54 protein-coding genes, 1 tRNA gene and 1 pseudogene are annotated in these 50,715 nt (G+C 63.5%); 24 read left to right on the forward strand and 32 right to left on the reverse strand.

The genetic code is table 11. The features are described from left to right. The 5 genes and pseudogenes from L5849_RS13700 to galE form a co-directional block, all read right to left on the reverse strand. A pseudogene (locus L5849_RS13700) lies at positions 1 to 237 on the reverse strand (energy transducer TonB); the annotation flags it as partial. Between the two features lie 10 nt (positions 238 to 247). Beyond that, positions 248 to 715, reverse strand: coding sequence for a biopolymer transporter ExbD (locus L5849_RS13705; protein ID WP_236926032.1), 468 nt, complete (start codon positions 713 to 715; stop codon positions 248 to 250). Further along, positions 715 to 1,413: a protein TolQ gene (gene tolQ, locus L5849_RS13710; protein ID WP_236926033.1), complete on the reverse strand. Its 699-nt coding sequence runs from the start codon at positions 1,411 to 1,413 to the stop codon at positions 715 to 717. The genes L5849_RS13705 and tolQ overlap by 1 nt, the downstream gene beginning before the upstream one ends. Next, positions 1,410 to 1,874 carry a YbgC/FadM family acyl-CoA thioesterase gene (locus L5849_RS13715; protein ID WP_236926034.1) on the reverse strand — a complete coding sequence of 155 codons (465 nt, stop codon included), beginning with the start codon at positions 1,872 to 1,874 and terminating at the stop codon, positions 1,410 to 1,412. Before L5849_RS13715 ends, tolQ begins: the two co-directional genes overlap by 4 nt. 88 nt (positions 1,875 to 1,962) lie before the next feature. Next, positions 1,963 to 2,973 carry a UDP-glucose 4-epimerase GalE gene (galE, locus tag L5849_RS13720; RefSeq protein ID WP_236926035.1) on the reverse strand — a complete coding sequence of 337 codons (1,011 nt, stop codon included), beginning with the start codon at positions 2,971 to 2,973 and terminating at the stop codon, positions 1,963 to 1,965. Between the two features lie 137 nt (positions 2,974 to 3,110). Between galE and L5849_RS13725 the strand changes: the two genes are divergently transcribed. From L5849_RS13725 to L5849_RS13735, 3 genes are read left to right on the forward strand one after another with little or no spacing between them, the layout of a single operon-like run. Beyond that, the gene (locus L5849_RS13725; protein WP_236926036.1) at positions 3,111 to 3,716 is read left to right on the forward strand and encodes a hypothetical protein; all 606 of its coding nucleotides are present in this window, start codon (positions 3,111 to 3,113) and stop codon (positions 3,714 to 3,716) included. Further along, a complete protein-coding gene (locus L5849_RS13730) occupies positions 3,713 to 4,852 on the forward strand; it encodes a M14-type cytosolic carboxypeptidase (protein ID WP_236926037.1) in 1,140 nt (379 codons plus the stop codon). The genes L5849_RS13725 and L5849_RS13730 overlap by 4 nt, the downstream gene beginning before the upstream one ends. A gap of 44 nt (positions 4,853 to 4,896) precedes the next feature. Continuing rightward, the gene (locus L5849_RS13735) at positions 4,897 to 5,253 is read left to right on the forward strand and encodes a hypothetical protein (protein WP_236926038.1); all 357 of its coding nucleotides are present in this window, start codon (positions 4,897 to 4,899) and stop codon (positions 5,251 to 5,253) included. A 4-nt stretch (positions 5,254 to 5,257) separates the two neighbouring features. Here the strand turns inward: L5849_RS13735 and L5849_RS13740 are convergent, their stop codons facing one another. From L5849_RS13740 to L5849_RS13770, 7 genes are all read right to left on the reverse strand, one after another. Beyond that, a complete protein-coding gene (locus tag L5849_RS13740; protein WP_174223721.1) occupies positions 5,258 to 5,431 on the reverse strand; it encodes a hypothetical protein in 174 nt (57 codons plus the stop codon). A gap of 72 nt (positions 5,432 to 5,503) precedes the next feature. After that, complete coding sequence (locus tag L5849_RS13745) at positions 5,504 to 6,724, reverse strand: amidohydrolase family protein (RefSeq protein ID WP_236926039.1); 1,221 nt, start codon at positions 6,722 to 6,724, stop codon at positions 5,504 to 5,506. Then, positions 6,721 to 8,025 (reverse strand): amidohydrolase family protein, encoded by a 1,305-nt coding sequence (locus L5849_RS13750; RefSeq protein ID WP_236926040.1) that lies wholly within the window; start codon positions 8,023 to 8,025, stop codon positions 6,721 to 6,723. Before L5849_RS13750 ends, L5849_RS13745 begins: the two co-directional genes overlap by 4 nt. A gap of 57 nt (positions 8,026 to 8,082) precedes the next feature. Next, complete coding sequence (locus tag L5849_RS13755; RefSeq protein WP_236926041.1) at positions 8,083 to 9,102, reverse strand: LD-carboxypeptidase; 1,020 nt, start codon at positions 9,100 to 9,102, stop codon at positions 8,083 to 8,085. Then, on the reverse strand, positions 9,099 to 9,503 hold the full coding sequence (locus tag L5849_RS13760; RefSeq protein ID WP_115415869.1) for a cytidine deaminase: 405 nt from the start codon (positions 9,501 to 9,503) through the stop codon (positions 9,099 to 9,101). Before L5849_RS13760 ends, L5849_RS13755 begins: the two co-directional genes overlap by 4 nt. A 10-nt stretch (positions 9,504 to 9,513) precedes the next feature. Next, positions 9,514 to 10,242 carry a glycoside hydrolase family 25 protein gene (locus tag L5849_RS13765; RefSeq protein WP_236926042.1) on the reverse strand — a complete coding sequence of 243 codons (729 nt, stop codon included), beginning with the start codon at positions 10,240 to 10,242 and terminating at the stop codon, positions 9,514 to 9,516. A 10-nt stretch (positions 10,243 to 10,252) separates the two neighbouring features. Then, the gene (locus L5849_RS13770; protein ID WP_236926043.1) at positions 10,253 to 10,756 is read right to left on the reverse strand and encodes a UPF0262 family protein; all 504 of its coding nucleotides are present in this window, start codon (positions 10,754 to 10,756) and stop codon (positions 10,253 to 10,255) included. 148 nt (positions 10,757 to 10,904) lie between these two features. Between L5849_RS13770 and L5849_RS13775 the strand changes: the two genes are divergently transcribed. Beyond that, positions 10,905 to 12,425, forward strand: a complete 1,521-nt coding sequence (locus L5849_RS13775; protein WP_236926044.1) for a replicative DNA helicase — start codon at positions 10,905 to 10,907, stop codon at positions 12,423 to 12,425. Between the two features lie 4 nt (positions 12,426 to 12,429). On the opposite strand, the gene L5849_RS13780 is transcribed toward L5849_RS13775, so the two are convergent. Beyond that, positions 12,430 to 13,620, reverse strand: coding sequence for a phosphatidylserine/phosphatidylglycerophosphate/cardiolipin synthase family protein (locus L5849_RS13780; RefSeq protein ID WP_236926045.1), 1,191 nt, complete (start codon positions 13,618 to 13,620; stop codon positions 12,430 to 12,432). A 113-nt stretch (positions 13,621 to 13,733) separates the two neighbouring features. Between L5849_RS13780 and rpoZ the strand changes: the two genes are divergently transcribed. Beyond that, complete coding sequence (rpoZ, locus tag L5849_RS13785) at positions 13,734 to 14,078, forward strand: DNA-directed RNA polymerase subunit omega (RefSeq protein ID WP_115415864.1); 345 nt, start codon at positions 13,734 to 13,736, stop codon at positions 14,076 to 14,078. Between the two features lie 106 nt (positions 14,079 to 14,184). Further along, positions 14,185 to 15,363, forward strand: a complete 1,179-nt coding sequence (locus L5849_RS13790; RefSeq protein ID WP_236926046.1) for a DUF3667 domain-containing protein — start codon at positions 14,185 to 14,187, stop codon at positions 15,361 to 15,363. A gap of 60 nt (positions 15,364 to 15,423) precedes the next feature. Here L5849_RS13790 and ftsH read toward each other — a convergent pair whose 3' ends face one another. The 10 genes from ftsH to L5849_RS13840 all read right to left on the reverse strand — a co-directional run bounded on the left by ftsH (position 15,424) and on the right by L5849_RS13840 (position 26,205). Further along, positions 15,424 to 17,382, reverse strand: coding sequence for an ATP-dependent zinc metalloprotease FtsH (ftsH, locus tag L5849_RS13795; RefSeq protein ID WP_236926047.1), 1,959 nt, complete (start codon positions 17,380 to 17,382; stop codon positions 15,424 to 15,426). Positions 17,383 to 17,462: 80 nt separating this feature from the next. After that, positions 17,463 to 18,434 (reverse strand): HupE/UreJ family protein, encoded by a 972-nt coding sequence (locus tag L5849_RS13800; protein WP_236926048.1) that lies wholly within the window; start codon positions 18,432 to 18,434, stop codon positions 17,463 to 17,465. Further along, the gene (locus L5849_RS13805) at positions 18,431 to 19,219 is read right to left on the reverse strand and encodes a peptidyl-prolyl cis-trans isomerase (protein ID WP_236926049.1); all 789 of its coding nucleotides are present in this window, start codon (positions 19,217 to 19,219) and stop codon (positions 18,431 to 18,433) included. The genes L5849_RS13800 and L5849_RS13805 overlap by 4 nt, the downstream gene beginning before the upstream one ends. Further along, a complete protein-coding gene (locus L5849_RS13810; RefSeq protein WP_236926050.1) occupies positions 19,216 to 21,150 on the reverse strand; it encodes a DUF3604 domain-containing protein in 1,935 nt (644 codons plus the stop codon). Before L5849_RS13810 ends, L5849_RS13805 begins: the two co-directional genes overlap by 4 nt. 51 nt (positions 21,151 to 21,201) lie before the next feature. Beyond that, positions 21,202 to 21,858, reverse strand: coding sequence for an exopolysaccharide biosynthesis protein (locus L5849_RS13815; RefSeq protein ID WP_236926051.1), 657 nt, complete (start codon positions 21,856 to 21,858; stop codon positions 21,202 to 21,204). A 50-nt stretch (positions 21,859 to 21,908) separates the two neighbouring features. Then, positions 21,909 to 22,364, reverse strand: coding sequence for a MaoC family dehydratase (locus L5849_RS13820; protein WP_115415855.1), 456 nt, complete (start codon positions 22,362 to 22,364; stop codon positions 21,909 to 21,911). Then, entirely contained in the window at positions 22,364 to 23,782 is a 1,419-nt protein-coding gene (locus L5849_RS13825; RefSeq protein WP_236926052.1) for an aldehyde dehydrogenase family protein, read from the reverse strand. Before L5849_RS13825 ends, L5849_RS13820 begins: the two co-directional genes overlap by 1 nt. Before the next feature lie 25 nt (positions 23,783 to 23,807). Beyond that, positions 23,808 to 24,887: a CaiB/BaiF CoA-transferase family protein gene (locus L5849_RS13830; protein ID WP_236926053.1), complete on the reverse strand. Its 1,080-nt coding sequence runs from the start codon at positions 24,885 to 24,887 to the stop codon at positions 23,808 to 23,810. Between the two features lie 27 nt (positions 24,888 to 24,914). Next, on the reverse strand, positions 24,915 to 26,066 hold the full coding sequence (locus L5849_RS13835) for an acyl-CoA dehydrogenase family protein (protein WP_370459232.1): 1,152 nt from the start codon (positions 26,064 to 26,066) through the stop codon (positions 24,915 to 24,917). A gap of 65 nt (positions 26,067 to 26,131) precedes the next feature. Then, positions 26,132 to 26,205: transfer RNA gene (locus L5849_RS13840), tRNA-Gln, on the reverse strand. 187 nt (positions 26,206 to 26,392) lie between these two features. Between L5849_RS13840 and L5849_RS13845 the strand changes: the two genes are divergently transcribed. Continuing rightward, complete coding sequence (locus L5849_RS13845) at positions 26,393 to 27,610, forward strand: Ppx/GppA phosphatase family protein (RefSeq protein WP_236926055.1); 1,218 nt, start codon at positions 26,393 to 26,395, stop codon at positions 27,608 to 27,610. Between the two features lie 108 nt (positions 27,611 to 27,718). Next, entirely contained in the window at positions 27,719 to 28,384 is a 666-nt protein-coding gene (locus L5849_RS13850; protein ID WP_236926056.1) for an RlmE family RNA methyltransferase, read from the forward strand. 65 nt (positions 28,385 to 28,449) lie between these two features. Here L5849_RS13850 and L5849_RS13855 read toward each other — a convergent pair whose 3' ends face one another. Further along, the gene (locus tag L5849_RS13855; RefSeq protein WP_236926057.1) at positions 28,450 to 29,157 is read right to left on the reverse strand and encodes a cytochrome c family protein; all 708 of its coding nucleotides are present in this window, start codon (positions 29,155 to 29,157) and stop codon (positions 28,450 to 28,452) included. 136 nt (positions 29,158 to 29,293) lie between these two features. On the opposite strand from L5849_RS13855, the gene L5849_RS13860 reads away from it, so the two are divergent. Together L5849_RS13860 and bla are read left to right on the forward strand one after the other, a co-directional pair. Then, a complete protein-coding gene (locus L5849_RS13860) occupies positions 29,294 to 30,187 on the forward strand; it encodes a prephenate dehydratase (protein WP_236926058.1) in 894 nt (297 codons plus the stop codon). After that, positions 30,184 to 31,113 carry a class A beta-lactamase gene (gene bla, locus L5849_RS13865; protein ID WP_236926059.1) on the forward strand — a complete coding sequence of 310 codons (930 nt, stop codon included), beginning with the start codon at positions 30,184 to 30,186 and terminating at the stop codon, positions 31,111 to 31,113. The genes L5849_RS13860 and bla overlap by 4 nt, the downstream gene beginning before the upstream one ends. Here bla and L5849_RS13870 read toward each other — a convergent pair whose 3' ends face one another. Then, the gene (locus L5849_RS13870) at positions 31,114 to 32,211 is read right to left on the reverse strand and encodes an isoaspartyl peptidase/L-asparaginase family protein (protein WP_115415846.1); all 1,098 of its coding nucleotides are present in this window, start codon (positions 32,209 to 32,211) and stop codon (positions 31,114 to 31,116) included. Positions 32,212 to 32,320: 109 nt separating this feature from the next. Between L5849_RS13870 and L5849_RS13875 the strand changes: the two genes are divergently transcribed. Next, positions 32,321 to 33,529 carry a mechanosensitive ion channel gene (locus tag L5849_RS13875; protein ID WP_236926060.1) on the forward strand — a complete coding sequence of 403 codons (1,209 nt, stop codon included), beginning with the start codon at positions 32,321 to 32,323 and terminating at the stop codon, positions 33,527 to 33,529. Between the two features lie 102 nt (positions 33,530 to 33,631). Beyond that, positions 33,632 to 35,719 carry a S9 family peptidase gene (locus L5849_RS13880; protein WP_236926061.1) on the forward strand — a complete coding sequence of 696 codons (2,088 nt, stop codon included), beginning with the start codon at positions 33,632 to 33,634 and terminating at the stop codon, positions 35,717 to 35,719. On the opposite strand, the gene L5849_RS13885 is transcribed toward L5849_RS13880, so the two are convergent. The 3 genes from L5849_RS13885 to L5849_RS13895 all read right to left on the reverse strand — a co-directional run bounded on the left by L5849_RS13885 (position 35,644) and on the right by L5849_RS13895 (position 37,705). Further along, positions 35,644 to 36,486 carry a DNA-binding domain-containing protein gene (locus tag L5849_RS13885; RefSeq protein ID WP_236926062.1) on the reverse strand — a complete coding sequence of 281 codons (843 nt, stop codon included), beginning with the start codon at positions 36,484 to 36,486 and terminating at the stop codon, positions 35,644 to 35,646. The two genes, L5849_RS13880 and L5849_RS13885, sit on opposite strands and share 76 nt — an antisense overlap. Then, positions 36,483 to 37,319, reverse strand: coding sequence for a DUF692 domain-containing protein (locus L5849_RS13890; protein WP_115415842.1), 837 nt, complete (start codon positions 37,317 to 37,319; stop codon positions 36,483 to 36,485). The genes L5849_RS13885 and L5849_RS13890 overlap by 4 nt, the downstream gene beginning before the upstream one ends. A 107-nt stretch (positions 37,320 to 37,426) precedes the next feature. Beyond that, the gene (locus tag L5849_RS13895) at positions 37,427 to 37,705 is read right to left on the reverse strand and encodes a hypothetical protein (RefSeq protein WP_236926063.1); all 279 of its coding nucleotides are present in this window, start codon (positions 37,703 to 37,705) and stop codon (positions 37,427 to 37,429) included. Positions 37,706 to 37,901: 196 nt separating this feature from the next. Here L5849_RS13895 and L5849_RS13900 point away from each other — a divergent pair, with 196 nt between their 5' ends. From L5849_RS13900 to L5849_RS13915, 4 genes are read left to right on the forward strand one after another with little or no spacing between them, the layout of a single operon-like run. Further along, positions 37,902 to 38,189 (forward strand): DUF2282 domain-containing protein, encoded by a 288-nt coding sequence (locus tag L5849_RS13900; protein WP_115415840.1) that lies wholly within the window; start codon positions 37,902 to 37,904, stop codon positions 38,187 to 38,189. Positions 38,190 to 38,221: 32 nt separating this feature from the next. After that, positions 38,222 to 38,680, forward strand: coding sequence for a DoxX family protein (locus L5849_RS13905; RefSeq protein ID WP_236926064.1), 459 nt, complete (start codon positions 38,222 to 38,224; stop codon positions 38,678 to 38,680). A gap of 30 nt (positions 38,681 to 38,710) precedes the next feature. Continuing rightward, the gene (locus L5849_RS13910; protein WP_236926065.1) at positions 38,711 to 39,241 is read left to right on the forward strand and encodes a sigma-70 family RNA polymerase sigma factor; all 531 of its coding nucleotides are present in this window, start codon (positions 38,711 to 38,713) and stop codon (positions 39,239 to 39,241) included. Between the two features lies 1 nt (position 39,242). Then, positions 39,243 to 39,884: a DUF1109 domain-containing protein gene (locus L5849_RS13915; RefSeq protein ID WP_115415837.1), complete on the forward strand. Its 642-nt coding sequence runs from the start codon at positions 39,243 to 39,245 to the stop codon at positions 39,882 to 39,884. A 27-nt stretch (positions 39,885 to 39,911) separates the two neighbouring features. On the opposite strand, the gene L5849_RS13920 is transcribed toward L5849_RS13915, so the two are convergent. Further along, positions 39,912 to 40,463 (reverse strand): DUF2799 domain-containing protein, encoded by a 552-nt coding sequence (locus L5849_RS13920; RefSeq protein ID WP_236926066.1) that lies wholly within the window; start codon positions 40,461 to 40,463, stop codon positions 39,912 to 39,914. A gap of 361 nt (positions 40,464 to 40,824) precedes the next feature. On the opposite strand from L5849_RS13920, the gene ispG reads away from it, so the two are divergent. From ispG to L5849_RS13940, 4 genes are all read left to right on the forward strand, one after another. Beyond that, a complete protein-coding gene (gene ispG, locus L5849_RS13925; RefSeq protein ID WP_236926067.1) occupies positions 40,825 to 41,967 on the forward strand; it encodes a flavodoxin-dependent (E)-4-hydroxy-3-methylbut-2-enyl-diphosphate synthase in 1,143 nt (380 codons plus the stop codon). Between the two features lie 2 nt (positions 41,968 to 41,969). Continuing rightward, positions 41,970 to 42,458, forward strand: a complete 489-nt coding sequence (locus tag L5849_RS13930; RefSeq protein WP_236926068.1) for a thioredoxin family protein — start codon at positions 41,970 to 41,972, stop codon at positions 42,456 to 42,458. 26 nt (positions 42,459 to 42,484) lie between these two features. Beyond that, entirely contained in the window at positions 42,485 to 43,036 is a 552-nt protein-coding gene (locus L5849_RS13935) for a TIGR02281 family clan AA aspartic protease (protein ID WP_236926069.1), read from the forward strand. A gap of 62 nt (positions 43,037 to 43,098) precedes the next feature. Beyond that, positions 43,099 to 43,806: a murein L,D-transpeptidase catalytic domain-containing protein gene (locus L5849_RS13940; RefSeq protein WP_115415833.1), complete on the forward strand. Its 708-nt coding sequence runs from the start codon at positions 43,099 to 43,101 to the stop codon at positions 43,804 to 43,806. Between the two features lie 6 nt (positions 43,807 to 43,812). On the opposite strand, the gene L5849_RS13945 is transcribed toward L5849_RS13940, so the two are convergent. Further along, positions 43,813 to 45,240, reverse strand: coding sequence for a L,D-transpeptidase family protein (locus L5849_RS13945; protein WP_236926070.1), 1,428 nt, complete (start codon positions 45,238 to 45,240; stop codon positions 43,813 to 43,815). Between the two features lie 146 nt (positions 45,241 to 45,386). Here L5849_RS13945 and L5849_RS13950 point away from each other — a divergent pair, with 146 nt between their 5' ends. After that, positions 45,387 to 46,277 (forward strand): DMT family transporter, encoded by an 891-nt coding sequence (locus tag L5849_RS13950; protein ID WP_236926071.1) that lies wholly within the window; start codon positions 45,387 to 45,389, stop codon positions 46,275 to 46,277. On the opposite strand, the gene L5849_RS13955 is transcribed toward L5849_RS13950, so the two are convergent. Next, the gene (locus tag L5849_RS13955) at positions 46,274 to 46,426 is read right to left on the reverse strand and encodes a hypothetical protein (RefSeq protein WP_162814842.1); all 153 of its coding nucleotides are present in this window, start codon (positions 46,424 to 46,426) and stop codon (positions 46,274 to 46,276) included. The two genes, L5849_RS13950 and L5849_RS13955, sit on opposite strands and share 4 nt — an antisense overlap. Before the next feature lie 217 nt (positions 46,427 to 46,643). Here L5849_RS13955 and acnA point away from each other — a divergent pair, with 217 nt between their 5' ends. Genes acnA through L5849_RS13970 form a run of 3 tightly spaced genes read left to right on the forward strand, consistent with a single transcriptional unit; the run spans position 46,644 to position 50,505 of the window. Continuing rightward, positions 46,644 to 49,319: an aconitate hydratase AcnA gene (acnA, locus tag L5849_RS13960; RefSeq protein ID WP_236926072.1), complete on the forward strand. Its 2,676-nt coding sequence runs from the start codon at positions 46,644 to 46,646 to the stop codon at positions 49,317 to 49,319. Then, positions 49,319 to 49,741: a rhodanese-like domain-containing protein gene (locus L5849_RS13965; RefSeq protein ID WP_236926073.1), complete on the forward strand. Its 423-nt coding sequence runs from the start codon at positions 49,319 to 49,321 to the stop codon at positions 49,739 to 49,741. The genes acnA and L5849_RS13965 overlap by 1 nt, the downstream gene beginning before the upstream one ends. A 44-nt stretch (positions 49,742 to 49,785) precedes the next feature. Next, entirely contained in the window at positions 49,786 to 50,505 is a 720-nt protein-coding gene (locus L5849_RS13970) for a 2OG-Fe(II) oxygenase (protein WP_236926074.1), read from the forward strand. 22 nt (positions 50,506 to 50,527) lie between these two features. Here the strand turns inward: L5849_RS13970 and L5849_RS16170 are convergent, their stop codons facing one another. After that, positions 50,528 to 50,602 (reverse strand): hypothetical protein, encoded by a 75-nt coding sequence (locus L5849_RS16170; RefSeq protein ID WP_370459234.1) that lies wholly within the window; start codon positions 50,600 to 50,602, stop codon positions 50,528 to 50,530. Positions 50,603 to 50,715 lie beyond the last annotated feature (113 nt).

Here is a 50,715-nt window from a genome sequence, read left to right on the forward strand (position 1 = left end):
GGCCGGGCTGAGATCCATGGTCGGGGCGGTCGAGGCGCGGCTTTCGGCGACCGGATCGGGCGCGGTCGCGGCGAGCCCGACATCTTCGGCGAGGCTGACGGTCATGCGTTGCGGCGGATCGATCACCGGGGCCGGGAACAGCCCCTGCACGACCAGGAGGCCGAACAGTGCAAGATGCAGCACGACCGCGACGATCAGTCCGGTCCGCTCCTCTGCCCTGATGCCCGTTCTCTCCATGACGCCGAGGCTATTCCTCTTCCGATGAACCGGCGTTGAGCGGTGCCGGTGCGGCGCTGTTGGTAATCAGTGAAATGCGGTTGAGGCCTGCGCGATTAAGTTCGCCCATCACCGCCATGACTCGGCCATAGTCGAGCGCCTTGTCGGCCCGCAGCGTAATGTCCGGCCCCTCGCCTCCGCTCCGCGGCAGGCTTTCGAGCGCTTGCGGCAGCCCGCCGACGGGCACCTCCACATCGTCGATATAGACATAGCCGGCGCGGTCGATGCTGATCGTCACCTGCTGCTGTTCATCGGGCAATTGCGCTGCCCGGCTGTCGGGCAGATCGATCGGCACCCCGGCGGTCAGCAGCGGGGCGGTGACCATGAAGATGATCAGCAGCACGAGCATCACGTCGACAAAGGGCGTGACGTTGATCTCGCTCATCGGACGACGACGCCCGCGTCGTATTCCCCGCGAAGAGGCAAGCCCCATCGCCATTAACGCGCCTCGAGCTGGCGGCTGAAGGTCGCGTTGAGCTTGTCGGCGAAACGCTGCAGCCGCGCTTCGTAGCGGTCGACCCGGTGGCTGAAGCGGTTGTAGGCGATCACCGCCGGGATGGCCGCGAACAGGCCGATGGCAGTCGCGAACAGCGCTTCGGAAATCCCGGGGGCGACGACCGCAAGCGAGGAGCTTTCCTGCGCGCCGATCTGGAAGAAGCTGTTCATAATGCCCCAGACGGTTCCGAACAGCCCCACAAATGGGGCAACCGAGCCGACCGTGGCGAGGAAGTTCAGCCGCTCGGCGATATCGTCGGCTTCGAGCGCGATCTGGCTGTCCATGGCCACCGCAATCCGGCCGCGCAGCGCCTCCGGGTCTCGGACGGCGGTCTTGGTCGAGCGGCGATATTCGGCCACTGCCGCCTGCGCCACACGTGCGGCGGGGATGTCTCTATTGCCGCGCTCGGAAGTGAAACGGTCGAAATTTTCCGCCTGCCAGAACTCGTTCTCGTAATCGATCGTCCGGCTGCGCAGCTTCTTCATCCGCAGGCTGAAACTGACGATGATCATCCAAACCCAGATGCTGGCGACGAGCAGCCCCGCCATGACGAGCTGGACGACGATATCGGCGTCGAGGAAAAGCTGGATCGGATCGAGCCGGGTCGGTGCCCCGGCGGCGAGAAGTGTTAGCGAACTCATGAATCCCCTTGCCCGACAAACCGCGCGAAGGCCGCGCGCCATTCCTCCGGCTGGCGCTTGGGCCTGCCTTCGGGTGAAACGAAGCCGACGCGCAAATGTGCCTCGGCAAGTAATTCGCGCTCTTCACCTGCCAACCTGAACGCAAGCTGGTGCATCCGGCAGGAGGCGGCGCGCATCTCGGTGCAGCGCGTCTCGATCAGCACATCATCGTCGAGCCGCGCCGGGCGCAGATATTTGAGATTGATCTCGGAGACCGCATAGGCGCCGCCGCCCGCCTCTATCGCCGCGCGCTGATCGATGCCCAGCAAGCGCAGCAAATCGCTCCGCGCGCGTTCGAACCAGCGCAGGTAATTGGCGTGATAGGTGATGCCGGACAGGTCGGTATCCTCGTAATAGACCCGCACAGCGTACAGGTGCCGGTCACCATCGAGCGTTCCATCGGGGAAGGAGGGCAAGGTCATAGGCAAGCGCGCCCTTTAGACGAGCCGCGAGTCCGGCGGCAATGTAGAACGACGAAACGCCGTTTTCGAGCGACCAACCGGCGCTGCGTCACTCGCCACGCAATTCGGACAGCTTCCGCTCCCATTGCAATGCATGCGCGATGATATCGCCGAGATCGGCATGTTTGGGCTGCCACGGCAGCGTTTCGCGAATCCGCAAAGGGTCGGAAACGAGCTCTGCCGGGTCGCCCGCCCGGCGTGGCTCCATCCGGCGGGCGATCGTCTGGTTGGTCACCCGGTCCACCGCGTCGAGCACTTCGAGCACCGAGAAGCCGCGGCCGTAGCCGCAATTCATCGTCAGCGAGCGACCGGGCTGCTCGATCAGCGCTTCGAGCGCAAGCAGGTGCGCATTCGCCAGATCGCTGACATGGATGTAGTCGCGCACGCCGGTGCCATCTGGCGTGTCGTAATCGGTGCCGAACACAGCCACGCTGTCGCGCTTGCCCGTGGCCGCTTCGCAGGCGACCTTGATCAGATGCGTGGCTCCGGCAGTGGACTGGCCGGTCCGGGCCTGCGGATCGGCACCCGCGACATTGAAATATCTGAGCGCACAGAAATTGAACCCATGCGCAGCGCTGGCATCGGCCAGCATCTGCTCGGTCATCAGCTTCGACCAGCCATAGGGATTGATCGGGCGCTTGGGGCTGTCTTCCGACACCGGAGATGTTTCCGGCGTACCGTAAGTCGCGGCGGTCGAGCTGAAGATGAAATGCTCGACTCCGCCGGCGACCGCCGCCTCGATCAGCGCGCGGCTCCTCACCGTGTTGTTGTCGTAATATTTCAGCGGGTTCTCGACCGATTCGGGCACGACGATCGACCCTGCGAAATGCATGATCGCCTTGATCCCCTGCTCCGCGAAGATCTGTTCGAGCAGGATGGTGTCGGAAATATCCCCTTCATAGAGCGGGACATCGTCGGGCACGGCGAAGGCGAAACCGGTAGAGAGATTGTCGATCACGGCCACCGGCCAGCCTGCATCGCGCAGGGCGAGCACCGCATGGCTGCCGATATACCCTGCCCCGCCGGTGACCAGCACGGGCACTTTGCTCGTTTCGCTCATGGCCTGCGCACCTAACATACCAATTGGTAACGGCAACGCCCTAACGCGCGAGGAGACGCTTTCCGGTGCGGAATTGCCTGCCCATGCGTTGTCAAGACAGGTAATCGGACCTCGAAATGCAAGAAGGATCGCCGACCATGAAAACGCTTCCCCTCGCCCTGGGCATCGCCGCCGCATTGACGCTTGCCGGATGCACCACTCCGCCCGGCCCTGTCGAAGTGACCCGCTTCGTCGCACCCGACCGCATGGCACAGCTGGGCCAAGGACGCATCTTCGTTGAAACTGCTGCGGGTGTTCAAGAAGACAGTCTTGCGCTGGCGCCCTACAAGGCAGCGGTCGCCGACGAATTGCGTCGCCTAGGCTATGTCGAAAGCGACCGGGGCAACGCGGGCCAGATCGCCCAGATCTCGCTTGAGAGATATGTCATCGGCAGCGGTGGCAGACGCAGCCCGGTCAGCGTCGGGGTCGGCGGATCGACCGGCAGTTACGGCTCGGGCGTCGGTGTGGGCATTGGCATCAATCTGGGCGGCGGGCCGAAGGATCGTCTCGGCACGGAGCTTGCCGTGACCATTCGCGACAAGGCCAGCGGCCAGAGCATCTGGGAAGGCCGCGCCGATTTTCAGCCGCCCGAAAATTCACCCCTTGCACGCGGATCGGCGAACGCTCAGACGGTCGCCTCCGCGCTGTTCCGGGAATTTCCCGGTAACAATGGCGAAACGATAGAAGTAGAGGTTACCGAGTGAGCGATATCCGGATCGATTCCGCTTTCGACAGTGGCAATATCGAAGTCCTGTCGGTGGACGGCGCCAGTGCCATGCTGGCGATCCCGAAAGACACAAACAGCGAATTCAAGCAATGGTACCATTTCCGCGTTTCGGGCGCGGCGGGGCGCGAACTCGTCCTCAAGATCACGGGTCTCGAGGAAAGTGCCTATCCGGGCGGCTGGCCTGGCTATGATAGCTGCGTATCGGAAGACCGCGACTATTGGGGCCGTGCCGCTTCGACCTACGATAAAAACGAGCACGGCGGCACGCTGACGATCCGCTACACCCCGGCAAGCGACATCGCGTGGTTCGCCTATTTCGCGCCTTATTCGATGGAGCGCCACCACGATCTGATCGCCGAGGCAGCCGCATCGGAAGGCGTCGACTACGTCCAGCTCGGCACCACGCTCGACGGGCAGCCGCTCGACAGCCTCGAGATGGGCGAAGGTGAATTCAAGGTATGGCTCTATGCCCGCCAGCATCCGGGCGAGACGCAAGCCGAATGGTGGATGGAGGGCGCGCTGGAAGTGCTGACCGACCCCGCCGACAGCGTGGGCCGCGAATTGCGCAAGCGTTGCCGTCTGCACATCGTGCCCAATTGCAACCCCGACGGATCGAAACGCGGCAATCTGCGCGTCAATGCGGCGGGCACCAACCTCAACCGCGAATGGGTCGAGCCGACCGCCGAGAAATCGCCCGAAGTGCTCGCGATCCGCAACCGGATGGACGAGACCGGCGTCGATTACGCAATGGACGTGCATGGCGACGAGGCGATTCCCGTCAGCTTCCTTGCTGGCTATGAAGGCATCCCCGGCTGGACCGAGGAACAGGGCAATCGCTACTATCGCTATGAGGCGATCCTCGACCGCCGAACGCCCGATTTCCAGACCGAGCAGGGCTACACCAAGGCGGCCCCGGGCAAGGCCAATTTGTCGATGAGCACCAACCAGGTGGCCGAGCGCTTCGGCGCGACCGCGATGACGCTGGAAATGCCCTACAAGGACAATCCGGCCAGCCCGGAGCCTGAGCAGGGCTGGAGTCCCGAACGCTGCAAGCTGCTCGCGCGGGATTGCCTCGCGGCATTGCTCGAATGGATGGATGCCCGCGAAAGCTGATTCCGGCCAGCGACCGTTCAGCAGCTATTGAGTATCGCTCCGGAATGCGAAAAACTCTCCTCCTCGCAGCCGCCTTTTCGCTTGCGCTGGCCGCCCCGGCGCAAGCGACCGGTGGGTATATATGTCGCACCGCGGATGGCAGCGATCTCGAGATAGCGGTGGGTATCGGCCATGTGCCCGGCGCGCCGATCATCGGCACGCAGTTACGGGCCAAAGACAGGGTCATTCCCGTCAATGCCCCCCAATGGTGGCTCGATGGCGAAGAATTGCGCCTTTTGCTGACCGACGCGAACGCGCTCGAGACGCTCGTCACGCTCCACGCCAGATACAATGAGGGCCGCTATGACGGCACGGTGGAATGGCAGGGCGCGAAGCGGTGGATTCGCTGTTACGAAAACTGACCGATCAGCCCGCCAGGATTTTCTGCGCGACCTGCTCTACGGTTCCGGTAACCAGCAAAGGCTGGCCGCCGACAATACCGACGCTTGTCTGGCCGTTCTCCGCCGCACGCAGCCAGGCCACGTTTGAAGCGACCACGAGATAGTTACCGCCACGCGATTCAAGGGCTACGAATTTCATCTTGGGTATGTCTCCTGACATACCTGCAATAGCGCGATTCCACTCAAAAAGCGGTTAACGGGACGCCCGCTATCAGCGCTCCTCGCGGCTGGCCACCCGTCCTTCGATTACCACACCTGTGACATGGCTGGTGTATTCGAGCGGATCGCCATCGAACAGCACCACATCGCCGTCCTTGCCGACCTTAAGCGAGCCGACGCGATCGCCCACGCCGATTGCCCTGGCCGCATCCGAGGTGATCGCTCCCATAGCAGCTTCTCGTGCCAGGCCGTTGGCAGCCGCCCACCCGGCTTCCCACAGGATGACACGCGTCTTGGGAACATATCCTTCATAGCCGGACTGCAGGGCGAAGGGGATACCCGCCTCGCGCAGCTTGGCTGCAGTGGCGAAGCTAGCATTTTCCATATCGCCATAATGGCGCGCCATGGTCGGGTGCAGAATAACGGTGACGCCTGCATCGCGCAGCTCGTCGATCAAGAGATAGCTTTCCGCCCCGCCATCGATCACCACATCGATGGCGAACTCTTCCTTCAACCGCAGGGCGGACATTATATCCTGCGCGCGGTTGGCGGTAATCATCAGCGGCACGCGGCGGGCGAGGACATCCTTCCACACCCTCGCATCGAGCTTCTCGAAGGTCTCGGAATCGTCCTTGTCGGCACCACTTTGGGGCGGCTTGGGTGTGCGGGCCGCGGTGAGCGCGGAACGAAGGAGAGCGATCTGCTTGGGCCGCGTACCAGGCCCCTTCTCGCGGTCGAGCGCATCGGCACCCAGATTGGCCGCGATCATGGCGCGCGGAACGATCACCGCCGCATCGGCAGTCTTCGCCCATGTCTTGGCGACCATCGTCTGGCCCGAAACCACGGCGCCAGGGCCGTGTCCCGTATGGATCGTTGTTACCCCGAAACCGCGCAGCCAATCGATCAGATCCTCATCCGGATTGTATCCGTCGATGGCCCGCAGATGCGGCTGAAGCGGAGAACCGGTATCGAGCTGGTCCTGGTCATGCGGCTGGTTCATGAAGCCGGCGAGGCCGACCACCGTACGAGCATCGACGAAACCGGGCGTCGCGACCGCGGCGGAGAGAACTTCGAGACCGTCCGGGATCGCGGTCGAGGCGGCAGGTCCGACTGCGGCGATCTTGCCGTCCCGGATTACCACCACACCGTCCGCTATCGCGGCGCCTTCCATGGTGTGCAGGGTTTCGGCGCGAACCGCGATATCCTGCGCGGCAAGGCTGGTGGGAGCGAGCGCCAGCATGATCGCGGCGAGTTTGGCGATACGGGCGCTCATTGTCCTGCCTCCGCTTCGGCGACTTCCCAGTGGTGATGCGCAAGCTCCATCGGATCGCCCGCGCCATAACCGCCTTCGGCCATCAGCCTGCCCTCCTCGGTGCTGCTATCGAAGAGCTTCCGCCCTTCGACCCAGGTTTCCATAAGATCGGTATAAACCGACAGCGGATCGCCATCGAGGATGAGGAAATCCGCATCCTTGCCGGGCTCCAGACTGCCGACCCGGTCGTCGAGCCCGAGTTGCTTTGCACCGTTGATCGTCAGCGCTCGCAATGCGCCCTCGCGGCTCATGCCGCCGCGCACGGCAATGCCCGCCTGACGGAACATCAGACGGCTGTCGATAATGCCGTCGTCCGAATGGAGCGAGGTGAGAACGCCCGCACGTTCGAGGATACCCGCTGTTTCCAGCCGCGATTCCATCGCTTCCAGCTTGCCGCCCGGGCTGTCGACCAGAATGTTCGATACCGGAATGCCTGCCGCCGCCAGTTCCTCGGCCACCTTCCAGGCTTCCATCCCGTGCTGGATCAGCACCTTGAATCCGAACTCGCGCTGCAGCCGCAGCACGGTCATGATATCGTCGGCGCGGTGAGTGTGGAAATGGACCAGACGCTTGCCGGACAGGACTTCGCACAGCGCCTCTTTACCGAGATCGACCTTCTTCCGGTCGCCCTTGCAGTAACCCTGTGCCTCGGCGAAAGCCGCGCGAACCAACGCAGCCGATTTCGCCCGTGTCCCGGGAAAGCCGGGCGTCGCGCCGATCGGATTGGTCCCGTTGGCCATCTTGAGTCCGCCCATCACCGACCCGTCGGGGAAATACCAGGCGATGTCCTCGACCGTGTCGCCATCGCGCAGGCGCATGTAGAAGGTCTGGCCGCTGACCAGCCAGCCCGAGCCGGGCATGACATTGGCGGTGGTGACACCGCCCGCGCGCGCCTTGGCGATACTTGCATCTTTCGGATTGATCGCGTCCATCGCGCGCACATCGGGCTGGATGGGCGAAGAGCGGTCAGCCCCCGCCACCGAACCGATATGCGAATGCGTATCGACGATACCCGGCATGATGACCATGCCGCCGGCATCGCGAGTGTCGGCGTCGGCAGGCACGGCCACATCGGCGCCCACGGCTACGATCCTGCCATCCTCGATCACCAGCGTGCCGTTTTCGATGGTCGGCCCCGCCATGGTGTGGATCGTTGCGCCGGTGAAAGCCGTCGCGCGATCCTGCGCTCCGGCGCCGCTCGCCGCGCAAGCCAGGATGGCACCAGCCGCGAGCGCGGCCCGGCGTAGGATTCGACCAGTCATGAAAATCTCCCTTGAGGGCGGGGATTAAACCGCGCCGAATAGAAATTGCAAGCATGGTCAGCCAACCGCGGGTTCGAGCATCCGTAATGTGCGCGAGGCGGTATCGAGCTCCACCGGAACATTGATCGGCAATGTAAGCTGGTTGGCAACGTGGCCGGTGTTGAAGCCGGCAATCACCGGCTTGTCGAGCCCAGCCAGATGCCGGTCGATCACATCGTCCAGCAAAAAGCCTGCATAATCCGGGTCGGGCGAGGTGCAGCGCGTACACTGTCCGAAAACGACGCCGTTCACCCGGTCGAATACCCCCGCGAGCTTCAAGTGCTGGAGCATGCGGTCGACACGGTAGGGTTCCTCGCCGATATCTTCGAGGAAGAGGATCGCGCCGTCGAAAGCAGGCAGCCAGCCGGTGCCCATCAGCGTGGAGAGGATCGTCAGGTTCCCGCCCAGCAGCCGCCCGCGCGTAGACCCGGGGACCAGTATACGCGCCACCCGGCCCGAAGCGCGCTCGACCTCCTCGCCACCCAGCACCGGCATCGCGCCGGCGAAGGCAATATGCCACAGGCTCTCCCAGCTCGCCGCCTCCCATCGGCTCGCGGCATTGGGCGCATGCAGCGTGGGAAATCCCGCACGTGCCGCAATGGCCAGATGCAGCGCGGTGGTATCGCTGTAGCCAATCAACAGCTTGGGGTTCGCACGGATCGAAGCCCAATCGAGAAGAGGGAGGATACGTGCTCCGCCCCATCCGCCACGCACCGCGAAGAGGGCGCGGACCTCGGGATCGGCGAACATGGCATCGATGTCCGCCGCCCGATCGATATCTCTACCGGCCAGATATCCGTCCTGATCCGCGACGTGTCGTCCGATCTTCGGAACGAGCCCCATGCCTCTGATCCAGTGGATTGCCCGGTCGAGCTCGTAAGGCACCGTCACCGCACTCGCGGGGGCCACAAGGCCGACCGTGTCGCCCTGACGCAGGCGCGATGGTTTGCGCGGGGTCCTCGCAGTCGCCGCAACCGGCATCAGCGCCGCGCCCGCCAGCCCGCCCATCAGACCAAGCGCGGCGCGCCGCGCGATCATGTCAGGCTCGCAGGTCCGAAGGCATGGGGAAGCAGGTCGGAAAGTCGTATCTTGCGGACCTCCTCGGCTCCGACACAGAGAATTTCCGGATCGGTCCCGCCGAGCTGCGCAAGTTCATTAAGCACCTGACGACAACGGCCGCACGGCGTGATCGGGTCGGTCCCCGGACCGGTCACCGCGACCGCTTCGAGTCCGCCCCGCACCCCATCCGCCATTGCTTTCGACACAGCCACCGCTTCGGCGCACAGCGCGAGGCCATAGCTGGCATTTTCGATATTGGTGCCCGTCACCACGCTGCCATCGGCAAAGCCCAGCGCCGCGCCAACGGCGAAGTTCGAATAGGGCGAGTAGGAATGGCGCGATGCGTCCCGGGCAGCGGCAATAAGATCGTCGTCGGTCATGGCAATATCCTCAGGGCTGCACCACGACCCAGCGTAGCGGCGACTGCGCCGCTTCGGTCTGATACCAGCGGTTGGCGGTCCACATCAGCCAGGGGCGCGTGGCGTAGTCGGGTTCGAACCAGCTACGCGTCAGCCAGAGCTGGCGGTCGAATCGGCGCGAGGGGGCATAGGCTTCCTCGAACTCCTCGAACGGTGCGAGGATCACGGGCTTGCCGCTATGCGCCTCGATCTGGTTGACGAGCGTCGTCAGCTCGCTCTGCACGGCTGCTTTCGATACGCGCGAGGGACAGATTGCGGCAGTCGTTTCGAGCAGGATCGCGGGGGGCAGAAGGTCGCTGTCCCGCGGCACCATGGTGACGTAATTGGCGGATTGGCCATCGGCGACCGCGCAAGGGTCGAAACGATGCGCCGCGCCGACTTCCAGCCCCGCAGCGCGGGCGCGGGCGAAGTTCTGCGCAAAAGCGATATCCTTGCGCCCGGCCCCGTCGCTTGCCTCGAGATAAACGAATTTCGCGCCCAGCCCGGCGATTGTATCGAAATCGACCGCGCCATCGCCCGCACCGATCAGACCGCCCTGATCCGGCCAGAGCGCTTCGTCGGGCCGCCAGCTGCGCCCTTCGTACCAGGCATAGGAAGCTCCGATCGCCGCAACGACCAGCAGAACCAGAACTGTCTTGCCCGCACGCGACAGAGCCTTCGGGAGGCGGGACTTTCTCCGGCGCCGATTGTTCCTGGCCATTCGCGCCCCCTTAGCCCTTGATGTGGAGGACGCAAATGAGCGTGAACAGGCGGCGGGCAGTGGCAAAGTCGGTTTCGATCTTGCCTTCCAGGCGTTCCATCAGCAGCTCCGCCGCACGATTGTGAACCCCGCGGCGCGCCATGTCGATCGTTTCGATTTCCATCGGCGTCGCCTTGCGGATGGCCTGGTAATAGCTGTCGCAAATGGCGAAATATTCGCGAATCGGCCTGCGGAACCGAGCAAGACCGAGCAGCAGTTCCTCGAGCAGTTGCTCGCTTTCATCGGCAATGGTCATCAACAAGCGCCCGTCGCGCACCGCCAGCGTCAGGTGATAGGGGCCGTTCGCCCCGCGTTCGACCGCACGCAGCGGTTTGAAACAATTTTCCTCGATCAGGTCGAAAATCGCGATGCGCCGTTCCTGCTCGATATCGGCGTTGCGCCAGATGATCGTCTCCTCGTCGAGCTCGATATGCGCGATGCGGTGGTCGCCCGAAGAGGATACGGAATCGGTCATGCGTTGCGGGATGCTTTCGCAGAGTTAGGCGGGTCGCGGCAAGGGGTGAAACTGTGTCCCCACTATCCACAGGACAAGAGCCGGCAATCGAAAAATTTCGCCGACCGGGTGCCTTCCACTGGAGCGGCGCAAAAGGCATCTAGGGAGAATGGCCGATACCGATCTCCTTTTTCCCGCAGATGATTCGACTTCAGAGAAACCGGCCAAAGGCCCCGTACTGCCTGCCAACCTGGAAGCAGAGGCCGCCTTTCTCGGCGCAGTCCTGATCGACAACAAGGTGATCGAGGAGCTGACGACGCCGCTGATGGCGGAGCATTTCCACGAGCCGGTGCACCAACGCATCTACGAGCGTGTCCTCAAGCTGCTCGATCGCAATTCGGTAGCCACGCCCGTGACGCTCAAGCCCTATTTCGAAAGCGACGAGGCGCTGAAGCAACTGGGCGGGACGACCTATCTCGCGCAGTTGACCGCCGACGGGCAGGGCCTGCTCCACCCGCGTGAACTGGCGGAGCAGATCTACAACCTCGCGCTCCTGCGCGAACTGGTCACGGTGGGGCGCAACCTCGTCGAAGGCGCGCTCGACACGTCGGACGAAGTCGAGCCCCTGCGCAAGATCGAACAGGCCGAGGCCGACCTCTATCGCGTGGCCGAAGGCGCAAGCACCGGCAACGAAGCGCAGACCTTCCGCAAGGCTGCCTTCGGTGCGCTGGAGGTCGTGCAGGCGGCGATGAATTCGGGCGGGCGGTTCTCGGGCAAGACCACCGGGCTCGACACAATCAACGACAAGACCTCGGGCCTGCACAATTCCGACCTCGTGATCCTCGCGGGGCGCCCGGCGATGGGCAAGACCTCGCTCGCGACCAACATCGCCTTCAACGCGGCGCGGCGGCGGATGGACGACGAAAAAGCCGGGATCGAGCCGGAAAAGTCGCCCGGTGCAGGCGTCGCCTTCTTCAGCCTCGAAATGAGCGCCGACCAGCTCGCCACGCGCATCCTTGCGGAAACGGCGGAAATCTCGAGCGAGAAGCTGCGCTCGGGCAAGCTGAGCCGCGAGGAATTCCAGCGCCTCTCCTTCGCCAGTCAGGAACTGACGGACCTGCCGCTCTACATCGACGATACCCCGGCGCTGACCATTGGCGCGCTGCGGACGCGGGCGCGTCGGCTCAAGCGACGCCACGACATCGGCCTTGTCATCGTCGATTATCTGCAACTGCTACAGGGATCGGGCCGCGCGAGTGACAACCGTGTGAACGAGATTTCCGAGATCAGTCGTGGCCTGAAGACCCTGGCCAAGGAGTTGCATGTCCCCGTGATTGCCCTGTCGCAGCTATCGCGTCAGGTGGAACAGCGCGAGGACAAGCGCCCCCAGCTTTCCGACCTGCGCGAATCGGGTTCGATCGAGCAGGATGCCGACATGGTGTGGTTCATCTTCCGCGCCGAATATTACCACAACGCACTGAAGCCCGATACGCCCGACGAGACCAGTTCGGAAGAAGTACGGATGAAGTATGCCGAATGGGAAGCGCGCCATCTGGAGCTGGTAAACAAGGCGACCCTGATCGTTGCCAAGCAGCGTCACGGCTCGACCGGTAACGTTCCGCTGCTGTTCCACAGCGAATTCACCAAGTTCTCCAGCCCCGACGTGCGGCATTACGAAGATTACGAATGAGTCTCTACAATCCGAGATTGAGCCGCCGGGCGACATTGTAATCGACCACGGCAACGATAAACCAGCTAAGGTTCCAGCGGATGCGGTTCCACAGGGTCGACTTGCGCAAATGGGCAGCGGGGGTAATTTCCTTGGAACCTGAATGGTGATCGGCGATGAACCGGCGCATCCTTTCGGCGAACCCGGCATCCTCGACGCGTAACATCAACTCCAGATTCACATACAGGCTGCGCATGTCGAAATTGGCGCTGCCGAGATAGACGGCATCGTCCACCACGAGCAGCTTCATATGCAGTTTACTGGGCCGGAACTCCCAAATTCTCGCCCCTTGCGAAAGCAGATAGTGATAGAGTGAACGCGCCGCGCCGATAGTCGCCCCATTGTCCGATTTGCCCGCCATGATCAGGTTCATTTCGCCGCGCTGAGCCATTTTGCCCATGCGCCGCAGCATCCGCTTGGACGGGGAAAAATAGGCCATGACCATGTCGAGCCTGTCGGCGCGCTCGATATCCTCGGCCACGCATTTGGCCCAGCTCGACAGCCCTCTCGTCGGGCCGCCGATTAGCAGCCGCACCGGCCCATTGCCCGGTTTCCAGCGCATGACCTTGCGAATGATCGCACGAAACTGCGCATTCGGACGCGAGACCCAATCCTCGATCTCATCGAACCATTCGATCAACCGGGCGACAGCATCGCCGGTGAGCCTGACGCCGAGATCATGCCAGCCATTGTTCTCGGGCGTTTCGAAATAGTCGTGTTCGATGTTGAAACCACCGATCATCGCGACATCTTCATCCACCACTACCAGCTTCTGGTGATTTCGGATGAGAGCCCGCCGGGACCATTTGGCCAAAAAGCGATGATAGCGGCCACCCGCATCGAGCAGTGGCTCGAAAAATCCCTCCTCCACGTCCTCACCGAAACCATCGACCAGCAGGACCACATCGACACCGCGCCGCGCGGCTTCCGCCAGCGCATCACGGACTCGTCGTCCGGTATCGTCATCCACGAACATATAATAGAACGCCCGGATCGACCGCTGCGCGCCGGAGATCATTGCGAGCAGCGCGTCGAGCCGTTGCAAACCAGCCGGGAAAATCGTGAAATGGTGGCCCTCCGCGGTCGCTTCGAACGCCTCGAGTTCCCGCCAAGGAGTAATATCCGCGGTTTCTGTATCGGGATAGGCATCGGCCATCGACTTGACCGCTTATCCGTGCTGGCTCTCCGGTGCAAATCCTTGACTATGCTGCGTCCCCGGCTTAAGTGCGGCGCTTCCCCGGAATCACTTGATTTGCATCGGAGTGCCCCATGGCGCGCGTTACCGTCGAAGACTGCGTAGACAAGGTCCCCAACCGTTTCGATCTCGTTCTGCTGGCCGCCCAGCGGGCGCGCGAGATTTCGGGCGGTGCCGAGCTGACCCTCGACCGCGATCGCGACAAGAACCCGGTGGTGGCCCTCCGCGAAATCGCGGAGCAGACGATCAAGCCCAAGGATCTCAAGGAAGCTGCCGTTACCAATCTGCAGAAAATTCTGCCGGACGATGATGACGAGATCGATGAAGTCGGCTCGCTCAGCCAGTCGGCGGAGGCGCTGCGGATTACCGCGTCGGCACCCACTCGCTCGACCTCGATCGGCGCCGATTACGACGGCTGAGCCGAGCGTAAGATCGCCGAACCGTGGAAAGGCCGCCCGTGGGGCGGCCTTTTGCGTTGCGACATTACGGCCGCCCTCTCTATCCTGCGCCGCGACAGGAGGTGCAATGAGCGACATCGTTGAAGGGCTCGGCACGGCAGTCGAGGGCGGATTATATGCCAAGGCGGTTGCGGAAAGACCGGGTGGCGCCACCCCGCTGGAAAAAGGACATTTCGCCGAAGGCGCCTGTCTCAATTGCGGCACACAGCTGGTCGGCGAACATTGCCATCACTGCGGCCAGAAAGCGCATCTGCATCGCACGCTGAGTGCGTTCATGCACGATATCGCGCATGGCGCGGTGCACTTCGACAGCAAAACCTGGCGCACCCTGCCTAAACTGCTGTTCAAGCCCGGCGAGCTTACCCGGCGATATATCGATGGGGAACGCACGCGCTTCGTTTCGCCGATGGCGCTGTTCCTGTTCTCCATCTTCCTGATGTTCGCCGTATTCCAGATCGCCGGCATCAGTGCCCCCACCGACCTGCGCGGCGATACCGATACGCAATTGCGGGAACTGGCCGGAGAGCAGGTCGAGCGGCTTGAAAATCGACGCGACACGTTGGCAGAGCGCATCGCAGACCCCCAAACGGGGCAGGCCCAGCGCGCGGGCGCCGAAGAAGAGCTCGCCGAGCTCGAACGGCAGCTCGCCGCAGTGGCGCAAGCGCGCGAGGAACTGCCGTTTCTCAAGGGACCTGCCGAGGAAGAACCGGCGAATCTCTCGCAAGGCCAATCGCCACAGGTCGTGACGAACACCGATTCGCAAGACCTCGCCGAGGTCATAGCGAGCGAGGAGGACTGGAACCTCGACTCCGCGAATGCCGGGTGGCTGAAAAAGGGGCTCGAAAAGTGGCAGCAAAACCCCGGCCTGATGCTCTACAAGTTGCAGACCAGCTTTTACAAATTCAGCTGGCTGCTCATTCCCCTATCGGTTCCCTTCGTTTGGCTGCTGTTCTTCTGGAAGCGCCGCTTCCGCGCTTATGACCACGCCATTTTCGTCACCTACTCGCTCGCCTTCATGACGCTGCTGATTTTGGCCATCGTATTGGGCGGAATGGCAGGCATGCCCACGAGCATAGTGGCTTTGGGATCGTTGTTGATCCCACCGATTCACATCTACAAGCACCTGCGCGGAACCTATGCCCTGTCGCGCTTTTCGGCCTTCTGGCGTCTTTCGGTGCTCAACATTCTGATAGTAATCGTCCTCGGGCTCTTCACATCGCTGCTGATGCTGCTGGGGCTCTATTGAGCAAGAAAAAAGGGCCGTCCGGGATCGCCGGACGGCCCTTTTCTGCAACGGCGGCTGGCGTTACGCGCCCTGCGGCGCGGCGCCTCCGTCGAACTTCTTGCCAGCCTTGGGCACGGCGGCACCAGCCATCGGTTTGATCACAACCGGCCCCTTGGGCTCGTCGGGACGGTCGATCTTGCCGTCCTTCATCAGCTGGTCGATCTCGTCGCCGGTTAAGGTTTCGTATTCGAGCATCGCCTGAGCCAGCAGGTGGAGCTTGTCCTCCTGCGCGGTGAGCACTTCCTTCGCCCGGGCGAGGCCGTCTTCGACGAGCCGCTTGATCTCGGCATCAATGAGCTTGTTGGTCTCGGCACCCGACATGGTGCGCGCCGTCTGGCCCATGCCGAGATAGCCTTCCTGACTCGCCTCGTATTGCAGGGGGCCGAGCTTGTCGGACATGCCCCATTTGGTGACCATGTTGCGCGCAAGATCCGTGGCGTACTGAATGTCGCCGCTGGCCCCGCTGGATACCTTATCGTGTCCGAAGATGATTTCTTCCGCTACGCGGCCGCCCATGGCGACGGCCAGATTCGCGTGCATCTTGTCACGATGGTAGGAATAATTATCCCGCTCGGGCAGGCGCATCACCATGCCCAGCGCGCGGCCGCGCGGAATGATGGTGGCCTTGTGGATCGGGTCGGATGCCGGCTCGTTCAGCGAAACCAGCGCATGGCCCGCCTCGTGATAGGCGGTCATTTTCTTTTCGTCCTCGGTCATGACCATGCTGCGGCGTTCGGCGCCCATCATGACCTTGTCCTTGGCGTCCTCGAATTCCTGCATGGCGACGAGGCGCTTGTTACGCCGAGCAGCCAGAAGCGCAGCCTCGTTGACGAGGTTGGCGAGGTCGGCGCCAGAGAAACCCGGCGTGCCGCGTGCAATCGTGCGAGGGTTCACGTCGGGTGCCAGCGGCACCTTCTTCATGTGCACGGCAAGAATCTTCTCGCGCCCGTCGATATCGGGAATCGGCACCACCACCTGGCGGTCGAAGCGGCCCGGACGCAGCAGCGCCGGGTCCAGAACGTCGGGCCGGTTGGTCGCGGCGATGATGATGATGCCCTCATTCGCCTCGAAACCGTCCATCTCGACCAGCAACTGGTTGAGCGTCTGCTCCCGCTCGTCGTTCGAATTGCCGAGGCCGTGACCACGCGAGCGGCCCACCGCGTCGATTTCGTCGATAAACAGGATGCAGGGCGCATTTTTCTTGGCCTGCTCGAACATGTCGCGCACGCGGCTCGCGCCGACACCGACGAACATTTCGACGAAGTCCGAACCCGAAATCGTGAAGAAAGGCACGCCCGCTTCGCCCGCGATGGCGCGCGCGAGCAAGGTTTTGCCGGTACCGGGCGAACCGACCAACAGCGCGCCCTTCGGTATCTGCCCGCCTAGTTTGGAGAAACGCTGCGGATCCTTGAGGAATTCGACGATCTCCTCCAGCTCCTCACGCGCCTCGTCGATGCCGGCAACATCGTCAAACGTCACCTTGCCCTGGCGCTCGGTGAGCAGCTTGGCCTTGGACTTGCCGAAGCCCATCGCGCCGCCCGCGCCGCCACCCTTCTGCACCTGACGCAGAGCGAAGAAGGCGATACCGAGGATCAGGACGAAGGGCAGGATCTGGATCAGCGCATAAAGGAGGATATTCCCGCCTTCGGCTTCGACGCCGGAATAGCGCACACCATTATCTTCGAGCAGTTGCGGCAACGTGGCGTCGTTCGCCACCGGAATGGTCGAGAACTGCTCGCCATTCTTCATCTCGCCGGCAATCTGCGTTTCCGAAATCTGCACGCTGGCGACAGAACCTTCGGCCACCTTGTCACGGAAATCCGAATAGGGAATTTGCGCACCAGCCCCGCTCGACCCGCCACCGAAGACCGAAACGACCATCAGCAGGGCGAGAAAGATGCCGCCCCAGATCATCAGGCTCTTGACCCAGGGGTTGGGGCCGTTGCCCTCGGGCTCGGGCGGGGAATTCTGATCGCTCATGCGCGGAGTCCTTTCACTGCCGATAATGTAGGGTGCAACCGGGGAATGGCAAGTTGCAGGGCTGCACGGAAATTCCGCTTTCAGGCGACGAGCCGGTCGATCAGCCAATAGCTGCCCGTGATACCGATCGCATAGGCGGAGAACCGCATCAGCTGCAGTCTGGCATCCGGACGCAGCCGCCCGACCCACTCCATGAGTATCAGGACGGCGGCAACGACAAGCAATTGCCCCGCCTCCACGCCCAGATTGAAGCTGACCAGCGCGGCGGGCACCTCGCCCTCTGGCAGGCCGATCTCGCGCAAGGCCCCGGCAAAACCGAAACCGTGCAGCAGGCCAAAGGCGAAGGCGACCAACCACGGCAAGCGGCGGGTGAGTGTATCGCGACTGCCCCGTGCGATTTCCACGGCAAGGAATACGATCGACAGCGCGATCAGCGCCTCGACGACGTCCTGCCGGATCCCTTCAAAGCCCAGCGTGACCGCCGCGAGCGTGATCGAATGGGCGACTGTGAAGGCCGTGGCAGCTTTCACCACCGGCCAGGGCCGCGCGACGAGCAGGACCAGCGCGATGACGAACAGCAGGTGATCCCATCCGGCAAGGATGTGCTCGACGCCGATGACGAAATAGCCGCGCCAGACCTGCGCGGAAGAGGGCTTTGCGGCGATCATGGCCGTGGGTTCTTCGGGCGTCAGGCGATGGACCTGCACGCCGCGATCCAGCGGCGCGACCCGCAGGATCGCCTCGCCATGGCCGGGGAAGGCAGGCCAGCCAATCGACTCGCCGGCAACGGTGCCGTCGCAAGTCACACGTGCATTGCCATGAGCAGCCAGCGGCGCCATCCGGCGCTGGATGTCTCCTTCGATACGGCAATTCTCCGGAAGTCGCGGCATCGCCATGCGGTCGTCCGCCGCACTGGCGATCGGCTGGCGCCAGCCTAGCCGCCAATCGGGTCCGCCGATTTGCTCGAACTGGATTGCGACCGGTCTCATCTCGTCCGCCAGCGCGGGTGCGCTCAACACGAGCAGGCACAGCGCGGCAAGCCAGCGGATCACTCGACCTCGACCGTATAGGCCTCGCGCAGCACTTCGTAAGCGCGCTGGCGCCGCTCGGCGATGGTCGCGCTGCGCCAGTCGGCCTCGACCCGTTCGCGGATTTCGTCGAGTGCCGGTACGCTTCCCGCCGTCCGGCGGTCGAGGCGTACGAGGTGCCAGCCAAATCCCGAGCGGATCGGCCCCTGCCACGTCTCATCGGCGGAGAGAGCGGAAAGCCCGGACGCGAATTCCCGTCCGAAAACCGCTTCGACTTCGGCCATTTTCATGGCGTCGACCGACCTCGGCAGACTTATCGCTGTGCCCCGGGGTGGAGCCGGCCCGCCGCGCGCGTCGCGGGCGGTCTGCTCGCTCGGGAAAAAAGCCTGGGCGAAGCTAATCGCGCGACCCTCGGCATAGCGTTCCGCATTGTCGGCAAGCCACTCATCGAGCACCGCATCGGTCGGCCGCACGACCTCCGCCTCTGCTCCAGCGAGCTCGTCCATCTTGGTCGCCAGCCGCCGTCGCACGACCGCATCGCCTTGGTCGATACCCAGCCGCAAGGCCTCGCGGTAAAGCACCTCCTCGCGCACCCAGCGTGCGATGGCCGCGTCCATTTCGGCATCGGTCGGCGGGCGGCCCATCATTCGCTCGAAGCCCAGCGAGATCCCTGCCTGCCGCTCGCGCGACAGCTCGATCGTTCGGCTCGCCGGATCGACCGGATCGCCGATCAGCGCGAGCGCGCCCCAGATGGCTGCCCCGGCAAGAAGGAAGTGCGCGAGCGGATCGCGCAGCAGCGTGCGGATCATCCCTCGTCCATGATGCGTGGCGCATCGCCCGGCCCCCGGCGCGGTCGCAGCCAGACGGGCGAGGAATACGCGCGTTCCTGAATCACGTTCGCCTCGACCACCTCGGGCGGCAGATCGAAGCCGAAACGCCTGGCATCGAACAGGACCCAGCTCGGCGTCGGGATCTCGATCGCGCGCACGTAATAGAAGGCGCGCTGGCCCGGGCGATAGTCGGGATCGCGCCAGGTCGCGCGCAATTCCGCCGCGCCGATCGAGTTCTCGTAAGTCGCCTCGCGCCGGACCACGGTATCGCCCACAGCGGGTACTTTGCCGCCAATGCGACGCCGTTCGCCATCCATATCCGACCAGGCAACGTCATAGACGCGCTCCTGCGCCTGGCCGTTGGCATCGACCCAGCCCTTGATCACCTGCACCCGGTCGAGATTGGCGCCATCGGGATCCTTCAGCGCGGAGATGAGGAATATCGGCGCCCGGCCGCTATCTTCCAGATCGCCGCCCATCGGAACGCCGCGCATATAGCCTGCGCGGACCCAGTCGCCATCCCAGTCGTTCTCGGCAAAATCGAACCCGGCGAACAGGCGCAAGACCATGCGCGGGCCAGTGGTCGCGTAGACTTCGCGCCGCATAAAGGCGTCGAAGATTTCCGCGCGCGTATTGCCTCGCGCCCACGCCGCCGCGTAACCGCCGGCAAGATAGTGCCAACCAAAACGCCCTTCCCGCGTTCCAAGGTTTTGCGCGGCCAAGGCACGCTCGGCGCGTGGTTCGCTGCCGGTGTGCTTGCCGAAGAAATTGTCCTCGTCGCCCGTCGCCAGTGCGGTATGGCTGTCGGTCGATCCGATCAGGCCGAAAGCATAGGGATTGACTCCCATCTGCTGTTCGAGCGTCAATCCGCGCAGCAGCGCGCTGCGCACGTAGCTGCCCGCATACATGTCGGGCGTCGAGCGGCGGGTTAGAGGAAGGTTGCCCAGCTCCCAACCCGCCACACCGAATGCGGCAAACTCGTCGTTCGGGGAGAGGAAAGGATGCGTCTCGCTGTCGCCCTTGATCTGCGTGGCCTCGACCACGGGCTCGTAGCGCGCACGGCGGCGGGCATAATCGGCCCCCATCGCCCCGCCATCGGGTCCGACCAGATCGAACATCATGCCATTGGACAGGTTAGAATTATGCGGGATGGCCAGCACACGTCCGCCGGTATTGGCCTCATAGGCCTCCATATAATCCCATAGCTGTTCGGGCGTCGTATCGAGGCCGGGAAACGGCACCACTTGTCCCGTCTTCACGCTGCCATCCCTGAACATCACCACGCGGTGGAGATTGTTGCCAACGGGCATCAGCGTCCATTCGAACCCCGCGAAGGCCGTGAATTCGCCGGGACGGTTGTACCGGTCCAGCATGGCGAGGTGGGTGTCCCACAGTTCGCGTGTCGCAGCCGCCTGGCGAGCGGGGTCGCGCAACGCCTCGGGTATCTCGTCATTTGCCGCCGCCGTGATGAGTTCGGCCACCGCGCGGGTCGATTGCTCGGGGCTTTCGTGCATCATATCGTACCAGCGCCGCAATGTCGGATCGCGCACCAGCATGCGCGGTGCATCGTACAGGCGGCGCGTCGCCCCCATGGCGTCGGAGTGGTCCGAAATCACAAGGAAATCGAGCGGCCGGTCGAGCTGCGCCTCCATGCCGGTGGTGGCTGTGACCTTGTCGCCGCGCGCGAATTTCAGCGCCTCTTCCGCCCCCAGCCTGACACCGAATCCAAAGGCATCGACGGAGATATCGGTATGAAGATGCGTGTCGCCCCAATAGGGCCGGTCGGGAAATTCGGCGAGTTCGATCGTATCGGTGCCGTCCCCGCGCTGGTCTTCCTCCGGTTCTCCCGGCCCCATCGAGCAGGCGCCGAGCAACCAAACCACGACGGTCGCGTAAAGAGCTGTGCGCATCATCCCTCTCCCTCGACCCCGACGCATCTTGAGCGCGGAGCGAGGCAGCGGTCAAGCCCGGTGGCTTGCGTTCCAGGATGGCGCGAGAACCATGCCACCCGCGCCTTCGCCTCCGTCCGATGTGTAATAATAGTAGGTTCCGCCGCCAAGCGCCGCCGCTGCCAGCAACAGGGCCGAGACCATAACCAGCCCGTCCCGTACAATCAGGGCCAGGGCGATCGCCGCGATGGCGAGCATCGGCGCAGAGCTGGCGAATGGCAGAAATTCCAGCGGAGGGACCGTTGCGCACAAGAGGAGAACCGCCACTGCGGCAACCTTGATCCATACGCCTCGTGTCAACGAGTCGAAACGGTCGCGGCTGTGATCGTCGAGCCACCGGGCGACGCCGCGCAGCTTCGTGACCGCCTTGTGCAGCTTCTTCGATTCGATCGCGCGTCGTTCGACGAAACCGGGCAGCCAGACATGATCCTTGCCGATCAGCATTTGCATGGCGATCAGCGCGATGATTGCGGCCAGAAAGCTCGGCACGCCCGGAATTCCGCCGATCGGCGTGATTTCGAGCAAGGCGGGGAGCAGGAGGAAGGGGCCGAAACTGCGCCCACCGAAATCGTCGAGCACATCGCGGATACGCACGGCATCGCTCTTCGAGGCGAGCTCGTCCAATTCGCCGATGACTTCCTCGACGCTTTCCGGTTCCTTGCTCGACACGTCGCTCTCCCTAGCGCACCAAACGCGCGAGGAGCAGAAAGGTTACGCGCCTATTTCGAGGGCTTCTTTCTGAGCAGGGCCGACCGCTCGCAGCGGCACACCACTTCGCCGCGCTGGTTCACCGCCTCGTGCAGGAAAGTGACGATGCCCGTATCGGGGCGCGATTTGCTTTCGCGCAATCCGATCACCTCGCTGGTCGCATGCAGCGTATCGCCGATGAACACCGGCTTGGGCATGACCAGCTTGTCGTAGCCGAGATTGGCGACCAGCGTGCCGAGCGTGGTGTCGCCCACGCTCAGCCCCACCATAAGCGAGAAAGTATAGGTCCCATTGACGAGGATCTGCCCGAATTCACTTTCCTTCGCCGCTTCCACGTCGAGGTGGAGCGGCTGCGGATTGTGAGTCATCACGGTGAAGAAGAGATTGTCGGCCTCTGTCACCGTGCGCCGGATTTCATGGGTCAGCTTGTCGCCAACCTGCCATTCGTCGAAGTGCCTGCCTGCCATCAGCCGTGGCCCATCACGGCTTTCACTTCGAGGAAGTCGTGGAAGCCCCACTCGCCCCATTCGCGGCCATTGCCCGACTTCTTGTAGCCGCCGAAGGCCGCGTTGAGATCGTAGCCGCCATTGATCGCGACCCGGCCGGCGCGAATGCGCTTGGCCAGCTTGCGGGCGGTCTCCAAATCCTCGCCCGTGATCGCGCTGGCAAGGCCGTATTCGGTATCGTTGGCGATACGAATGGCGTCGTCGTAATCCTCGTAGCCGAGGATGCAGAGGACCGGCCCGAAAATCTCCTCGCGCGCGATGGTCATGTCGTTGTCGACATCGGCGAAGACGGTCGGCTTGACGTAGTGGCCGGTCTCCAGCCCCTCGGGTTTTCCGGGACCGCCCGCGACCAGCGTCGCGCCTTCCTCGATGCCCTTTTCGATCAGGCCCTGGATCTTGTCCCACTGCGTACGGGAGACGACCGGGCCGATCGCGGCATTGCCCTTAGGATCGCCCGGGATCACGCCCTCGGCCGCTTCCTTGGCGGCGGCCTTGGCCTCTTCCATGCGCCCCTGCGGCACGAGCATGCGGCTCGGCGCGGTGCAGGTCTGGCCCGAATTGCCCATCATGGCGACGGTGCCCTTGGCAACCGACTGGGTGAAGGCGCTGTCGTCGAGCACGATGTTCGGGCTCTTGCCGCCCAGTTCCTGCGCCACGCGTTTGACCGTGTCGGCGGCGTTCTTGGCAATGAGAATGCCCGCCCGGGTCGAGCCGGTGAAGCTAACCATGTCGATATCGGGATGGCCGGAAATCGCCTCGCCCACGCCAGGCCCGTCGCCATTGACAAGGTTGAAGACCCCTGCCGGAACGCCCGCCGCATCCATGATCTCGGCGAAGATATAGGCATTGAAGGGCGCGATTTCGGAAGGCTTCAATACCATGGTGTTGCCCGTCGCCAGCGCGGGGAAGACCTTGCAGGCGATCTGGTTCAGCGGCCAGTTCCACGGGGTGATCATGCCGACCACACCGACCGGCTCCCATACGTGGAGCGTCGGTCCGTCCTGGCGTTCGAATGCGAAGCCCTCGAGGATTTCGATTGCCTTCTGGCAGTGCCCGGCCAGCAGGCCGACATGCGGACCGCTCGCAAGGCTCATCGGCGCGCCCATTTCGTCGCTCACCGCAGTGGCGAGCTCTTCCTTGCGGTTCTCGATCTCGGCCTGGATCGCGCGCAGCAGAGTAAGGCGCTCTTCCTTGCTCGTCTGGCTAAAGCTCTCGAACGCGCGGCGCGCAGCGGCCACGGCCTTGTCGACATCGGCTTTTGTGCCGAAGCTGATGTGACCGATGGTTTCCTCGGTGGCCGGGTTTTCGACCGGCTGGGTGTTTTCCTCGACCGGATCGACCCACTGGCCGTCGATGTAGAACTTGGTGCAATTGCGCATGGGAATCTCTCCTTTGCGCGTGCGTTTAGCCCCCTTCCGCCCAGCGCGCCACCACCTGATCGCCGTCTTCCGCACTGTCGCGAATGGTATTCGGCGTGCGGTCGAAACGCGGGGCAGGCGCGGTGTGCCAGCGGCCGCCATGTTCGACGAAGGCGCCGCGTGCCTTCATGTGCGGATGGTCCTTTGCATGGTCGAGCGGGACGACCGGCGAGAAGCACGCATCGGTCCCTTCAAGCAGCTCGCACCATTCGGCCTGCGTTTTCGTGGCGAAAAGTGCGGCGAGGTCTTCGGCGTAGTCGTCCCACTTCGCGGGGTTCATCTGCGCCTCGCGCAGATGCTCGGGCGCGTCGGCGCGCTGGAGCAGCTCGGCATAGAATTGCGGCTCGATGGCGCCGACACTGATCTCCTTGCCGTCCTTGCAGGTGTAGCAGCGATAGAAATGCGCCGCCCCGCCCAGCAGGCCCGCACCGCGTTCGACTGTGCGCAGCGCGCTGTGCGGCTGGCCATAGAAGAAACTCATCAGGCTGGTGACGCCATCGACGATGGCGGCATCGACCACCTGCCCCTTGCCGCTCCGCTCGCGCTCGAACAGCGCGGCGAGGATGCCCATGGCGCAATACATCGAGCCCCCACCGAAATCGCCGACGAGATTCTGCGGCGGCACCGGCAGTTCGCCGCGCTTGCCGATCGCGTCGAGCGCGCCGGTGATCGCGATATAATTGAGGTCGTGCCCCGCGGCCTGCGCCAGCGGTCCGTCCTGCCCCCAGCCAGTCATCCGCGCGTAAACGAGACGCGGATTGGCCGCGAGCATCTCGTCCGGGCCGAGGCCGAGGCGCTCCATCACGCCGGGGCGGAAGCCCTCGACCAGCACGTCGGCATGTTTGAGCGCCGTCTTGACAAAGCTTTGCCCTTCCTCGCTCTTGAGGTCGACCGCGACACGATGCCGCGCGCGTTCGACCACCGGATTCATCGGCTGGTGTCCCGCGCGTTCGATCCGCACCACTTCGGCGCCCATATCGGCGAGCATCATCGCCACGTGCGGCCCCGGGCCGATGCCCTGAAATTCGACGACCTTGAGGCCGGTCAGCGGACCGTTGCTCGACATTTCTCTCTCCTCGGTGATTTCGTTGTTTTAGAAGCTCTTGGGCAGGTCCAGCACATGCGTCGCCACATGGCTGAGGATCAGATTCGTGCTGATCGGCGCGACCTGGTAGAGCCGCGTTTCGCGGAACTTGCGCTCGACATCGTATTCTTCGGCGAACCCGAAACCGCCATGCGTCTGGATACACATGTCGGCGGCAAACCAGCTCGCCTCGCTCGCCAGCATCTTGGCCATGTTCGCCTCGGTCCCGGCCGTCTCGCCCGCATCGAACATGCGGGCCGCCTTGGTGACCATTTCGGCTGCGGCAGACAATTGGACATAGGCGCGTGCAATCGGAAACTGGACGCCCTGATTCTCGCCGATCGAGCGGCCGAAGACGTTCCGTTCCTTCGCATAGGCGCTGGCCTTGTCGATGAAGAAGCGCCCGTCGCCGATGCACTCGCTAGCGATCAGGATACGCTCGGCATTCATGCCCGAGAGGATGTAGCGAAAACCCTTGCCCTCCTCGCCGATCAAGGCCGATTTCGGAACACGCAGATCGTCGAAGAACAGTTCGGTCGTCGCATGGTTGAGCATGGTGCGCACGGGCCGCACGGTCAGCCCGTTGCCGACCGCGTCGCGCATGTCGACCAGCAGCACGCTCATCCCTTCCGAAGGCTTGGTGCACTCCTCGCGCGGGGTCGTGCGGCACAGCAGGACCATGAGGTCCGAATGCTCCGCCCGGCTGATCCAGATCTTCTGGCCGTTGACCACGTAGTGATCGCCCGCATCCTTCGCGAAAGTCGAAATGCGAGTCGTGTCGGTCCCTGCCCCCGGCTCGGTGACGCCAAAGGCCTGCAAGCGCAGCTCGCCACTGGCGATCTTGGGCAGATATTCGCGCTTCTGTTCCTCGCTGCCATGCTTGAGCAAGGTGCCCATGGTATACATCTGCGCATGGCATGCCCCGCCGTTCGAACCCGAACGATGGATTTCCTCGAGCACAGCGCAGGCTGCCTCGAGCCCCAGGCCCGACCCGTCATATTCCTCGGGAATCAGCACGGACAGGAAACCGGCTTCGGTCAGCGCAGTCACGAATTCGGTCGGATAGGCCCGCTCGCGGTCGAGCCGCTGCCAGTATTCGCCAGGGAATTTGGCGCACAGCCGCCGCACTGCGTCGCGGATTTCCGGAAAGGTCTCGCTCAAATGTCCGTCTCCCATTGCAACCTTTTTGGCGCGCGGGAGAAGGTTTGGCAACGGGATAAGAAAATTGGATGCCCCGTGAGGATTCGAACCTCAATTGACGGAGTCAGAGTCCGTAGTCTTACCATTAGACGACGGGGCATCAGCCGTCCGGGCGGGCGAGAATCGCATAGCCGCTCCGGAAGAGGCCGCGCATCTAGTTTCGCCGCCGCGCGAGGTCAACCCCGTGCGTTGCGCGCGCACTTGCCCCGCCCCCGCTTCGCCGCTAGCATCGCCGCCAAGTCCCCGTGCACGGTGGTTTGCGCGGGAGGAATAAGAAAGCTCCGACTATGGCGGACCATACTCCGCCGGACACGAAAAGGGGGCGCGGGACACAACGGGGCGGCAAGTCCGGCAAGGTAGCCGATTTCCGCTACAAACGCCCTTCCCGGCCCGAAACGAAGCGTGGCGGCAAACGTAATGCGCCGCATCGCGACAGCGCAATCGCTTCCCGGCCGAACGGCCAGCCCGGCCCACATTCCGGCCACCCGCCGCGGCGACAGGCCTATGCGGCACTCGATCTCGGCACCAATAATTGTCGCCTGCTGATAGCCCGGCCATCGGGCGAGAATTTTACCGTGATCGATGCCTTCAGCCGCGTGGTTCGCCTGGGCGAGGGACTCGCGGCCAGTGGCAAACTGTCCGACGAGGCGATGGAACGCACAGTGGCGGCGCTGCATGTCTGCGCGGAGAAACTCCGCCGCCGCAATGTTCGGCTCGCCCGGTCGGTCGCCACGGAAGCATGCCGTCGTGCATCCAACGGCGAAGCGTTCATCGAACGGGTGCAGCGCGAAACCGGCATCATGCTCGATATCATTTCCGCCCAGGAAGAGGCACGGCTCGCCGTGCTTGGCTGTCATGTCTTGCTGGAAGAAGGCAACGGCCCGGCGATTATTTTCGATATTGGCGGCGGCTCCACCGAACTCGTGCTGGTGCAGCCGGGTGAGAAAGTCCCGCGCATTCTCGATTGGCTGAGCGTTCCCTGGGGCGTGGTCTCCCTCACCGACATGGTCGATGGGACAGACGAAAGCGAGGACGCTCGGCTCGATCGTTATGTCCAGATGCGCCGCACGGTCGGACGCAGTTTCGCCGAATTCGCCGAACGGATCCGCGAACATACCTTCGCGCCCGATCCGATCCGGCTGCTCGGCACCAGCGGAACCGTGACGACGCTGGCCAGCCTGCATCTGGAGCTGCCCCAATATGATCGGCGCGCGGTCGATGGCTTGATCGTGCCCTCGCTGGCGATGCGCGACATTTCGACCAGGCTGTCGCGCATGAGCGCATCGGAACGAAAGCGCTTGCCCTGCATCGGCGACGATCGGGCGAATCTCGTCATTGCCGGCTGTGCTATTCTCGAATCGATCCTCGACATCTGGCCCGCCGAACAGCTTGGCGTGGCCGATCGCGGTATTCGCGAAGGCATATTGCGCAGCTTGATTGCCGCCGACGCCGAAGGCGAACGCAGCCGCGCGGCAGTCCAGCGAATGCGAGAGCAGGATGTTTGATTTCGGTGTGTTTGATGCGTGCGGGAAGCGCCTCCGCGTTTCCCTTTCGGCTGTTCCAGCAAGCCTTCGATGGAGGTCGAAGGCGTACCAAGCAAGGACCCAATCATAATGGCACGCTCAGGCAAAGACCGCGACACGCGCGTCCGTACCGCGAAGAAACGCACCGCGAGCTCGACCCGCTGGCTGCAACGCCAGCTCAACGATCCTTACGTGAAACAGGCCAAAGCCGAAGGCTATCGCAGCCGCGCCGCCTACAAGCTGATCGAGCTGGACGAGAAGTTCGACCTGCTCAAAGGTGTCACGCGCGTCGTCGATCTCGGTATCGCGCCGGGTGGGTGGAGCCAGGTGGTGCGCAAGCTGAAGCCCAAAGCCCATGTGGTGGGCATCGACCTGCTCGAAGTCGAGCCCATCGAAGGCGTGACCATTTTCCAGATGGATTTCATGGACGATGAGGCCCCCGCAGTGCTGGAAGACGCGCTGGGCGGGAAGGCCGACCTGGTCATGAGCGATATGGCTGCCAATACCGTGGGCCACAAGCAGACCGACCATTTGCGTACCATGGGGCTGGTAGAGGCAGGGGCCTGGTTCGCGATCGAGAATCTGGCACCCGGCGGAACCTTTCTGGCGAAGGTGCTCGCCGGAGGAACCGACAACGACATGCTCAAACTGCTCAAACAGCATTTCAAGACGGTCAAGCACGCCAAACCGCCCGCCAGCCGTAAGGGTTCGAGCGAATGGTACGTCATCGCGCAAGGCTTCAAGGGCGGCGTATAGGCGCAGGACACAAAAAACCCCGCCATGGGCGGGGTTTTCGAAACTGATCGATAACGAAACCGGGGTCAGTCGACCTTGGTTGCGCCCTCATTGTCGGTCGCGGCATTGTCGGCGGCAACCGGCTGATCGGCGCTCATCCCGCCAGCAGCTTCCGCGGCGCCCACTTCGGCGCCTTCGACCGGACCGGGACCGGCGCCCGGCGCATCCTCGCCTTCGACAACCTCTTCTTCAGGAGCGGCGGGCTCGGGCTTGGCCGGTGCCCCCCCGTAAGTTGCCATGAATTCCATGACATTGGCCCGGTCCTCAGGCTTGCCGAGGCCGGCGAAGCTCATCTTCGTGCCATTGGCAAAGCCTCGCGGGCTCGTCAGCCAGGCATCCATGTTTTCCCATGTCCACTGGCCACCCTTTTCGCTGAGCGCCGAGCTATAGGCGAAACCGGCCGCGCCGCCGGCAATCGCCTTGCCCATGACGCCGTAAAGATTGGGACCGATACCGTTGGCACCGCCCTGATCGATCGTGTGGCAGGCCGTGCACTTGGCGAAAACGCGCTCGCCGGCGGCGGCATCCGCATTGGCCAGCAAAGTCCCCAAATCGGGTCCGGCATCGGCGCCGCCTTCGCTTGCCTCCCCTTCGATGAAATACCCGGGTTCCGCACCCTCCGGCAGCCCGCCATCGTCGGCGTGGAAATACATCCCCGAAACGATGGAACCACCGAGGGCCACGATACCCGCAAAGAGAGCCCAGCCTGCGGCGGTGTTGAAGCGATCGTCCATTGTCAAATATACCCGGCGAAAATCGGTTGGTCTGATGGTTGCGCGCCGCTCTAGTGCGCGTGCACGCCTTGCGCAAGTGCGCAGGGCGCAATAGCGCTTGATGCGATCACAACGCATCCGTAACGCCGCTCGGACCATGCGCCAATTCGCCAAGCCCGCTCTCGCCCTCGTCGACTCGATGCGCGCCGCCGCAGCGCAAGATCCCATGCGCGCCATTGCCTTTGGCGGCGCGCCGGGTTCGAACTCGCATCAGGCGGCTATGCAGTTCGCTCCCGATGCGCTGCCTTTGCCGTGCTTCAGCTTCGAAGATGCGCTCGAAGCGGTCGAAAGCGGTGCGGCAGGCTGCGCGATGATCCCGATCGAGAACAGCCAGCACGGCCGCGTGGCCGATATCCACTTCCTGCTTCCCGGCAGCGGTCTGGCCATCGTGGCCGAACATTTCATGCGCATCACGCACTGCCTGATTGCGCTCGGCCCGGGTCCGTTCGAGGCCGCCTACAGCCATCCGCAAGCGCTCGGTCAGTCGCACAAATTCCTGTCCGAACGCGGGATCATCGGCCTCAGCCATGCCGATACAGCGGGCGCGGCGGCCTTCGTTGCGGAGAGTGGCCGGCGGGATGTCGCAGCCATCGCCCCGGCGCTGGCGGCAGACCTGTACGGCCTCGACATTATCGAGCGCGAAGTCGAGGACGCGCATGACAATACGACGCGATTCGTTGTGCTGGCGAAGGAGGCGCGCGATCCCACGGCGCTCGAAGGCGCACGGGCGATGACCACGTTCATTTTCGAGGTGAAGAATATCCCCGCCGCCCTCTACAAGGCGTTAGGCTGCTTCGCGACCAATGGCGTCAACATGACCAAGCTGGAAAGCTATCAAAAGGGCGCGAGCTTCGCGGCAACGCAGTTCTTTGCCGATATCGAAGGCGCCCCGGGCGATCCGCGCGTGGATGCAGCGCTGGAGGAACTCGCCTTCCAGACGAACGAGGTCCGTCTGCTGGGCAGCTATGCGCAGGCACGGAAGCGCGGATGACGCTCGACCGACGCAGCATGATTGCAGGCGCAGCGGCTCTGGCGGGCATGGCCTGCGTGCCTCTCGACCGGAGCGCGGACGGGCGCTTCTCAGCGACCTTTCGTATCCTAGAGCGGGCACTGGGAGGGCGGCTTGGCGTTGCGTTCCACGCTCCGGCACGTCACGCCCATATAGCATATCGCGGCGATGAACGTTTTCCCATGTGTTCCACTTTCAAGACATCGCTCGCGGCACAGGTCTTATCGCTCGGACAGGACGGCACACTCGACCTTTCCGAGCGAGTGACCTGGACAGCCGACGATCTCATCTTCCACACACCCTTCACCGGCGAGCGTGTCGCGCAGGGAGCGACGCTGCGCGAACTCGCTCATGCCGCCCAGACCGTGTCGGACAATCTGGCGGCCAACCTGCTGCTCGACCGGGTCGGCGGACCTGCCGGACTGACGGCCTTCTGGCGCAGGCTCGGCGACGAGACCTCGCGGCTCGACCGGATGGAGACCGCGGTGAATTTCGTCCCGGAAGGCGATGTCCGCGACACGACGACGCCGGTAGCCATGGCTCGCACACTCGCGAAAATGCTCGCTACGAACAGCGAATCGCCTCTCGCAGCACCTCGGCGACGGGAACTGCGCCAGTGGATGATCGAATCGACAACCGGTCTCAAGCGCGTGAGGGCGGGGCTGCCCGAAGACTGGGTCGCTGGCGACAAGACCGGCAATTCGGGCGCGCATCCAGGAATGGGTTATCTGCGCGGAAATATCGGCTTTGCGCTCGATCCCTCTGAAGCGCCCACATTCTTTGCCGTGTATCATCAGTCCCCTGTCGGGGCACCGATCGATGGCCAAAGAGTCGACGCTGCCTTCGCGCAAGTGGGAAGGCTCCTAGCCGAATGGGCGCGAAGACTCGATTCGCCCTTGCCGACCTAGCTATTCGTCGGCGTAGATCGCCACCTCGTTCGTGCCATCGCTGGTGGCGCGGCCGCGATACATGCCGCTGCTATTCATGCTGAACAGCGGATGGCCCTCGCTCGTCACGACGATGACGCCGCCGTCGCCGCCCAGCGCACCGACCTCGGCGATCACCGCATCGATCTCTTCCTGAGCCTGGGCGGCATCGAGCCCGAACTCGCTGGCATGGACGATATAGGTCGGCTGCCCTTCGCTGTCGCGCGGCACTTCGGCCTGCGCTGCGCCGATTTCCGTCTGATAGCGATAGCGCAGGCGCGTGCAGATCTCATGCGCAACGCCGACACGAATGAAGAATTCGCCCCAGCCCGTGGCCGAGACGGCGCAGGCGCGGTTGTCGGCATAGGTGCCCGCACCGATGATCGGCGCATCGCCGATCCGACCCCAGCGTTTGCCGGTCATCCCGCCGGTCGAGGTGCCCGCAGCCATGTTGCCCTGGCTGTCGAGCGCCACCGCGCCGACCGTTCCGAACTTCACATCGACGTCGATCGCCGAGAGCTTCCGAGCCTTCATCCGTTGGAGCGCTTCCTTGCGCCGCTCGGTCTCGAACCATTCGGGCGGCATCAGTTCCAGGCCTTGCTCGGCCGCGAATGCCTCTGCCCCGCCCCCCGCCAGCATGACATGCGGGCTGTCGGTCATCACCTTTCGGGCAAGCTCGATCGGGTGGCGAATACCGGTGACGCCCGCCACGGCGCCCGCATCGCGCGTGCGCCCGTCCATGATCGAAGCGTCGAGTTCGATATCGCCATCCCAGGTCAGCACCGCGCCGCGTCCGGCGTTGAACAGCGGATCGTCCTCCATCGGTTCGATCGCCGCCTGGATCGCATCCATCGCGCTGCCGCCTTCGCGCAGCACCTTGGCGCCGGCATCGAGCGCGTTCTGCAGCGCCGCGCGATAGGCGGCGTCCTGCTCCGCCGTCATGTTTTCGCGTTCAATGGTCCCGGCTCCGCCATGGATGGCGATCGACCATCCCGGATCGGCCTGCGCCGCCGCAGGATATGCGAACAAAATCGAAATCGCGGCGAAAGCGCGGACTAGCGGTGTGAAAAATCCTCTCATGCGAGAGGGATAGCACGGCGAGTTATCCACTCAATCCCCCACAAGGATTTTGTAGATTTCCGACACCGTGATAGCCCTGACGCTACGGAAACCAATGGGGAGAGGTTTCATGATTTTCGATCGCTATCGTTTCGACGAACAGCTGGCGATGGAGCTGGGGGAGAAAATCCTGCTGGCCATCGTTGCGCTCGTCATCACCTGGCTCGCCGCACGCGCGGCGAAATGGGCCTTCGCCAAACTCGTCGACGCTGTCGATTTCTTCAAGCGCGGAACCGGCAGCGGCCAGTCGCTGGGAGAATCGCTCGGCAAGATCGTATCCTTGCTGATCTGGCTGTTCGGGTTGCTGATCATTCTCAACATCCTCGAACTGGGCGGTGTTGCGGGACCGATCGACAGCCTGCTCGAGAATGTTGTCGCCTTCCTCCCGAACCTGCTGTGGGCGGGCCTGATCTTCTTCATCGGCATGATGGTTGCACGGATTGCGCGCGACCTGGTCGTGACGACGCTGCAAACGGTCGATTTCGACAAATGGGCCAATCGCGGCGGGGTCGACAATGTCACCGGCAACACCACGATCAGCAAGACCATCGGCACGATCATCTATGTCCTGATCGCCATTCCGGTGGCGATCGCCGCGCTCGAACAGCTTGGCATCGATTCGATCAGCGGTCCGGCTTCGCGCATGCTCGAGATGATCTTCGCCGCCATCCCGAATATCATCGCCGCGGCGGTGCTGCTGGGTATCGGCTATCTGATCAGCAAATTCGTGGTGCAAATCATCAAGGAGGTGTTGCCGGGCCTTGGCGTCGACCGGGCACTGGCGGAAACCGGACTGGTCGGAGACGGCACCACCGCATCGGGCATCATCGCCCGTGTGGTGCAAGTCGCGATCATCCTGTTCTTCGCCATCGCGGCTACACGGTTGCTCGGTTTTCCCGAACTGACCGTGATCTTGGATCAACTGCTAGAACTGGGCGGACGGGTAATCTTCGGGGCGGTGGTCATCGCCTTCGGCTTCCTGATCGCCAACCTGCTCGCGCGGCTGATAGCGGGCGATGCGGGGAGCGGCACTGCGGCCACCATCGTCCGCTGGGCAACGATCATCCTGTTCGTCTTCATGGGACTGCAATTCACCGGCATCGGCGGAATGATCCCGGCCAATGCGCTGACCATCCTCATCGCGGGAATTGCGGTCGCGGGCGCGCTCGCTTTCGGTCTCGGCGGCCGCGACTGGGCTGCAAGGAAGCTCGAACAGATGGACAGCGATCTTGCCGGATCGGCCCCGAAAACGGACGATCCCTTGCCTCCGGGCGCCTGAACATAACACCCTTTGGGGAACGCTAAAGGGGCGCGGGATTAGACCTTCCGCGCCCCTTTTTCTGTGCTACGCCGCATCCCACGAAATAGGGAGACCAGGCAGATGAGAAGCCTTTTCCGCGCATGGGTTTTGGCCGGACCGCTAATCGCGGCGGCACCACTGGCGGCGCAGGACGATACGACATTCAGCGCCGAGGACGTATTCGCGCTGGAATATGCCGACGACCCGAGGATATCGCCCGATGGTCGCACTGTTCTCTTCGTCCGCCGCTCGAACGACATCATGTCCGACCGGACCGAGGGGGCGATCTGGATGGTCCCCGTGGTCGGTGGTGAACCGCGCCTGGTAGTCGACGGGGCAAGCCAAGCCGAATGGTCACCCGACGGTCGCCGCATTGTATATTCCGGGCGCGACTCCAACGACCGTGCCGCGATCTACACGCGATGGATGGACAGCGGACAGGTTCAGCAGGTGGCAAGTCTGGACAGCGGCGCGAGCAGCCTGGCCTGGTCGCCCGACGGGCGATGGATCGCCTTTACCAGCAATGTCGATGCCGAGCGCAAGCCGCTGGCCAAGATGCCGAAAAAGCCTGAAGGCGCCAAATGGTCGGCCGCGGTCAAGGTGATCGATCACGCCCAGTTCCGCCGCGATGGCCGGGGCTTCCTCGACCCGGCCTTCCGCCATGTCTTCGTGGTTCCCGCAAATGGCGGCACGCCGCGCAAGTTGACCCAAGGCGATTTCGATCACGACGGACCGCTATCGTGGAGCCGCGACGGCCGAAGCATCTATTTCTCCGCCAATCGCAACGAGGGCTGGGAACTGCAGACGGTCGAGAGCGACATCTATACGGTCGATGTCGGCAGCGGCGCGCTCAGCCAATTCACTTCCGGCAGCGGGGCGGAAGGCAATCCGCAGGTTTCTCCCGACGGTGGGCGTGTGGCTTTCGTCTGCATGCCGAATGTCAAGCGACCGGTGTGGCAGATCGATGTGTGCGTGAAGAATGCCGATGGTAGCGGCGCGCGCAATCTCACCCAAAGCCTCGATCGCGAAGTCGGCGATATCCGCTGGGGCGGCAACCGCGCGATCTATTTCACCTTCGATGATCGCGGCGAGAAGAAGATCGGCCGTGTGTCGCTGGACGGTCGTGTCACAACGGTCGCGGAGGGTCTCGGCGGCACAACGCTTGGACGTCCCTATACAAGCGGCACTTACGATGTTGCGGCCAACGGCACGCTGGCCTGGACCGCGGGGACCAGCCAGCGGCCCGCCGATCTCGCCGTGCGCAGCGGCAACCGCAGTCGCCAGCTTACGGCCCTGAACGAGGACCTCCTCGCCCACAGAACGCTCGGCGAAGTGCACGAGATCACCTATAACTCGAGTTTCGACGGCACCGAGATCCAGGGCTGGTACGTCACGCCCCCCGGCTTCGACCCGGGGAAGAAATACCCGCTGATCCTTGAGATCCATGGCGGCCCCCATGCCGCCTATGGTCCGCATTTCAGCGCCGAGGTGCAGCGATATGCCGCCGAGGGCTACGTCGTTTTCTACGACAACCATCGCGGTTCGACCTCCTATGGCGAGGATTTCGCTTTGCTGCTCGAGCACAAGTATTCGAGCGAGGAGGACGCCGCCGATCACATGTCGGGCGTCGATGCGATGATCGCGAAAGGCTTTATCGACGAGGACAATCTCTTCGTCACCGGCGGTTCGGCAGGCGGGATCGCCACCGCCTATCTCGTCGGGCTGACCGACCGTTTCAATGCGGCGGTGGCGGCCAAGCCGGTGATCAACTGGCTATCGAAGACGCTGACGGCCGACAGCTATATTTTCCAGACGCATCATCAGTTCCCCGCCCTGCCGTGGGAGGACCCGATGCATTACTGGAAACGCTCGCCGCTGAGCCTGGTCGGCAATGTCACCACGCCGACCATGCTGCTGACGGGCGAGGAAGACCACCGCACGCCGATCACCGAGAGCGAGCAGTTCTACCAGGCGCTGAAGCTGCGCGGCGTCGACACCATGCTTATTCGCGTGCCGGGCAGTTCGCATGGCATTGCCGCGCGCCCATCGCGCCTGATTGCCAAGACCGAGAACATCCTCGCCTGGTTCGACCGTTACCGGACCGACAAGGACGAGTCGGGCGCCAAGGGCGAGAGCGGGGTAGCGGCGGACGAGGTTTCCACCCCCTGAGCCAGTTGTTCGATCAGCCCTTCGCCGACCCATCGGGCCAGCATTGCGCCGGCTTCGGCGATCGCCGCCTCCTCGCCCAGCGTTTCGATCAGCGCCGCGCAGACTTCGCCGAATGTCGCGCCCCTGTGAAACGCGTCCAGCGCCGCGCCTTCCCATGCCGGGCGAAGAGCGAAGACGGGTCGTTCGCCCTCACGCCAGACGATAGCACATTGCGCCTCTCCGAACGGGACCACATCCGGTTTCGCGGTATCGGCTGCGAGGGAAGACCAGAGGCGAACGAGATCATGGCTTGCGCCAGTCACGCGCAGGTCGGGCACCAAGGTCAGTGTAAGGTCTTCCCAGTCGCCTTCGGTGAATGTGGCGCAGACCTCCCCGAAACCGGTGGTGGTCAGCGGCTTTGCGTTTCGCGCGACAAATGCCTCGTGCATCGCCCATTCGAGCGCAGCCAGTTCGGCCACATCGGGATCATATGTGAACAGCTCGGTGCAGGTTTCGGGAAAGCCCTTCCCGGCGAGGTCGAGAGTCCAGCTTCGCGGCGGATACATGATGCAGTGATGCGCAGCGGCACGGCGGAACGCATCTTCGCCGACCAGCCGCTCGGTCCTCTCGAAGGTCGAACGCAGCGCTTCCACCAGCGAGGAGCGGTAATTGTTGCGATAGATCGCGAGGCCCGGCGCGCGTTTGCCGCCCCAGCCCGTTGGCAAAGGTGCCTCGTCGTCGAGGATCGCGCCGAGAAAGGCCGCCTGTCGCTGGGCAAGGCCGGTCATGCCGCGATCGCCCCCGCATTGCCCCGCCCCAGCGATCGCGCAAGCTCGAGTTCGGCGAGCAGCTCGTCCAGCGGCGGGATCTTGTCGTCGCGCTCGATCATCGTCGCGACCGGCCCGAGCTGCGCGATCGTATCCACATAAAGCTCCCATACGCCGTCGCTCACCGCGCGGTCGTGCGTGTCGATGATGATCTCGCCCGGTTCGTGCCCTGCCAGATGGATCTGGCGCACCCGGTCGAGCGGGAGCCCGGCGATGTAGTCGCGCGCCGAGAACCCGTGATTGTGCGCGCTGACATAGACGTTGTTGATGTCCAGCAGCAGGTAGCATCCCGTACGATGCGCCATCTCCGACAGGAATTCCCATTCGGCCATCTCGTCTTCGGGAAAGGTGAGATAGCTCGACGGGTTTTCGAACAGCATCGGTCGCCCAAGCGCGTCCTGCGCGCGGTCGATATTGGCGCAGACGACGTCGAGCGCTTCGGTCGTTAGCGGCAGCGGCAGGAGGTCGTGGCTGTTATGCGCGCTTGTGCGGGTCCAGCACAGATGATCGGAAATCCATAGCGGGTCGATCCGGTTGGCGAGCGTGCGCAGCCGCGAGAGGTGATCTTCATCCAACCCTTGCGCGGATCCGATCGACATCGACACGCCATGAAGGATCACCGGGTGCTTTTCGCGCACCTGTTCGAGCACGCGCAGCGGCTTGCCGCCCTCGACCATGTAATTCTCGGAGATGACCTCGACGAAATCCACCTCGACCTCGCCATCGAGAAAATCGGCGTAATGCGTCCGCCGGAGGCCGAGGCCGAAACCGTCGAAAGGGGCAATCGCGCTCATGCATTCTCCATGATCGGGCTTGGGAGGGGTGGCCCGGCAGAGTTGCGGGAACAGAGGCCTGCCGGGCCTCGCTTCGAGCCTGAGGCCCGAAACCGCAAGGGACGGGATCAGCCGAGGTCGCCGATCGTGCCGCCCTTGGCGAGACAATCGCCCGCCTTCATCGCCTTGAAGCCGTGGCCCTTGCAGTCGTTCTGGCCCTTGCAGGCATTCTCGGTAGTCGCGCAGTCGGCCTGTCCCTTGCACGAATGCACGCCGTAGCAATGGACGGTGTCTTCCGCGCCGAGCGCACGGCCGGTGCTGCCGGCGGGCGGTTCGGCAGCGAAAGCAGCCATGGAGGAAAGCGCGAAGGCTGCTGCGGCTGCGGCGGGTTTGCGAATGCCAGTCATTGGACGTGATCCCTTTTGATCGTGATGCGCGGGACTGCGCACACGGGGGTCATTCGCCCGCTGCCCCGCTCCGGTTACACCGCCGAAATTTTTTCGTCGCGCTGTAACGACGCCCGGCATGCGCCCGAATGACAGGCCAGTTCCGGCGTTTTTGCCGGGGCGCCCCCCAAGTGATGTTTTCGAGAGAGATACCGACATGAACACCCAATCTATCGCCCGTCTCGCCGGTATGGCGCTGTCCGCCAGCGTCGCCGCCGGTCTTGCCGCCACCCCCGCCGCCGCGCAGAAGAAACCCGCGATGGAAAAATGCTACGGTGTCGCCAAGGCCGGCGAGAACGACTGCGCCGCCGGCCCGGGCACAAGCTGCGCCGGCACCTCCACCCGCGATTACCAGGGCAATGCCTGGAAGCTCGTCCCCAAGGGCAGTTGCGAGAAGATCTCCACCCCAAAGGGCAAGGGTTCGCTGACCGCCATCAAGCGCTGACCGATCCTGCTCCCAGCCACACGAGGTAAGCCATGCAGACGCTACTCACCCGCTACGATCACCTTGCCGCCTGGCTCGCGTCGCGCGTGCCGGAAGGGCTCGCCCTGCTGCTTACCCGTGTGGCCCTCGCCGGGATTTTCTGGCGCTCGGGCCGCACCAAGGTCGAGGACGGTTCGCTGCTCTCGATCAGCAATCAGGCCTATTTCCTGTTCGAGTACGAATATCCGGGCCTGCCCATCCCCCCGGCCATCGCGACCCCGATGGCCACCTTGGCCGAGCACCTGTTCCCCATACTCTTGGTGCTCGGCCTTTTTACGCGGTTCTCGGCGCTGTCGCTGCTGATCATGACACTCGTGATCCAGCTCTTCGTCTATCCCGAAGCCTGGTGGCAGACGCATATCTTGTGGGTCGCCATGGCGACGATACTCGTTTCGCGCGGCGGCGGGCTGTTCTCGCTCGACGCGCTGCTCGCCTCGCGCCGCGCCAGCTGATAGCCTGCCGGTTCCGGGGAGAGAAACGCGATGATCGCCGACGAAGCCAGCCTCGCCCAGCTTATGGCCGCCTCGCAAAAGGGCGACGCCAACGCCTATCGCGTTCTCCTCTCCGAAATCCAGCTATGGCTCGAACGGTATTTCCGCCGCCGGGTCGCCCCGGCGCAGCTCGACGATCTGGTCCAGGAGGTGATGATGGCCGTACACGCCAAGCGCGCGACCTGGGATCCGACCCGCGCCTTCCTGCCCTGGCTGGCGGCGATCGCGCGCTATCGCTGGATCGACCACCTGCGCAAGGTCTATCGCAAGGCGGAAGACGAGCTGGGCGATCACGACGCCGCCGAGGACAGCGAGGAAGAGGCCGTGATGGCGCGGATGAGCCTGGAACGGCTGTTCGTCCACCTGCCGGAAAAGCAGAGCGACGTCATCGAACTCGTCAAAATCGAGGGGCTTTCGATCGCGGAAGCCTCGGCCAAGACCGGCCAGAGCGAAAGCCTGGTCAAAGTGAACATCCATCGCGGGCTCAAGAAGCTGTCCGCGCTCGTAGAGAAAGCAGACTGACATGAACCGGGTCCCCAACCCCCTGATCGATGAACTCGCGGCCGACCTGTCGCCTGTCCGGCCGATGAAGCTGGCGCATGGCATCGCGCTGGTCGCGCTGGCCGTCGTCGGCACGATCCTCGCGGTCGAACTGCTCGACGGGCTATGGCGCGGCGTTCTGTCGGGCCACGCATCGGCATTTTTCTTCATCGCCAATGGGATGCTGGGCCTACTCGGTGTGGCAACGGCGCTGGCCGTGGTGCGCATGGCCGGACCGCGCGTCGGCAACAGCCATGATGGCGCGCGCTGGTCGCTGGCGATGTTCGCGGTGCTGCCGGTGGCGGCGCTGGTGATGCTCGGCTTTCACGGAGATCCGCACGAGGTCACGCACGATCCCTACGGGCTCGATTGTTTCCTCGCCGGTTCGGCCTTTAGCGTGCTGGCCTTTGCCGCGCTGGTCGGCTGGCTGCGGCGCGGGGCACCGGTCTCGCCCACGCTTGCCGGGACCTTCACCGGCATCGCGGCGGGGGCGCTGGGAAGCTTCGCCTATGGCCTGGCCTGCCCGATCGACACCTTGTCCCACCTCGGCATCTGGCATGCCCTGCCGGTGGCTCTCGGCGCGCTGGTCGGGCGCCTTGGCGTCCCTCCGCTGGTGCGGTGGTAATCCGACCGCAGACCACCGGCGGGCCGATCAGACGAAGGGCAGAGCCTCAAGCTCACGTCCGAGATCTTTGCGCTCACGCCGAAGCTTGTCGTACTTGCGCTGGGCCTTGCCCCGTTCCTCTTCCGTCAGTTCGTCTTCGTCGAATTTTTTCTCCAGCTTTTCCAGCTCGGACCGGATCGACGACAGGCGCGAGACGATCGCCGATCGGCGTGTCTCGATTTCATAGATGTGATAACCTTCGGCATAGGCATTGGAAAACTCGGGCGAGCGGCAGATCCCGTTATAGCCGTGTCCGGCGCGCCCCCAGGCAAACCCGTTATCGGGCTCGCAAAAGCGCTCAGTCCCATCCGCAAAGCCACGCTGCAATTCGGCGATATCCGGTTCGAAACCGTGCTTCCCGCAATCCTTGAGGATGTCGTCGAGATAGTCCGCTCGATCGTGATTGGCCATCGCTCCGCGAAAACCCACATCATACCATGCGTCATAGGCGCAGCTTTTTTCCGAAATCGTCGCGCAACCCGATAGGCCTGCGATCAGAACTGTGCTTGCGTAGGTCAGTTTGAGTTTTCCGATCGCCATGTTTTCCCTCTGCTGCTGTGCATTTCCTCGACGACAGCCGCTAAGACCCGGGTGATGACGTCCTTGTGAACTGTCCGGTCATCCTACAGAAAGCACGCTTCGGCCTGTGCGGTCGGCATGCGGCGCACGCCATGGGGCCTTCGGAAGCAGCCCCCTCCACGGCCAAGGCCCGAACCACCGCCCCACCGGCCATTCCCGATATTGCACCCGAAATCGTTCCAAGCAGGTCGGCCGGGAAACTCAGGGCGACCTAACCCCATCACGGTCACCAGAGAGATTGCCAGAGTGATCGGGCGATTCGTGCAGCACCATATATGCCCTGTCATTGCCCCTTCATGCTCCACGGACTATATCGCGCACCATGTCTTCCATCCGCCCTTGGCGCACTATCGAGCGCCGCCAGTCCCGCCAGATCATGGTCGGCAACGTCCCCGTAGGCGGCGATGCGCCGATTACCGTGCAGACCATGACCAATACGCCGACCGAGAATGTGGGCGCGACGATCGATCAAATCCGCCGCTGCGAGGATGCGGGCGCGGATATTATTCGCGTTTCCTGCCCGACGGCGGAATCGACCGAGCATTTCGACAAGATCACCAAGGCGGCTGGCGTCCCGATCGTCGCCGACATTCATTTCCACTATAAGCGCGCGCTCGAGGCCGCCGACAAGGGCGCGGCCTGCCTGCGCATCAATCCGGGCAATATCGGCAGCAGCGAGCGCGTGGCCGAGGTGGTCCGCGCGGCCAAGGCCAATGGCTGCGCGATCCGCATCGGAGTGAATGCCGGTAGCCTGGAAAAGGACCTGCTCGAAAAATACGGCGAGCCCTGCCCCGAAGCGCTGATCGAAAGCGCGCTCGACCACATCAAGCTGCTGCAGGACCACGATTTCCACGAATACAAGGTGGCGGTGAAAGCCAGCGACGTGTTCCTCGCGGTAGCCGCCTATCACGGGCTGGCCGAAGCGGTCGATTGCCCGCTGCATCTCGGCATTACCGAGGCGGGCGGCCTTGTCGGCGGGACGGTGAAGAGCTCGATCGGGATCGGCAGCCTGCTGTGGGCGGGCATCGGCGACACGATCCGCGTTTCGCTCTCTGCCGAGCCCGAGCAGGAAGTGAAGGTCGGCTACGAGATTCTGAAAGCCCTAGGCCTGCGCACACGCGGCGTCCGGGTGGTGTCCTGCCCGAGCTGTTCGCGCCAGGGTTTCGATGTGATCCGCACGGTCGAAACGCTCGAAAAACGGCTCGAACACATCAAGACGCCGATGAGCCTCTCGGTGCTCGGTTGCGTGGTCAACGGCCCGGGCGAAGCGCGCGAGACCGATATCGGCATCACCGGCGGCGGCAATGGCAAACACATGGTCTACCTCTCGGGCGTGACCGACCACCATGTCCAGTCGGACGACATGCTCGACCACATTGTGAAACTGGTGGAAGAGAAAGCGGCACTCATCGAGGCGGGCGAGGCGGTGGCCTTCGATCCGCATGCGAGAGAGGCGGCGGAATAGCAATGCGTTGCATCGCTGCCGGTTTGGCGCTGCTTTTGGCAGCGTGTTCCCACACACCAGCACCCCAAGCGTCTCACCATCCCGAAGCGCGGGCTTACGATGCCCAGCTGGATGCAACCGCCGCCGTGGATTCGGCACTGGCGCGGGCGGGTGAACGCGATACCAAAGTGCTGCTGGTCATGGGCGCAAACTGGTGTCACGACAGCCGGGCACTGGCCGGCCTGCTCCAAACGCCGCGCTTTGCGGAACTGATCGACGAACATTTCGAACTGGTCATCGTCAATGTCGGAATGCCGCAGACCGATGACGGCCACAATCTGCACATCGCCCGCCGTTTCGGTCTCGAAGCGCTGCCGGGCACGCCCAACCTGCTGGTGATCGATTCGCAGGGGACGCTGGTGAACGCAGAAACCGCCACCACCTGGCGCAATGCGGCAAGCCGGGATGCCGACGCAATCTATGCGGAGCTGCTGGGCTTTACCGCGATTTAACACCGCCTTGGGCATAGTCCGCCATCATGCGGGAGATCGCCTTTCTTGCTATTGCCATCATGACCTTCGCGGGCGCAGCGTTGATGCCCGATGGCCCGATGGATTTCGCCACCGAAGGCGCGCCCGCCGACGCGGCCGTCGCCGACACGGCCGCGTACACCGCGAGCGATAAGCAATCGGGCGACACCGACAGCTATGCCGCATGGGTCGCGGGTGCGACCGAACTGCCGCGCGCGGTCGATGGGCATTTCTATGCCAATGCTACCGTCAATGGTGCGAGTTTGGAGTTCCTCGTCGATACGGGCGCGAGCGTGATCGCGCTGACCGGCGCCGATGCGCGGGCGGCAGGTCTGTTTTGGTCCGCTGCCGATGTCGCCCCGGTTGCCCGCGGCGCCTCGGGTCCGGTGCATGGAGTAGAAGTGTCGCTGGATAGGGTGACTCTGGGCGGCCACGAGGCGCGCAACGTCCGCGCTGTCATCGTGCCCGATGGTCTTGCCGTCTCGCTGCTCGGCCAGAGCTTTCTGACCACCATCCAGCCGGTACGGATCGAGGACGACCGCATGGTGCTGGGCGAATAGCCAGACCGGCCGGGCGCAATGTTCATGGCATCGTCAGTCGCTCCCTGCTAAGGAAATTATCGATGAAACGCCGCGATCTTATCAAGAGCACTCTTGCTGCCGGAGCAGTGGCAGCCCTTCCCACGCGCCTGTTTGCACAGGTCAATCCCACTTCTGCGCGCGATGCGAAGCTGATGGCGATTGCTCGCGCTGAACTGGAAAGGGTCGGATCGAAAGTCTGGCGCAAGGATATCGTCGGGATCGCCGATTTCGGGCTCCATTCGGCAAGCAAGCGCTTCCATTTCGTCGATCTCGAGAACGAACGCGTGGCGAGCTACCACGTCAGTCATGGCACCGGCTCGGATGGCGAACACGATGGCTGGCTCAAGCGCTATTCGAATATCGAAGGCAGCGAGGCTTCCAGTCGTGGCGCTTTCATGACGCGCAGTTGGTATGTCGGACGTTATGGCACCTCGATCCGGCTCGACGGGCTCGACCAGACCAATTCCAACGCCCTACCGCGCGCCATCGTGATGCATCAGGCGAATTACGCCACGCCCGAGCATGTCGACCGCTGGGGGCGGCTCGGCAGGTCCAACGGTTGCTTTGCCATGGGTCCGGAACAATTCGACCGCGCGCTGATCGATTTATCGGGCGGGCGCCTGCTCGTCGCGGGAAGCTACGGCCTGGCCGAAGACGGCACTTCAACCACTCCCCCGGTCGCCCAGTACGATTTGCTGCGCCGCGAGGATGGCACGACCTTCAGCCGCACCAATCCCGGCGTTTTCTAAAGGCCCTTAGCTGGTCTGCAGGTCGTCGACGATCTCGATGACCTCTTCGCTCGTTTCCCGCGCGCGCTCGCGCTGGCGCGGGGCATCGAGCGCAGCCAGAACCGGCGCGTCGCGGCCATAGATATCGTCGAACTGACGCAGCTCTCCGTTCACATCCACGCCATAGGTGAAATAGGTAATGTAGGCGGGCCACTGCTTTTCCATCGGATAGCGCGTGTATTTGCGCGATGCTGTGATTTCCGACACTTCCTGCTGGATCACGGGCAAGTCTTCGCGGCTGTCGGCATTGCCCAGCATGGCCATCGTCATCGCCAGCTCGCGCGCACCCTGCACCCGGATGCAGCCGTGGCTCAGGGCGCGGTTGTCGCGCGCGAACAGTGCCTTGGCGGGCGTGTCGTGGAAGAAGATCGCATGCGGATTGGGCATATCGAGCTTCATCAGCCCGAGCGAATTGCCCGGCCCCGGTTGCTGGACCACGGTGATCCAGCCATTGGCGCCCTTGGTCGCCTTGTAACCATTGGCCCGCGCCCAGCCGGGATTGTTCAGAACCTTCGCGCCCAGCCCTTCGCCTTTCACGATCGATTGCGGCACCGTCCATGTGGGGTTGAAGATGACCGCCTCGACCATTTCGGCGAGTTGCGGTGTCGCCGTGCGACCGGGCTTGCCGACCACCACGCGGTAGTGCTTGATGATCTTGTCGTTCACCGTCAGCCGCAGCTGGTATTCGGGAACATTCGCCAGAAGGTACTGCTTGCCCAGATCGCGCGCGAGCCAGCGCCAGCGATCCATATTGGCCCGGATCAGCTTGCGTTTGGCCGGATCGGTCGTGACCGCGAGCTCTTCCTTCAGGCGCGCATAGTCGGGTGAAACCGGATTGAGCGCCGTTAGCGTGCCCGCGATATCGCCGCTCTCGACCGCCGCTTCCAGCAAGCGGTGCGATGGCAGGACATCGGGATCCGGATCGACGACGAACCACTGACGGCGCGCATCCATGGGCGTCCGACCATCGCGCAGGTCTTCCACCAGCCACACGAAGATTTCGCTCGCCATCTCGTTGAGCGCCGCACCTTCGCCACTGTCGATCGCCATGCGCAATTCAGCGGGGCGGTAGTCGGAAGGCACGAGTCCCTCGGCCTCGACCGTGGGAATGAAAGCGAGCAGATCCCGGGCCTGGGCAATGCTCCATTCGCGGACGAGGACCGGCAATTGCTGGACGATCTCGCCACGCTCCATGCGGATATCGTCGAAGCTTTCATCGACACTTGGCTGCGCCGCCGGGCGGGGTGCGTCGGCAGTATAATCGGGAAGCTCTTCGGTGACTTTTTCCGGTTCAGGCGGAAGAAGGTTTTCCGGGGCACTATCCTGCGCCAGAACCGAGGTCGCGCAGAGCGCCGCACCCATTGCGGTGCCGATAATTAGACGAAAGCGTGTCATAAGTCCTACCAAATGCGCCCCGCGCACATGCGGCGCGCGCGGCGTGACGTTACAGTACTCGGTTGCGCAGCGCCAATCCAGTACGATGGCTTTCGCAAGGCTGAATTGGCAGTGACGTCGGTCGTTTGGCCGGATAGGGCGGCCCGGTGAACCGCAACCATGTCCTTCTCCCCATGGCGATGGCCACCCTGGCGGTTGCCAGCCTTTCGCTGATGGACGCCTATATGAAAAGCGCCGCCTTGGCGGTGGGAGCACTTACGGCCGCCTGGCTCCGCTCGGCCATCGCGACCGGTATAGCCCTGCCCCTGTGGCTGGCGCGTGGCCGGCGGTGGCCCGATAGGCAAGTGCTGAAACTGCATCTCCAACGCTCGGTGGTTGCGACCTTCATGGCGCTGACGTTCTTCTATGCAATCACCAAACTGCCCCTCGCCGAAGCGATCGCAATCAGCTTCGTCGCGCCGCTGATCGCGCTCTACCTGGCACGCGTTCTGCTGGGCGAGACGATCAGCCGACAGGCCGTGATTGCATCGCTTCTCGGTTTTGCGGGAACGCTGGTGATTATCGGCGGAAAGATGGGCCAGTCCGATTTCGACCGAGATACCGCACTCGGCCTCGCGGCCATCCTCGTTTCCGCGTTGCTGTATGCCTACAGCTTCATCCTGATCCGCAGGCAGTCTCAGGTTGCTGGCCCAGCAGAGATCGCGACATTTCATTCAGGTGTGTCGGTCATCCTGCTCGGCCTTGCGGTCCCGTTCCTGTTCGAGATGCCCGACCGCAGCACATTGGTAGACCTCACCGCAGCTGCGGTTCTGACAGTCGCAGGCGCCATGGCCTTCGCCTGGTCCTATGCCCGCGCCGAGGCGCAAGTGCTGGTCCCACTGGAATATTCGGGGTTCTTATGGGCTTCGCTGTTCGGTTGGATCTTCTTCACCGAAAAGCTCACTACGCCAACGATCATTGGCACGGCGATCATTGTCGCGTCATGCTGGGTAGCGGCGCGCAAACCACGCGCCCCGACGACCGGCCGCCGGATTTAGCGACTCTGCTCGACTTCGGCCGCCTGCACCGGCTGATCGGCGAAAGTGAAGGCAGCGGTAAAACAGCCTGCAACGCCAAGCACGGCTGCGAGAACAGCGACGCGAAGCGAACGATGCGGGCTATCACCCAATTCCAGAAGCGAAGACATTGTTAACTCCATCCTTCAGACCGTGCTGCCCGATGCGGCGCACCTGCCCTGATTTTGCCTTAATAAGCGCTGAAACCGGTCCTAGGTTCCCCAATTGGTCTATGTTGCAGTGCCGCACTCTTGATTTTTTCGGCGTTCCGGCGCAGGTGCGCGGCACATTCTACCGCCCTGCCCATTGGTCGGGTGACGGCCCTCAACTGAAAGGACAGATGCGCGCATGACCCAGGTCGGCAAGGACACGCTCGGAACCCGCTCCACCCTAACCGTGAACGGGAAGGACTACGCTTATTATTCCTTCGCCAAGGCGGAGAAGACGATCGGCGACGTGTCGAAGCTGCCCTTCAGCCTCAAGGTCCTGCTCGAAAACATGCTGCGCTTCGAGGATGGCGGCTTCACCGTTTCGACCGACGATGCCCAGGCGATCGCCGACTGGCAGAAGAACCCCGCGACCGGCAAGGAAATCCAGTACCGCCCAGCGCGCGTGCTGCTGCAGGATTTCACCGGCGTTCCTTGCGTGGTCGATCTGGCCGCGATGCGCGACGCGATTTCCAAGCTTGGCGGCGATACCGCCAAGATCAACCCGCAGGTGCCCGTCAACCTCGTGATCGACCACTCGGTCATGGTCGACGAATTCGGTCACCCCAAGGCCTTCGAAAAGAATGTCGAACTCGAATATGCCCGCAATGCGGAGCGTTACGACTTCCTTAAATGGGGCTCGAAGAGCTTCGAAAACTTCTCCGCCGTGCCTCCGGGCACCGGCATCTGCCACCAGGTGAACCTCGAATATATCGGCAAGGGCGTGTGGTCGACCGATGACCAGGACGGTAACGCGGTCGCCTATCCCGACACCTGCGTCGGCACCGACAGCCACACCACCATGATCAACGGCTTGGGCGTGCTTGGCTGGGGCGTGGGCGGCATCGAGGCCGAAGCCGCCATGCTTGGCCAGCCGATCTCGATGCTGATCCCCGAGGTCGTCGGCTTCAAGCTGACCGGCGAAATGGCCGAAGGGGTCACCGCCACCGACCTTGTGCTGACCTGTGTGCAAATGCTGCGCGAAGTCGGCGTGGTCGGCCGCTTCGTCGAATTCTACGGCGAAGGCGTTGCCAAGCTCAGCCTCGCCGACCGCGCGACGATCGCGAACATGGCACCCGAATACGGCGCGACCTGCGGCTTCTTCGGCATCGACGACAAGACGCTCGAATATATGCGTCTGACGGGCCGCGACGAAGAAACCATCGCGCTGGTCGAAGCCTATTCGAAGGAACAGGGCATGTGGTTCACACCCGAGAACGAGCCGGTGTTTACCAAAACGCTCGAACTCGACGTGTCCAAGGTTGTGCCCAGCCTCGCCGGTCCTAAGCGCCCACAGGACCGCGTCGCGCTGCCTGAGGTGGACGAGCTCTTCAATGGCGATCTCAAGTCGATCTACAAGAAGGATGCTCCCGCCCGCGTCGGTGTCGATGGCAAAGACCACGACATCGGTGATGGCGACGTGGTGATCGCCGCGATCACCAGCTGTACCAACACCTCCAACCCGGACGTGCTGATTGCCGCCGGTCTCGTCGCCAAGAAGGCGAACAAGAAGGGTCTCAAGCCCAAGCCTTGGGTAAAAACCAGCCTCGCACCAGGTTCGCAGGTCGTCACGGACTATCTCGAAAAGTCGGGCCTGCAGGACGATCTCAACGATCTCGGCTTCGATCTCGTAGGCTATGGCTGCACCACCTGCATCGGCAACTCAGGCCCGCTCGCCCCGCCGATTTCGAAGGCGATCAACGGCAACGACATCGTCGCCGCCAGCGTCCTTTCGGGCAACCGCAACTTCGAAGGCCGCGTGTCGCCCGATGTGCGTGCCAACTTCCTCGCCAGCCCGCCGCTGGTCGTCGCCTACGCGCTCAAGGGCACCGTGACCGAGGACATCACCGAAACGCCGATCGGGCAGGACCAGGACGGCAACGACGTGATGCTCGCCGATATCTGGCCGACCAATGACGAGGTGCGCGAACACCGCGCCGCCAATATCGACCGCGAGATGTTCGTCACCCGCTACGCCGATGTCTACAAGGGCGACGAACACTGGCAGGCGATCAATGTCGAGGCCAGTGACACCTATCGCTGGAACCCGACCAGCACCTATGTCGCTTCGCCGCCCTTCTTCGAAGACATGGAAATGACGCCTGCGCCGGTGACCGACATCACCGATGCGAAGCCGCTCGCGATCCTCGGCGATTCGGTTACAACCGACCACATCAGCCCGGCGGGTTCGATCAAGGAAGACAGCCCTGCAGGCTCCTATCTGCAGAGCCACCAGGTCGCGAAGCAGGACTTCAACTCCTACGGCTCGCGCCGCGGCAATCACGACGTGATGATGCGCGGCACCTTCGCCAACATCCGCATCAAGAACGAAATGGTCCCCGGGATCGAAGGCGGCGTCACCACCTACAAGGGTGAGCAGATGCCGATCTACGACGCGGCGATGAAGCACAAGGAAGACGGCACGCCGCTGGTGGTCGTCGCGGGCAAGGAATACGGCACCGGCTCCAGCCGCGACTGGGCGGCCAAGGGCACCATCCTGCTGGGCGTGAAGGCGGTCATCGTCGAAAGCTTCGAGCGTATTCACCGCTCGAACCTGATCGGCATGGGCGTGCTGCCGCTGCAGTTCAAGGACGGCGACACCCGCAACAGCCTCGGCCTCAAGGCGACCGACAGCTTCACCATCAAGGGGCTGGCGGACCTGAGCCCGAGCCAGGATGTCGAAGTCGAAGTCACCCGCGAAGACGGCTCGACCTTCAGCTTCACCGCGCTGTGCCGCATCGATACGGCGAACGAGATGGAGTATTACCGCAATGGCGGCATCCTCCACTACGTGCTCCGGAAACTGGCGGCCGCATGATGCGGCATGCGCTCCTCGCGGGATTGGCGGCGACCATGCTCGGCGCCTGTTCCGCGCAGGCGCGCCCGGCCGACGACGATGTGGCGGAAGCGCCCGCCCGCGCCGTTGTCGAAACGATCGCCCCGGGCACTCTGGCCACCAGGATCGCCGCAGGCGAGCCGATCCAGCTGATCGATGTCCGCACGCCCGAAGAATTCGCCCAGGGCCATCTGGCAGGCGCGATCAACATCCCGCTCGGCGAATTCGATCCCGAAGCCCTGCCCGACCCTCGGGGGAGCGAACGCATACTCTATTGCCGGTCAGACCGCCGCTCGGGCATCGCCGCAGAACGGCTGGCCGCCGCATCGGGTATGGCCGCCCTGCATCTGGATGGCGGCATCCTTGCCTGGGAGGCCTCCGACTTTCCGGTAGAGCGTGACTGACCCCGCCTTACCTGGAGCGGCAACCGGCGCAGTGCGCGCCTGACATGGCTCTGGTCGAATATCTGGCCAAGCTATTGGGTCGCGAGGAAATCGACCCGCAGGCCGATCCGATCGTCATGCGGGAAATCGGCGAAAATGTGCGTCGCCACGCGATGAGCAATCCGCGCCTGGAACCGGCCGGGGGCGACAAGGCGGACATGTTCCTCATGCGCGATTTTCTGTCCGTGCAGCAATGTCGCGAGCTCATCGCGATCATCGACAGCCGGATTCAGCCTTCCGCCCTGTTCTCGGAAAAAGTGGCGCCGAGGGGCCGGACGAGTTCGACTCATTTCTTCGCGCAGGGATTGCCCGCAACGGAAAAGCTCGCGGCAAAAATCGGCGAGGTGACTGGCCTGGATCGACGGCATGCCGAACCCTTGCAAGGGCAGAGATATCGCGAAGGCGAGGAATACCGCCACCACCGGGACCATTTTCGCCTCGATCGGCCACATTGGCAGGTCGAGCGGCGGCGCGGCGGGCAAAGAAGCTGGACCGCGATGGTCTATCTCAACGCAGTCGAGGCGGGTGGCGAAACCGAATTCCCGGAACTCGATCTGAAGATCGCGCCCGAAGCAGGAATGCTGCTCATGTGGGACAATATGGACCGCAAGGGCCGTCCCAACCGCGCGACGCGCCATGCCGCGCTACCCGTGGAAGCGGGGACCAAATATGTCGTGACGCAGTGGTACCGCCAAGGCGCATGGAGCCTGCAACAGCGCGACTAAGCTACGGTCGCAGGCAATTTCCTCACGCGCCGCGTTTGATCCGAAACTTGCGACGGCCGAGAATCGCGGCGGCCGCCATACCGAACAGCGCCATCATCGGCGGAGCCGGCACGTCGGTCCCGCTGCTGCTGCCCGAGCTGGAGGTTGAGCTGGAGCTCGACGTGCTGGTCGAGGAGGAACTCGAGGTCGAGGTGGAAGACGACGATGAGC

The organism is Erythrobacter sp. SN021 (genome assembly GCF_021864455.1).

Excerpts from the sequence above, each read along its gene's own strand:
- L5849_RS13705 (WP_236926032.1), bottom strand. The coding sequence starts at position 715 with ATGGCGATGGGGCTTGCCTCTTCGCGGGGAATACGACGCGGGCGTCGT.
- tolQ (WP_236926033.1), bottom strand. The coding sequence starts at position 1,413 with ATGAGTTCGCTAACACTTCTCGCCGCCGGGGCACCGACCCGGCTCGAT.
- L5849_RS13715 (WP_236926034.1), bottom strand. The coding sequence starts at position 1,874 with ATGACCTTGCCCTCCTTCCCCGATGGAACGCTCGATGGTGACCGGCAC.
- galE (WP_236926035.1), bottom strand. The coding sequence starts at position 2,973 with ATGAGCGAAACGAGCAAAGTGCCCGTGCTGGTCACCGGCGGGGCAGGG.
- L5849_RS13725 (WP_236926036.1), top strand. The coding sequence starts at position 3,111 with ATGAAAACGCTTCCCCTCGCCCTGGGCATCGCCGCCGCATTGACGCTT.
- L5849_RS13735 (WP_236926038.1), top strand. The coding sequence starts at position 4,897 with ATGCGAAAAACTCTCCTCCTCGCAGCCGCCTTTTCGCTTGCGCTGGCC.
- L5849_RS13740 (WP_174223721.1), bottom strand. The coding sequence starts at position 5,431 with ATGAAATTCGTAGCCCTTGAATCGCGTGGCGGTAACTATCTCGTGGTC.
- L5849_RS13745 (WP_236926039.1), bottom strand. The coding sequence starts at position 6,724 with ATGAGCGCCCGTATCGCCAAACTCGCCGCGATCATGCTGGCGCTCGCT.
- L5849_RS13750 (WP_236926040.1), bottom strand. The coding sequence starts at position 8,025 with ATGACTGGTCGAATCCTACGCCGGGCCGCGCTCGCGGCTGGTGCCATC.
- L5849_RS13755 (WP_236926041.1), bottom strand. The coding sequence starts at position 9,102 with ATGATCGCGCGGCGCGCCGCGCTTGGTCTGATGGGCGGGCTGGCGGGC.
- L5849_RS13760 (WP_115415869.1), bottom strand. The coding sequence starts at position 9,503 with ATGACCGACGACGATCTTATTGCCGCTGCCCGGGACGCATCGCGCCAT.
- L5849_RS13765 (WP_236926042.1), bottom strand. The coding sequence starts at position 10,242 with ATGGCCAGGAACAATCGGCGCCGGAGAAAGTCCCGCCTCCCGAAGGCT.
- L5849_RS13770 (WP_236926043.1), bottom strand. The coding sequence starts at position 10,756 with ATGACCGATTCCGTATCCTCTTCGGGCGACCACCGCATCGCGCATATC.
- L5849_RS13775 (WP_236926044.1), top strand. The coding sequence starts at position 10,905 with ATGGCCGATACCGATCTCCTTTTTCCCGCAGATGATTCGACTTCAGAG.
- L5849_RS13780 (WP_236926045.1), bottom strand. The coding sequence starts at position 13,620 with ATGGCCGATGCCTATCCCGATACAGAAACCGCGGATATTACTCCTTGG.
- rpoZ (WP_115415864.1), top strand. The coding sequence starts at position 13,734 with ATGGCGCGCGTTACCGTCGAAGACTGCGTAGACAAGGTCCCCAACCGT.
- L5849_RS13790 (WP_236926046.1), top strand. The coding sequence starts at position 14,185 with ATGAGCGACATCGTTGAAGGGCTCGGCACGGCAGTCGAGGGCGGATTA.
- ftsH (WP_236926047.1), bottom strand. The coding sequence starts at position 17,382 with ATGAGCGATCAGAATTCCCCGCCCGAGCCCGAGGGCAACGGCCCCAAC.
- L5849_RS13805 (WP_236926049.1), bottom strand. The coding sequence starts at position 19,219 with ATGATCCGCACGCTGCTGCGCGATCCGCTCGCGCACTTCCTTCTTGCC.
- L5849_RS13810 (WP_236926050.1), bottom strand. The coding sequence starts at position 21,150 with ATGCGCACAGCTCTTTACGCGACCGTCGTGGTTTGGTTGCTCGGCGCC.
- L5849_RS13820 (WP_115415855.1), bottom strand. The coding sequence starts at position 22,364 with ATGGCAGGCAGGCACTTCGACGAATGGCAGGTTGGCGACAAGCTGACC.
- L5849_RS13825 (WP_236926052.1), bottom strand. The coding sequence starts at position 23,782 with ATGCGCAATTGCACCAAGTTCTACATCGACGGCCAGTGGGTCGATCCG.
- L5849_RS13830 (WP_236926053.1), bottom strand. The coding sequence starts at position 24,887 with ATGTCGAGCAACGGTCCGCTGACCGGCCTCAAGGTCGTCGAATTTCAG.
- L5849_RS13845 (WP_236926055.1), top strand. The coding sequence starts at position 26,393 with ATGGCGGACCATACTCCGCCGGACACGAAAAGGGGGCGCGGGACACAA.
- L5849_RS13850 (WP_236926056.1), top strand. The coding sequence starts at position 27,719 with ATGGCACGCTCAGGCAAAGACCGCGACACGCGCGTCCGTACCGCGAAG.
- L5849_RS13855 (WP_236926057.1), bottom strand. The coding sequence starts at position 29,157 with ATGGACGATCGCTTCAACACCGCCGCAGGCTGGGCTCTCTTTGCGGGT.
- L5849_RS13860 (WP_236926058.1), top strand. The coding sequence starts at position 29,294 with ATGCGCCAATTCGCCAAGCCCGCTCTCGCCCTCGTCGACTCGATGCGC.
- bla (WP_236926059.1), top strand. The coding sequence starts at position 30,184 with ATGACGCTCGACCGACGCAGCATGATTGCAGGCGCAGCGGCTCTGGCG.
- L5849_RS13870 (WP_115415846.1), bottom strand. The coding sequence starts at position 32,211 with ATGAGAGGATTTTTCACACCGCTAGTCCGCGCTTTCGCCGCGATTTCG.
- L5849_RS13875 (WP_236926060.1), top strand. The coding sequence starts at position 32,321 with ATGATTTTCGATCGCTATCGTTTCGACGAACAGCTGGCGATGGAGCTG.
- L5849_RS13880 (WP_236926061.1), top strand. The coding sequence starts at position 33,632 with ATGAGAAGCCTTTTCCGCGCATGGGTTTTGGCCGGACCGCTAATCGCG.
- L5849_RS13885 (WP_236926062.1), bottom strand. The coding sequence starts at position 36,486 with ATGACCGGCCTTGCCCAGCGACAGGCGGCCTTTCTCGGCGCGATCCTC.
- L5849_RS13890 (WP_115415842.1), bottom strand. The coding sequence starts at position 37,319 with ATGAGCGCGATTGCCCCTTTCGACGGTTTCGGCCTCGGCCTCCGGCGG.
- L5849_RS13895 (WP_236926063.1), bottom strand. The coding sequence starts at position 37,705 with ATGACTGGCATTCGCAAACCCGCCGCAGCCGCAGCAGCCTTCGCGCTT.
- L5849_RS13900 (WP_115415840.1), top strand. The coding sequence starts at position 37,902 with ATGAACACCCAATCTATCGCCCGTCTCGCCGGTATGGCGCTGTCCGCC.
- L5849_RS13905 (WP_236926064.1), top strand. The coding sequence starts at position 38,222 with ATGCAGACGCTACTCACCCGCTACGATCACCTTGCCGCCTGGCTCGCG.
- L5849_RS13910 (WP_236926065.1), top strand. The coding sequence starts at position 38,711 with ATGATCGCCGACGAAGCCAGCCTCGCCCAGCTTATGGCCGCCTCGCAA.
- L5849_RS13915 (WP_115415837.1), top strand. The coding sequence starts at position 39,243 with ATGAACCGGGTCCCCAACCCCCTGATCGATGAACTCGCGGCCGACCTG.
- L5849_RS13920 (WP_236926066.1), bottom strand. The coding sequence starts at position 40,463 with ATGGCGATCGGAAAACTCAAACTGACCTACGCAAGCACAGTTCTGATC.
- ispG (WP_236926067.1), top strand. The coding sequence starts at position 40,825 with ATGTCTTCCATCCGCCCTTGGCGCACTATCGAGCGCCGCCAGTCCCGC.
- L5849_RS13930 (WP_236926068.1), top strand. The coding sequence starts at position 41,970 with ATGCGTTGCATCGCTGCCGGTTTGGCGCTGCTTTTGGCAGCGTGTTCC.
- L5849_RS13935 (WP_236926069.1), top strand. The coding sequence starts at position 42,485 with ATGCGGGAGATCGCCTTTCTTGCTATTGCCATCATGACCTTCGCGGGC.
- L5849_RS13940 (WP_115415833.1), top strand. The coding sequence starts at position 43,099 with ATGAAACGCCGCGATCTTATCAAGAGCACTCTTGCTGCCGGAGCAGTG.
- L5849_RS13945 (WP_236926070.1), bottom strand. The coding sequence starts at position 45,240 with ATGACACGCTTTCGTCTAATTATCGGCACCGCAATGGGTGCGGCGCTC.
- L5849_RS13955 (WP_162814842.1), bottom strand. The coding sequence starts at position 46,426 with ATGTCTTCGCTTCTGGAATTGGGTGATAGCCCGCATCGTTCGCTTCGC.
- acnA (WP_236926072.1), top strand. The coding sequence starts at position 46,644 with ATGACCCAGGTCGGCAAGGACACGCTCGGAACCCGCTCCACCCTAACC.
- L5849_RS13965 (WP_236926073.1), top strand. The coding sequence starts at position 49,319 with ATGCGGCATGCGCTCCTCGCGGGATTGGCGGCGACCATGCTCGGCGCC.
- L5849_RS13970 (WP_236926074.1), top strand. The coding sequence starts at position 49,786 with ATGGCTCTGGTCGAATATCTGGCCAAGCTATTGGGTCGCGAGGAAATC.